Genomic DNA, 43,824 nt, shown 5'->3' with positions numbered 1-43,824 from the left:
GTCAAAGCACTAGTGACTGACACACCGCATTCGCGAGCAAGCCCGCTCCCACATGTGCTACTGACTCTTCCTCTTCTGTTTGCAACCATTGCTGTTTAGAGTGCCTTGGGCAATCCACACGAGGAGAACCATGGATGACGACTCAATTAACCACTTGTGCGGTACCTGCGCTGCGCGCCGAAGGCGTGATCGGGCTGATTGCCCCTGCCGGGCCGGCCGAGCTGGATATCGACAAGGCCACGCAATGGATGTGCGCCCGGGGCTACACACTGCGGGTTTTTCCCGGTGTAGGGCAGCGTGATGGCTACCTGGCCGGCAGTGATGACATACGCCTGAATGACCTGCACGCCGCGTTCGCCGACCCGTCCATCGACGCGATTTTTTGCCTGCGCGGCGGATACGGCACGCCGCGCCTGCTGGACCGCTTGGACTTTGACCTGTTGCGGGCCAACCCCAAGCCATTTGTGGGCTACAGCGATATCACCGCGTTGCACCTGGCGATCAACCGTTATGCCGGTTTCGTCACCTTCCACGGGCCGATGTACAACGCTGACTTATTAGGTGAAAAGCAACAGCCTACCGAGTCATCGCTGTTCAGCATGCTGCGCGGGCAAGTGAAGGCCGGTAGCCAGTTGACCCACCCGGTGGCCTACCCATTGACCACCGTCGAGCCAGGCATCGCCTGCGGGCGGCTGCTGGGCGGCAACCTATCGATGATCGCAGCGGTGATGGGCACGGCGTACGAGATTGATGCCGAGGGCATCATTCTGTTTATCGAAGACATTAACGAGCCGCTGTACCGAATCGACCGGTTGCTGACCCATCTGCGCCTGGCGGGCAAGTTGGCCCAGGTGTCGGGTGTTGTGGTGGGGGATGTGGCCGGGGTTGATAGTGCTGCGCTTGAGCGACTGCTGAAGCAGACCTTCGAGCCGTTGTGCATTCCTGTGCTATCTGGCTGGCGCAGCGGCCACTGCAACCCGAACCTCACCTTGCCGATGGGCGCGAGGGTGCGCTTGGATGCAGGGGAGAAGCGGTTGGTGTTGGAGCAGGATGTGGTGTTTAAAGCCTGAGATTTGTCGGGCTGCTGAAGGCCTCTTCGCGAGCAAGCCCGTTCCCATATTTCGACCGCGTTCCTTCAGGAAGTACACGGTTAAAATGTGGGAGCGGGCTTGCTCGCGAATACGGTAGCGGCCATACAGTGATCTAGCGGCTTTGCAGCGACTCCAGCAACTTCACCGTCGGATACCCATCTGCCGGCCAGCCCAGCGATTGCTGCGCTGCACGAATCGCCTTGCGGGTATTGGCGCCGATGATCCCGTCCGGGTTGCCGGCGTCGTAACCATGGGCGCTGAGCACCGTCTGCAGATCAATCCGCTGTGAGCGAGTCAATGGCAGCTCGTCCTTCGGCCAGCTTCCACGAATCACACCACCACCACCGAACCGCTCCGACAACAAGCCAACCGCCAATGCGTAGGACGACGAGTTGTTGTACTTGAGGATCGCGCGGAAATTATCCAGCACCAGGAACGCCGGGCCGCGATAGCCGGCAGGCAGCAGCAGGGCCGCGGAAAGCTGGTCCACATTGGCCGGGACGCTGGCGCCCGGAGGCACCTGGATCCCCAATTTCAGCCACTCGCCAACGGTCTTGCGCACGCTGCCATCGGCCAGGGCGTAGTCGAAGTTCAACGGCAGTTGCTGCACCTCGAAGCCCCAAGGCTGGCCTTTTTGCCAGCCGGAGCTTTGCAGGTAATGCGCGGTGGAGGCGAGGGCGTCGGCCGGGCTGTTCCAGATATCGCGGCGACCGTCACCGTCGAAGTCCACCGCGTGGGTGTTGTAGGTGGTCGGGATGAACTGGGTCTGGCCCATGGCCCCGGCCCAGGAACCTTTCATCTGGTCGGCGGCGATATCGCCATGCTGGATGATTTGCAGCGCCGCCAGCAGCTGCGCCTGGGCGAACGCCGGGCGTCGGCCTTCATAGGCCAAGGTCGCCAGGGAGCGGATCACCGAGTTATTGCCCTGGAACTGGCCGAAGTTACTCTCCATGCCCCACACCGAGACCAGCGCCTGGCGGTCGACGCCATAACGGTCCTCAATGCGTTGCAGAATGTCGGCGTACTTCACCAGCAGCGACTGGCCATTGCGCACGCGCAGCGGCGACAGCGCGCCATCGAGGTATTCCCACACCGGGCGCGAGAACTCCGGCTGGCTACGGTCGGCGCGAATCACCGCCATGTCGGGCACGACGTTGGCGAAGGCGTTATCAAACACAGCTGGCGTAATGCCGGCCTTCAGGGCGTCCACGCGAAAACCAGCCTGCCATTCGGCAAAGGTCTGGGTCGGCTGGATATCAAGGTTGTCTACCGCCAGTGGCGCAACGACGGCAGGCGCAGCTACCGGTGCAGTCTGGAGCGGGGGCAAGGGTTGAGCATCGGCTGCGGTGGGTTTTTCCGCGCAGGCGACTAACAGAATGAGGCTGGAGGCAGCGATCAGTTGGCGAAGGTGCCAACGACGGGAAAGACTAGAGGGCATGCACAGGTCCAGGGAATACGAATCAGGTGCAGACCTTATCATGCCAGAGGGGCGCTTGCCTTCAGGCAGCCAGAAAGTAAGAAGCCTCCCAGCTATTAGACTGGAAGGCTTCGCGGCGGTAGCTGCCTTTGCCTTTGCCGGCTCGTTCCTGGCGACTGCGGAACAACGGCTGGGCGATGATGGATTTGGCCTTGTTGGGGCCATGCTTGGATGGCTTCTTGCTCATGATGGGTACTCTCTGGCGGGTTGATGATGCGGTGCGAATCATCGGCCGAAGTTTGGATTCTGTCCAGCCCAGCGATACGTAGGACTATTCAGCAGGCAATGCCAAGCGCTGTCCTGACATCAAAAGTGACAAACGACTCAGGCTCATCCATGGCGAACCAGCCGCCTGGCCCTTGATCTGCGCATCAATGCGCTGGGCTTCCAGCAGCAATTGCGCCCAGCGTTGCGCCGTGTGCCGTTGCAGGGCTTTGCTGATCAGCGGTTTGCGCTTGTCCCATACTGGCGGTCGCGCTTGGCTAAACGCCTTGTCCAGTGGGATGCCTTGGCTGTATTGCAGGGCAATATTGGCCAGTAACCGTAATTCCCGGGCCAGGGCCCAAAGTATGACGGGCGGTTCGACGCCTTCGCCGCGCAGCCCTTCGAGCATGCGCAGGGCGTGGGCGGGTTCGCCATTAAGGATCGCGTCCACCAAGCCAAATACGTCAAAGCGCGCGCTGTCAGCCACGGCGCCTTGTACGGTTTCGACGGTGATCTGGCCACCTTCGGCCATCAGCTTGAGCTTTTCGATTTCCTGGGCGGCCGCCAGCAAATTGCCTTCCACTCGCGCTGCAATCAGTTCCACCGCGTCCTGGCTGGCAGTCAGCCCGGATTGCGACAGGCGCTGGCGAATCCACTGCGGCAGCTGGCTGCTGTCCACCGGCCAGATCTGTATGAACTGGGTCTGTGCACCCTCCACCAGCGCCTTGCCCCACTTGGTCTTCTGTGCGCTGCCATCGAGCTTGGGCAGGCTGATCAGCAGCAAGGTGTCTTCGGCAGGGCGTCCACAGTATTCCATCAGCGCCGCCGCGCCCTTGTCGCCGGGCTTGCCCGAAGGCAGGCGCAGTTCCAGCAGGCGCTTTTCGGCGAACAGCGACATGCTCGCCCCGGCTTGCAGCAGCGTTCCCCAGTCGAAACTGGCGTCGGCGCTGAATACCTGGCGTTCATCGAAGCCTTGTTGGCGGGCGGCGGTGCGAATGGCGTCCGCTGCTTCCTGACACAGCAGCGGGTCATCTCCGCTGACGATGTAGACGGGCGCAAGGCTGCCTTGCAGGTGCTTGGCGAGTTGGGCGGGGGCGAGTTTCATAGGCAGGGCGAACGGGGCGCATCAAGCGCCCCGTCTGGCTTACTCAGCAGGGACTTCAATAGGCGACTGTTTCGGCTGGCTGTTCTCGTATTCTTGCGCAGCTTTCAGTGCATCAGCATCCGCTTTGGCCTTGGCATCTGCAGTTTGCTGCAGTTGGTCCAGTTTCTCCGGTGTGATCAGTTGCAGGCGCAGAACCATGCGCTGCACCAGCTCGCGACGCATTTCCTTACGCACCTGAGTCACTTCGGAGTCCGAACCCACCAGGTTGTTGCCGTCGTGGCTCACGACTTTCTGCACCACGATTTTGTCGCCCATCAGCGGCAGGTGGTCATGGCCCTGGATCTCGAAGTAGAGCGTGGTGCTCAGCTCGTTGTCCGAAGCACGCCCGGCACTGGCATAGCTGAGGCTGCGTTGGTCTTCTTTTTCATCCAGCAGGTTCAGTTTGTAAGCCGCGCCTGAATAGACTTTTACCCCACTGCTTTCCAGGACCTGGCGCAGCTGTTGCACCGTCTCGCCGTAGGAGTTGCGGGCGGTGACGTCCAGTTCCTTGATCGCCAGGTCGGTGTGGCCGGTGCCGCGCAGCTGGAAGCCGCAAGCGCTCAATAGCACGGCAAGGCCCATAACCAGCAGATTGCGTTTGATCATTTTGATGCTCCCCTTGAAACCATGTGGGCCTTATCGAGGCCCTGGAGGTTTTGTTCGGCGCCAGGGTAATGCCCTGGCGCCCGATCCGATTAGCTAGCGACGATATTGACCAGTTTGCCGGGTACCACGATCACTTTGCGGATCGTCAGCCCTTCGGTGAAGCGCAACACGTTCTCATTGGCACGTGCGGCGGCTTCGACTTCTTCACGGCTGGCGCTGGCCGGCATGTCGATCTGGCCACGCAGCTTGCCGTTGACCTGAATCACCAGTTGCAGCGTGTCTTGTACCAGGGCGCTGTCATCCTGCACCGGCCAGCCGGCATCGATGACGGCGCCGCTGTGGCCCAACCGGCTCCACAGGTCGTGGCTGATGTGCGGCGTGATCGGAGCCAGCAGCAGGGTGACTGTTTCCAGGCCTTCCTGTACCAGCGCGCGGTCTTGTTCGGTTGCCTGCGGCGCTTTTTCCAGCACGTTCATCAGCGTCATCACCTGGGCGATGGCGGTGTTGAATTTGTGGTGCTGGCCCACGTCCTGGCTGGCGTGTTTGATGGCCAGGTGGGTGCTGCGGCGAATGGCTTTCTGCTCATCGTTCAGCGCTGCAACGTCCAGTTTGCCCGGCAGGCCCTGGCTGACATGGGCGTGCGCCAGGCGCCAGACGCGCTTGAGGAAACGGTGCGAACCCTCGACGCCGGAGTCGGACCATTCGGCGCTCATGTCAGGCGGCGAGGCGAACATCATGAACAGGCGGCAGGTGTCTGCGCCGAACTGGTCGATCATCGACTGCGGATCGACGCCATTGTTCTTCGACTTGGCCATCTTCTCGGTGCCGCCGATTTCCACCGGCAGGCCGTCGGAGATCAACTTGGCGCTGATAACCTTGGCTTTACTGTCACGCTCCAACTCGACGTCCGCCGGGTTGAACCAGGTGTAGGCGCCATTGGCTTCGCGACGGTAGTAAGTCTCGGCAATCACCATGCCTTGGGTCAGCAGGTTCTTGAACGGCTCGTCGGAGCTGACCAGGCCTTCGTCACGCATCAGCTTGTGGAAGAAGCGCGCGTACAGCAGGTGAAGGATGGCGTGTTCGATACCGCCGATGTACTGGTCCACTGGCAGCCAGTGGTCGGCCGCGGATTTTTCCACCAGGCCGCCTTCATAGTGCGGCGAGGCGTAGCGGGCGTAGTACCACGAGGACTCCACGAAGGTGTCCATGGTGTCGGTTTCACGCTTGGCCGGGGCGCCGCATTTCGGGCAGGCGCACTCGTAGAACTCGGGCATGCGTGCCAAGGGCGAGCCGGCGCCGTCGGGCACGACGTCTTCCGGCAGCACCACGGGCAGTTGGTCTTCCGGCACCGGCACGTCACCGCAGGTTTCGCAGTGGATGATCGGGATCGGGCAGCCCCAGTAGCGTTGGCGGCTGATGCCCCAGTCACGCAGGCGGAACTGGGTGCGCGAGGCACCGAGGTTTTTCTTGATCAGCGCCACTTCGATGGCGTCGAAGGCGCCTTCGAAATCCAGGCCGTCGAACTCGGCGGAGTTGATCAGTTCGCCGTGCTCGCCGTAGGCGTCTTGCCACGGAGCGGGGTTGGTGTCACCGGAACTGGTGCGCACCACGGACTTGATCGGCAAACCGTATTTGGTGGCGAATTCGAAATCGCGCTCGTCGTGAGCCGGCACAGCCATTACGGCGCCATCGCCATAGTGCATCAGCACATAGTTGGCGACCCATACCGGCAGCTTCTCGCCGGTCAGCGGGTGCTCGACGAACAACGAAGTCGGCAGGCCTTTTTTCTCTTGGGTGGCGACGTCGGCTTCGGCAACGCTGCCGCCTTTGCATTCGGCGATGAACGCCTGCAGCTCAGGGTTGTTCTGCGCGGCCTGGGTGGCCAGCGGGTGTTCGGCGGCTACGGCGACGTAGGTCGCGCCCATCAGGGTGTCCGGACGGGTGGTGAAGACTTTCAGTACGCCTTCTGCGCCGATGGAGTCGACGTTGTAGGGGAACTGCACTTCCATGCCACGGGACTTGCCGATCCAGTTGCGTTGCATGGTCTTGACCTGCTCGGGCCAGCCCGGCAAGTCGTCGAGGCTCGACAAGAGTTCATCCGCGTAAGCGGTGATTTTGAAGTAGTACATCGGGATTTCGCGCTTTTCGATCAGCGCGCCGGAGCGCCAGCCGCGGCCGTCGATCACTTGTTCGTTGGCCAGCACAGTCTGGTCCACCGGGTCCCAGTTGACGGTGCCGCTCTTTTTGTAGATCACGCCTTTTTCGAACAGGCGAGTGAACAGCCATTGTTCCCAGCGGTAGTAATCAGGCTTGCAGGTGGTCACCTCGCGGGACCAGTCCACCGCCAGGCCCAGGCTGCGCAGCTGGGTCTTCATGTAGGCGATGTTTTCGTAGGTCCACTTGGCGGGCGCTACGTTGTTCTTCATCGCGGCGTTTTCTGCCGGCATGCCGAAGGCGTCCCAACCCATGGGTTGCAGGACATTCTTGCCCAGCATGCGCTGGTAGCGGGAGATTACGTCGCCGATGGTGTAGTTGCGCACATGCCCCATGTGTAGCTTGCCGCTGGGGTAAGGGAACATCGATAGGCAATAGAAAGTCTCCTTGCCTGGCTGTTCACTGACTTCAAAGGACTTTTGCTCATCCCAGAACGACTGGGCGGCATTTTCTATTTCACGGGGCTGATATTGTTCGTGCATGGCTACTTTTGAACTGAATAGGGGTGGCCTAATCCTCTTCGGTGCAACGTTCAGGTTGATCGACACCAAAAAGCGGCGCGTCCGTGCCCAAACCCTGCGGGAAGTGGAGTTACAGGAAGCGCCGTAGCATACATGACCCCACTCTATCGAGGGAAACCCTGATTGCGCCGCCGAGGCCGTTGGTCGCGGCGTCAGGCAGGCAGGGCCAGCAGGGCTACGCTGTTGAGTGGGGAGTGATTCTTATCTTCAATGAGGTGAGGGATGGTTGATTCGCAGCGAACTTTAACGAAACCGCAGGTGTACGAAGGACTGATCGACCGTTTGGGTCGAGCACTGGATGCAGCAAAAACCGCAGGCCGATTGTGTGATGAGCGGCCTCTGGAGTTGGAACTGCGTGGCTTGAGCCAGGCAGAGCTGGACGTGATCAGGGTGTATCTGGAGTTGAATGAGCATCGCGCGTCCCATGGCATGGCCTCCCCGCCAGCCCAGGAGCTTTCGCGCTCGGCCAAGGTGGTATGGCTCAAGGATGTGTCGGCCGGTCGCAGCCCGGAAAAACTCCGGTCCGTGCGTTTCAAATGAAGTACCGCGTTATCTGTAACCTTCTCAAAGTGTGCTCTTGTAAAGATTGTCGCTAAACCCCGTTACACCTTAGGCTTCGGGCATCTTTGGAGATGCCCGATGCCTATTCGTTACTTCATTAAACAATTGCTGTTGCCGCCCGGCATTTTGTTGCTGTTGCTGGCCCTTGCCTGGTGGTTTCGTCGCAGCCGTCCGCGGCTGGCAGCGCTGTGCTTTGCCCTGGGGTTCGGCGGCATGTGGTTGATGAGCCTGCCGGTGGTGGTGGAGTGGGGGGCAAAGGCCCTGGAGACCGAGCCGCCCTTGGCCCGTGACGAATGGGCGACCCTGGCACAGCGGGCTGATGCCATCGTGATCTTAGGCTCGGGACGTGAGCGCGGGGACCCGGCCTGGGGCTCCGATCAGCCGACAGGTGTCGGCCTTGAGCGTCAGCGTTATGCGGCGAGATTGGCCAAGGCTTCGGGCTTGCCGGTGCTGACCTCTGGAGGTTTGCATTACGGCACGCCGCCCAGCGAAGCGGAGTTGATGGCGGTGTCGATGCAGGATGACTTCGGCGTGAGCGTGCGCTGGAAAGAAGAGCGCAGCCGCACCACGTGGGAAAACGCGCAGATGAGTGCCGAGATTTTGTTGCCGCAGGGGGTCAAGCGCGTGGTGGTCGTGACTCAGGCCTGGCACATGCCGCGTTCGCGCTGGAGCTTCGAAAAGGCCGGGTTCACGGTGGTTTCGGCACCGGTAGGCTTTTTGGGCGTAGACAATGCCCGGCCACTGGGTGGCTGGATGCCGGAGTTCAAGTCGGTATGGCAGAACGGGCAGTTGCTGAATGAAGCGGTGGGGCAGGTGGGTTACCGATTGTTTTACAGGTAACACCGCAGGGCAAATGTGGGAGCGGGCTTGCTCGCGAATGCAGTCTGTCAGTTAAAGCACCAGTGACTGACACACCGTATTCGCGAGCAAGCCCGCTCCCACAGGTTTTGTATTACCCCGTCAGACCGTTTTGGACATCCGCCCGGCCAACAGCGCCCAACCAAACAGGCCAAGGCACAGGATGATCAACGGCCACGACCGCCATTGCAGGTACGGCGTGAGGTTGTGCATCGGCACCACTTCACCGTAGAGAATCCCGCGTTCAAACTGCGGGATCTGCACGGTGATCTGCCCGTACGGGTTGATCAGGCCGGTGACGCCGTTGTTGGTGGCGCGAATCATCCAGCGACCGGCTTCCAGGGCGCGCATCTGGGCCATCTGCAAATGCTGCAACGGGCCGATGGAGCGGCCGAACCAGGTGTCATTACTGATGGTCAGCAACAAATCGCTACGGGCCGACAGGCTGGCGGCGAATTCCGGGTACACCACTTCATAGCAAATGAACGGCGCAATCTGATAGCCCTTGGCTTGCAGCAGTGCCTGGTCGGCTGGGCCGCGGGCGAAGTCCGACATCGGCAGGTCGAAGAAGGCAATCACGCCGCGCAACATGTCCTGCAACGGCACGTATTCGCCAAACGGCACCAGCTTCTGTTTCAGGTAAGTGCCATCGCCTTCGCCCACCACGGTGATGCCATTGAAGAAACGCTTGTGGTGGTGCACTTCCTGGCGGATCGGCACGCCGGTGATCAGCGCGGTGTGCCGGTCAGCGGCGAACTTGCCCATCATGCCCAGGTAACCCTCGACGGATTCCTTGAGTACCGGCACGGCAGTTTCCGGCCATACCAGCAGGTCGACAGGCTTGGAGCTGAAGCTCATGTCGCGGTACAGCGCGAGCTGCGCGTTGAGCTGCTCGGGGTCCCACTTCATGCTTTGTTCGACGTTGCCCTGGATTGCCGCCACGGTCAGTGGCGCGCCGGCGGGGGTGGTCCAGGCGTGATGCTTGAGTGCCAGGCCGATGGCCCACGGTGCCACCAACAGCAGCAAGCCCGCGCCGATGAACAGGTTGCGCTTGCCGGCCAGCAGGCGCGGCAGGTTGAAGATCAGTGCAGCAGTCAGCGCCAGGGCAAAGGAAATCAGCCACATGCCACCCAACGGCGCGAGGCCGGTGAGGGGGCCGTCGAGCTGACTGTAACCGGAGTAGAGCCAAGGGAATCCGGTGAGGAACCAGCCGCGAAACGCTTCCTGGCCAACCCACAAGGCCGCGAAGGCCAGTGCATCGGCCAATGGCGCCTCGTTGCGACGCAGCCAGCGTGCCCACAGCCAGGCCGGTAGTGCGAAGAACCAGGCAATCGCCGCCGTAAACGCCAGCATCAGCATGCCAGCCAGCAGCACCGAAGCGCCGCCGAAGTGGTGAATGCTGTAGTAGATCCAGCTGGTGCCGGCGCCAAACAGGCCGAAACCGAAACACCAGCCACGCCACAAGGCCTGGCGCGGTGTCAGTTCACGCAATCCCGCATAAAAGAACCCGACCGCCACCAGCGCAAACGGCCAAAGGTCGAACGGCGCCAGCGCCAGGGTAGTGATGGCGCCGGCCACCACGGCCAGCAAGTTACCGGGCCAGCCGGGTGCAATCATACGGCGCATGTCAGTCCTTAGCGGGCAATAGGTGTCAGGCGAATCAGGTGGATCCGGCGGCTGTCGGCATTCAGGATGCGGAAGCGATAGGCGCCGATTTCCGTGGTCTCGTTACGCTTGGGCAGGTGCCCGAACGCACTCATCACCAGGCCGCCGACGGTGTCGAATTCATCGTCGGAGAATTCGCTGTCGAAGAACTCGTTGAAGTTCTCGATCGGCGTCAGGGCCTTGACCAGGAAATCACCGCTGGGCAGCGGCTTGATGTAGCTGTCTTCTTCAACGTCATGTTCGTCTTCGATGTCGCCGACGATTTGTTCCAGCACGTCTTCAATGGTTACCAAGCCAGCAACACCGCCGTATTCATCAATCACGATGGCCATGTGATTGTGGTTCGCACGAAATTCGCGCAGCAGCACATTCAGGCGCTTGGATTCGGGGACGAAGGTGGCAGGACGCAGCAGGTCCTTGATGTTGAAGCTGTCGCCGTTCTCCTTGAGGATCAGCGGCAGCAGGTCCTTGGCCAGCAGGACGCCCATGACGTCGTCATGGCTTTCGCCGATCACCGGGTAGCGCGAGTGCGCCGAGTCGATGACGGCCGGGAGGAATTCCCGAGGGGTCTGGGTCGCCTTGATGCTGACCATCTGCGAGCGCGGAACCATGATGTCCCGTACTTGCAGGTCAGCCACCTGGATGGCGCCTTCGACGATGGCCAGCGCTTCGCTGTCCAGCAACTTGTTCTGATGTGCCTCGCGCAGCAGCTCCAGCAGCTCCTGGCGGTTTTTCGGCTCGTGGGCAAAGGCCTGGGTGAGTTTCCCCAGCCATGACTTTTGCCCGTTGCTCGATCGGTCTTCGCTCATAGCGATTACTCTAAATCCTTTGTTGTTTCAGTTAAGTGTCGTTCAGTTTTCGTCGTCTGCATAAGGATCACGATGACCCAATTCTGCAAGCAACGTTCGTTCCAGTGCTTCCATTTCTTCGGCTTCTTCATCGTCTATATGGTCGTAACCCAAGAGATGCAAGCAGCCGTGGATGACTAGATGGGCCCAATGGGCCTCAAGTTCCTTGCCCTGTTCCGTGGCTTCCCGCTCGACCACCTCGACGCAGATCACCAGGTCGCCCAGCAATGGGATATCCAGCAGTTCGTCGGGTACGTCAGCGGGAAACGACAGCACGTTGGTCGCGTAGTCTTTTTGTCGCCAGGTGTGATTCAGTTCACGGCCTTCGGGCTCGTCTACCAGGCGAATGGTCAGTTCCGAGTCGGCGGTGCGCTGGCGCAGGGCCAGTGTGCACCATTGGCGGAACTGTTCTTCGCTGGGGGCGGGCGCTTTGGTGGCCAGTTGCAGGTCAAGCTCAAGCATCGCGGCGAGTGTCCTTGGCCGGTTGGTCGTCGCGGTGTTCGAAGCGCTCATAGGCTTCGACAATGCGCTGCACCAACGGGTGACGTACCACGTCTTTGGGCATGAAGTGGGTGAAGCTGATCCCCGGCACATCCTTGAGCACGTCGATCACCTGGGCCAGGCCCGACTTGGTGCCTTTGGGCAGGTCGACCTGGGTGACGTCGCCGGTGATCACGGCCGTGGAGCCGAAGCCGATCCGGGTCAGGAACATTTTCATCTGCTCGACGGTGGTGTTCTGGCTTTCGTCGAGAATGATGAAGCTGTTGTTCAGCGTACGGCCGCGCATGTAGGCCAGCGGGGCGATCTCGATCACCTGGCGCTCAATCAGCTTGGCCACGTATTCGAAGCCGAGCATCTCGTAGAGGGCGTCGTAGAGCGGGCGCAGGTACGGGTCGATCTTCTGGGCCAGGTCGCCGGGCAAAAAGCCCAGTTTCTCGCCGGCTTCCACCGCCGGGCGCACCAGCAGGATGCGTCGTACCTGCTCGCGCTCCAGGGCGTCGACCGCACAGGCCACGGCCAGGTAGGTCTTGCCGGTACCGGCCGGGCCGATGCCGAAGTTGATGTCGTTGCCCAGGATCTCTTTGACGTAGCGCTGCTGATTCAAGCCGCGAGGGCGAATCATGCCTTTTTTGGTGCGCAGGGCCACGCTGGCCTCGGCCACCGGGTTGTTGGCCAGGTCTTGCACCGCAGATTCCTGCAGGTACAGGTGCACCGTTTCGGGCGACAGCTCGCTACCTTTGGTTTCCCGGTAGAGGCGGCGCAGAAGGTTTTCTGCCGAGGTGGTGTGTTCGGGCTCACCAATAAGCTCGAATTGATTGCCGCGGTTGCGGATCTCGATGCTCAGGCGTTGTTCGATCAGGCGCAGGTGCTCGTCGAACTGTCCGCACAGATTGGCGAAACGGCGAGCCTCAAAGGGCTCGAGGAGGAAACGATGTGGTTCTATGGGTGCGTTCAAGGTCGTTTTTAGCCGCCCTGGGGCAATTAAGATGAAATCAAGGATAACGCCAGCAGGCCGGGTGCGAAAGCACTTAAACGGCGCATCTTGGCTGACGGCGATTCTGTAGGAGCGAGCTTGCTTGCGAAAAACGTCAACGATACCGCGTGCAGCCTGAATATACGCGGTGCCCTCAGGTTTTTCGCGAGCAAGCTCGCTCCTACATAAAGCCGGGTTTATTGGATCAGCGAGCCGCGCAGCGAGTGCGGTTGTGCCGCGTCGATGTGCACGTCGGCGAACTGCCCGATCAGTGTCGGATTGTCGCAGCGGAAGTTGACGATCCGGTTGTTCTCGGTGCGGCCCTGCAATTCGCCAGGGTCCTTTTTCGAGTAGTCGGTCACCAGGATGCGCTGGGTCGAGCCCACCATCTGTCGGCTGATCTCGAAACCCTGCTGGTTGAGGCGATGTTGCAGGGCATTTAAACGCTCCTTCTTCAACGCTTCCGGGGTTTCGTCGAGCAGGTCTGCCGCCGGGGTGCCCGGGCGTTGGCTGTAGACGAACGAGTAGGAAAAGTCGAAACCGACGTCTTCAATCAGCTTCATGGTCTGCTGGAAATCTTTCTCGGTCTCGCCCGGGAAACCGACGATAAAGTCCGAGCTGATGCAAATCCCCGGCACTGCCGCTCGCAATTTGCGCAGTTTGGATTTGTATTCCAGGGCAGTGTGGTTGCGCTTCATCGCCGAGAGTATGCGGTCCGAGCCCGATTGCACCGGCAAGTGCAGGTGTTTGACCAACTCCGGCACGTCGGCGTGGGCCTGGATCAGGCTGTCGGAGAATTCCAGCGGGTGCGAGGTGGTGTAGCGAATCCGCTCGATCCCGTCGACGGCGGCGACCACGCGGATCAACTCCGCGAGGTCCGCCAGGCGCCCATCGTGGGTCTGGCCGCGATAGCCATTGACGTTTTGCCCCAGCAGGGTCACTTCACGCACGCCGTTCTCGGCCAGGTGAATGATCTCTGCCAGCACGTCGTCGAACGGACGGCTGACTTCTTCACCACGTGTGTACGGCACTACGCAGAAGGTGCAGTACTTGCTGCAGCCTTCCATCACCGACACATAAGCACTCGGGCCGTCGATGCGCGGCTCGGGCAGGTGGTCGAATTTTTCGATTTCCGGGAACGAGACGTCGACTTGCGGCAGCTTGGTGAGGCGTGCGGCGTCGATCATTTCGGGCAGGCGGTGCAGGGTTTGCGGGCCGAAGACCACGTCCACATAGGGTGCGCGGTCGCGAATGGCGGCGCCTTCCTGGCTGGCTACGCAACCGCCGACGGCGATCACCATGTCCGGGTTGGCCAGTTTCAGTTCGCGCCAGCGGCCCAGCTGCGAGTAGACCCGGTCCTGGGCCCGTTCGCGGATCGAGCAGGTATTGAGCAGGATCACGTCGGCATCTTCAGCGCGGGCGGTGACTTCCAGGGCCTGATGTTCACCCAGTAGATCGACCATGCGCGAGCTGTCGTACTCGTTCATCTGGCAACCGTGGGTTTCGATGTAAAGCTTCTTGGCCATGGGGATCGTCAACTGGTGGTAAAGAACCGCGCATTATAGGGGGCATGCCGATAGGTTCCTAGCACTGTGCATCGGACGCCATGCTATAGTTCGCGCCCTCTTTTATATCCCCCGATGTGTTACCCGCCCACCATGACCAAACGTGAAGCTCCAATCTACAAGGTGATTTTCCTTAACCAGGGCCAGGTGTTCGAAATGTACGCCAAGCAGATCTATCAAAGTGATCTGTGGGGCTTCCTGGAAGTGGAAGAGTTCGTCTTTGGCGAGCGCACACAGCTGGTCGTCGACCCGGGCGAGGAAAAACTCAAGGCTCAGTTCGAAGGCGTGGTGCGCAGTTTTGTGCCGATGCATTCGATTGTGCGCATCGATGAAGTCGAGCGCCTGGGCACGCCGAAAATCAGCGAGGCCCGGGGCATGAGCAATGTCATGCCGTTTCCGATGCCGATGCCTGAGAAGTAAGACTTAAGACCGCGTCGACCGCTTCGCGAGCAAGCCCGCTCCCACATTCGACCGAGTTCCACCTTTGGAATGCAGTCGAATGTGTGTGCGGGCTTGCTCGCGAAGGAGGTAATGAAGGCGCTACAGAACTCAGGGCAGTGGCGAGAATGGCGAGCTGCCATCTGCGCTCTGCAGTTCCTGCAGGTAGTTGCGGAAAATCTGCCCCAGCACCTGGGTAGCCACTTCCAGTTCGTCCCGCTGCATGTGCTCGGCCACTTCATCGGCCGTGTCCAGCGCATCTTCGGCGCCATTGACCGCCGCCATTTTCAGCACGATATACGCTTGGACGTTATTGGCCGGTACGCCTTCGCCGTGGAAAAACATCGTGCCCAGCTGGAATTGCGCCTGGGCGTGGCCCTGCAACGAGGCTTTCTCGAAGTAGCTCAAGGCCTTGTTGAGGTCGCGTGCGGGATTTTTACTGTCGTAGAAGTACTCGCCCAACTCGTATTGCGCCTGCGCATCCCCGCCGTCGGCCTGTTTCTGGCATGCGCTCAGGGCTTCGGCCTGGCTTTCTGGCTGGGTATTGAGGGTGCAACGACCCATCGCTGGGATTAACAACGAGTTGCCGCCTGCTTGGGCAAACGCCAGCAGCGGCTGAAGGAGCAACAGGCAGCCCAGAACCAGGGTGCGGCCGGTGCGTTTCATGGGAATCGACTTACCTCTGACGGGGCGCGGGACCCACGGGGGGATCCAATAAGCGCGCATTATGAAATAAGCAGGCACCTGCTTACAAAGTCTTTACTCGTTTTTCTGCTGCGTGGGCAAGTTATCTGCCGGATTGCAGGTGAATTCTCGAAAAAAGACGGAAATGTCTGTAAGCAAAGTAGCAAATCTGACGCCGCCAGGGGCGACGTCAGGTTTTTGCGCCGCTTATTTCAAGGCGGCGAAGGCGCGTTCGGCGGCATCGAGGGTCAGTTTCAGCTCGGCATCACCGTGGGCGATCGAGGTGAAGCCGGCTTCAAAGGCGCTCGGTGCCAGGTACACACCGCCTTCCAGCATCAGATGGAAGAAGCGCTTGAACAGATTGGCATCGCTGCCCATCACGTCGTCGAAGGTAACGATGTCGTCGGCGCCACTGAAGTACAGGCCGAACATGCCGCCCGCCTGAGTGGTCACGAACGGGATGCCGGCGGCATCGGCGCGCTGTTGCAGGCCGTCCAGCAGGCGGGTGGTGTAGTCGGTCAGCTCGGCGTGGAAGCCCGGGCGGCTGATCAGGCGCAAGGTGGTCAGGCCGGCGGCCATGGCCAATGGGTTACCCGACAGGGTGCCCGCCTGGTACACCGGGCCCAGCGGCGCGATGTGTTGCATGATTTCACGCTTGCCGCCGAAGCAGCCCACCGGCATGCCGCCGCCGATGATCTTACCGAAGGTGCTCAGGTCCGGCGTCACGCCGTAGTGAGCCTGGGCGCCGCCGAGGGCAACGCGGAAACCGGTCATCACTTCATCAAAAATCAGTACCACGCCGTGCTTGTCGCACTGTTCGCGCAGGCCTTCGAGAAAGCCCGGCGCAGGTGGCACGCAGTTCATGTTGCCGGCCACCGGCTCGACAATGATGCACGCCACTTCCTGGCCGACTTCGCTGAGCATCTGCTCGACCGCGGCGATGTCGTTGAACGGCAGGGTCAGGGTGTGTTTGGCAAACGCGGCCGGCACACCGGCAGAGCTCGGTACGCCCTGGGTCAGCGCGCCGGAGCCGGCCTTGACCAGCAGGCTGTCGGAGTGGCCGTGGTAGCAGCCTTCGAACTTGATGATGCTGTCGCGGCCGGTAAACCCACGGGCCAGGCGAATCGCACTCATGGTGGCTTCGGTGCCGGAGCTGACCATCCGCACCATCTCCATGGACGGCACGATGGAGCACACCAGGTCAGCCATCTCGGTTTCCATGGCGGTGGGTGCGCCATAGGACAAGCCGTGTTGCAGTTGCTGGCGTACCGCGTCCAGCACGTCCGGGTGGCTGTGGCCGAGGATCATCGGGCCCCACGAACCCACGTAGTCGACGTAGCGCTTGTCATCTTCGTCGGTGACGTAGGCGCCTTCGGCATGCTTGAAGAACAACGGGGTGCCGCCAACGCTCTTGAACGCTCGCACGGGGGAGTTCACACCGCCGGGGATGTGTTTCTGGGCATTGGCAAACAGGGTTTCGGAACGGGACATGATCGGGCTCTCTGAAATCGATTATTGAGGCTTGAGCAATTCGTTGAAGGCGCGGGCGCGGCGCGTGACTTCCTGGGTGCTGTCGGCACCAAACAGGCCGTGGACCACGGCCAGCAGGTCGGCACCGTGGGCCACCAGTGGTTCGGCGTTTTCCAGGGTGATGCCGCCGATCACGCAGATCGGCAGGTGCAACCGCGCGCGGGCCTGGGCCAGCAGCTCAACGGTGGCCGCCGGCGCGCCGGGCTTGGTGTTAGAGTTGAAGAAGCGGCCGAAGGCCACATAACTGGCACCCTCTTTGGCGGCCTGCTCGGCCAGTTCGATCTGGCTGTGGCAGGTGGAACCGATGATCGCCTTGGAGCCCAGCAGTGCGCGGGCCGGGGTCAGCGGGCCGTCGGTCTGGCCCAGGTGCACGCCGACGCCGAGGCGGGCGGCCAGTTCGGCGTCATCGTTGATGATCAGTTGCGTTTTATAGCGCGAGCACAGCTCACGCAGCTTTTCGGCTTCCCGCAGGCGGCGCGCTTCGTCGCTGCTTTTATCGCGGTATTGCAGCAGGGTCACGCCACCGTCCAACGCCGCTTCGACGTAGGCCAGGAACTTGCCGGCCAACAGTTGGCTGTCGGTAATGGCATAAAGGCCACGTAGTTTCATCGGGCAGGCCTCTTGGTGTTACGAGCAGAAATCCAACGGCAGACGACGAGGCACGAATTGCCCCTGGCCGAGTTGTTCAGCGTCACGCAGGGTGCGCCAAGTGTAGTTGAGGGCTGTTTGCACCGCGCTGACCAAACCTTCGCCTTGTGCCAGCCGCCCAGCCAGCGCGCTGGCCAGGGTGCAGCCAGAGCCGTGATAACTGCCGGGCAACCGTTGGCAGGTAAAGGTCTGATGCGTGCCGTCGCGGCTGTAGAGGCGGTTGTGCACTTCGTGCTCGTCGCCATGGCCGCCGGTGATCAGCAGGTGTTTGATGAAGGGCAGCAGTTTCGCGGCGCATTCGTCTGCCGTGCCTTGGGGCAGTTCGGCGAGGATGCGCGCTTCAGGCAGGTTGGGCGTGGCAATCAGCGACAGTGGCAATAGCCGCTCGCGCATCGCGTAGCCGACTTCATCCTTGCCCAGGCTGCCGCCGCCACCGGCGCGCAGCACCGGGTCGCAGACCACCGGCAAATGCGGGTGCGCCTTGAGCAGTTCGACCACGGTGTCGACCATTTCCAGGGAGCCGAGCATGCCCAGTTTCACCGCTGCGACTTCTGAGTCTCCGAGCACGGCGTTGGCCTGGGCCAGCACCCATTCGCGGTCCAGCACTCGGAAATCGCTGACATTGACGGTGTTCTGCACGGTCAGCGCGGTGACGGCCGGGGCCGCATGACAACCCTGGGCGAGCAGGGCTTCGATATCTGCCTGCAAGCCGGCGCCACCACTGGGATCATGGCCGGAGAGACAGAGGACAACGGGGCGAGAGCTGTAGATATTCATGGTGCGCGAGCTTACCACCAAACGCTTTTTGGGTGGCTGTCGGGCGATGGTTGAATTTTTAGCGAATGAGTAGGGGTAAATGGCTGTTTGCTATCATCGTAAAATGCAGGTCAAATGCCCTGTAATGCCCGCTCTAGAGCCTTTCAAAAAATCATTTGAATAGTGTCTTTTGGCCTTTAATGGCTATGCTAGAGTGGATTCAAACCAATAACTGTATCGCCGGTTTACGTCTGCTCAAAAGGAATGGAGGCTTTTGACATAACCGGACAGGTCACGCTGGGGCTCTATGCGCTATTTGCTGATGTTACTGTTGACCGGGCTGCCCATGCTGGCCGGCGCAGTCGAGTTCAACGAGAGCACCACCCGGTTGCCCCTGGGCCAAGTGATGCAAGTGCTTGAAGACCCAAGTGGCGCCCTGACGATTGGCGATATCAGCTCGCCAGTTCTCGCCAGTCGTTTCAAAACCCATGACAAAGCCACCCTGAATGCCGGCTATTCGCGCTCGGTGTTCTGGCTCAAGGTCGACCTGCATTACGGTGCCAAGCGCCCGGATGCCCCGCGCCGCTGGCTATTGGAACTGGCCTACCCGCCGCTGAACCAACTGGAGCTGTACCGGCCCGACAGCGTCGGTAATTATCGACTGGTCTCGCGAACCGGCAGCAGCCTGCCGTTTTCCAGCCGCGAAGTTCGCCAGAGCAACTACCTGTTCAAGCTCGACTTCGTACCTGGCCAGCAGGAAACCCTCTACCTGCGCCTGCAAAGCCAGGGCTCGATCCAGGCACCGCTGACCCTCTGGTCCACCACCGCGTACCTCGAAGAACAGCCCTTGCGCCTCTATGTGCTGGGTGTGATCTACGGCGTGTTGCTCGGCATGCTGATCTACAACCTGTTCATCTACCTGAGCGTGCGCGACACCAGCTACCTCTATTACATCCTCTATATTGCCTCGTTCGGTCTGTATCAACTGTCGGTCAACGGCGTGGCCGTGCAGTACTTCTGGCCCAATAACCCGTGGTGGGCGAATGCGGCGGTGCCGTTCCTGATCGGCTCGGCGGCGCTGTTCGGCAGCCTGTTTGCCCGCAGCTTCCTGCACACCGCGCTTTACAGCCGCTGGATCAACCGGCTGTTGCTGGCGCTGGCGTTCAGCGGCGCGGCGGTGATGGTGCTGGCGCTGTTCACCAGTTATGCACTGGCGCTGCGCCTGGCCACCGGCTTGGCGCTGGTATTCACCGTGACCATCTTCGTCGCGGCCATCAAGGCCTGGTACTGCGGCCAGCGGATGGCGCGTTACTTCATCATTGCCTGGACCGCGTTCCTGCTGGGTGGGGTGGTCAATACGATGATGGTGCTGGGCTACCTGCCCAATGTGTTCCTCACGATGTACGCCAGCCAGATCGGCTCGGCACTCGAAGTGGCGTTGCTGTCCCTGGCCCTGGCCGACCGGATCAACTCGATGCGCGAGCAACAGGCGCAAATCCTGTTCGACGCCAGCCAGAAGCTCGAAGTGCTCAACACGCAACTGGCCCACAGCAACCAGCTCAAGGATGAATTCCTTGCCACCTTGACCCACGAATTGCGCACGCCGATGAACGGTGTGATCGGCTCCCTGGAATTGATGCAGACCGAGCCGCTGCAAGGCGACCTCGCGCAGTACCACCAAACTGCCGCCGGCTCGGCCCGCGAGATGATGCGCATGGTCAACGGCATCCTCACCCTCACCGAACTGCAGGCCGGGCGCCTCAGCCCGCAACCTCAGGTGTTCAGCCTGCGTGGGTTGCTCGACACCTTGCGTCAACAGTTCGCGGCCAGCGCCCAGAGCAAGGGCCTGGAGTTTTCGATCGACCTGGCGGATGAGTTGCCGGACCGCGTCAGCGGCGATCCCGGCAAACTGGCGCAGTGTCTGGATTGCCTGTTGGACAACGCCTTCAAGTTCACCCACGAAGGTTCGGTGCGTGTGCGAGTGGTGGGCGTGCCCCAGGCGGACGGAACGCTGCGCCTGACCTTTATAGTCACTGACACCGGCATTGGTTTCGCCTACCTCGATGAGGCGACCCTGTATCAGCGTTTCTTCCAGTTGGATGGCTCGACCACGCGTCGATACGGCGGCATGGGTATCGGCCTGGCGATCTGCCGGCAATTGATCGAGCTGCTCGGTGGGCGCCTCACCCACAATTCCGAACCGCGGCGCGGCAGTCGCTTCCAGCTGGAGCTTGAAGTCAGCCCGGTTCAGCCCGAGCCGGCGCCCGTGAGGCGAGTGCCTCAGCCACAACGCACACCCCAGGAGTGCGTGGTGCTGCTGGTGGACGACAACAGCGTGGCGCAACTGGTGGTGCGGGGCATGTTGCTTAAGCTCGGTTACCGCGTGAAAACCGTCGACAACGGGCCGGCCGCCCTGGCGCTGTTGCAGGGTGAAACCTTCGATGCAGTGTTGCTGGATGTGCCGGAGGGCGGGTTCTCGCTGTGCTGCCAGATTCGCGCTTTGCCGGGCTGTGGAGAGCTGCCGGTGATTGCCCTGAACAGCTCGTTGCAAAGCCCCGAGCGAGAGCGTTGCCACGGCGTTGGTATGACTGATCGATTGGTCAAGCCAGTGCGATTTGATGCCTTGCAAGCGATGTTGCAGAGCCGGCTGCTGTCAACAGAAAAGGGCGAAAGTGCCGATATTTAGGCATTTATCCCCTTTTTCTTTCTGCTGTGGTGGTGCTTAACTCAGAAGCAGGCCTTTGAATCAGCGGGCCGACTTTTTCGAGGAGGCTGCCATGAACCTGCACCAGTTTGCCGAAACCCACGACGTCACCAACCAGCCGCCGTCCCTGGACGGTACCAACCTGTACCGTATCGATTTGCCGCTGCAAGACTGGTCCCGGCGCTTTGGCGCCGGCTGGGCCGAGCAGCGCATCGACACCTACGGCGCGCTGGCGGGTGGGCCGCTGATGGAAGCCGGGTTTTTGGCCAACCAGAACAAGCCGGTATTCAACAGCCACGACCGTTTTGGCCATCGTATCGACCTGGTGGAGTTTCATCCGGCCTACCATGAGCTGATGCGCACCGCCGTCGAACATGGCCTGCCGTCGCTGCCGTGGGCCCATCCGCAATCCGGCGCCCACGTGGCCCGCGCCGCCATGACCTACCTGCACACCCAGGCCGAAGCCGGTACCGGCTGCCCGCTGACCATGACCTTCGCCTGCGTCCCGGCCCTGCGTTTGCAGCCGGACCTGGCGCAAACCTGGCTGCCGAAAATCCTCGCCACCGAATACGACCCGCGTAACGTCAGCATCGCCCACAAGGCCGGCGCCACCATCGGCATGGCCATGACCGAGAAACAGGGTGGCACCGACGTGCGCGCCAACACCACCCGTGCTTACCCGGTGGGCGCCGGCGGCCCGGGCCAGGCGTATGAACTGGTGGGGCACAAGTGGTTCTGCTCGGCGCCGATGTGCGATGGCTTCTTGACCCTGGCCCAGACCGACAAGGGCCTGACCTGTTTCCTGCTGCCCCGGCACCGCCCGGACGACACGCGCAACGAGTTCTACATCCAGCGCCTGAAGAACAAACTCGGCAACTGCTCCAACGCTTCCAGCGAAGTGGAGTTTCGCGGTGCGCTGGCCTGGATGATCGGCGAGGAAGGGCGCGGCGTACCGACCATTATCGAGATGGTGGCCATGACCCGTTTCGACTGCATGGTCGGCTCCAGCGCCCTGATGCGCCAGGCGCTGACCCAGGCCAGCCATCATTGCGCCCATCGTCTGGTAGGCGGCCGTGTGCTCAGCGAGCAACCGCTGATGCAAAACGTATTGGCCGACCTGGCTTTGGAAAGCGAGGCGTCCCTGGCCTTGAGCATGCGCATGGGGCGCGCGCTGGACCATCTGGATAACGAACAGGAAGCCAAATTCGCCCGGCTGGTCACGGCGGTGGGCAAGTATTGGATCTGCAAACGCGCCCCGGCGATGATCAACGAAGCCGCCGAGTGCATGGGCGGCGCCGGGTATGTCGAAGACAGCATCCTGCCGCGTTTGTACCGTGAGGCACCGGTGAACTCGACGTGGGAAGGTTCCGGCAATGTGCAATGCCTGGATGTACTACGGGCGTTATCGAAAGAGCCGGGCGTGTTGGAAGCGTTGTTCGTCGAATTGGGGGATGGCCACGGTCACAAGCACCTGGCGCGGCACATCGAGCAGTTGAAGTCGGCCTTCATGGACACCCAGGACATCCAGTACCGTGCCCGGCAACTGACCGAGGACATTGCCGTGGCGTTGCAGGCCAAGCTGTTGCTGGAGGCGGGCAATGCCAGTGTCAGTGACGGCTTTATCGCCAGCCGGCTGGGTGAGTCGTCGGGCCGGGTGTATGGCACCTTGCCACGCGGTGTGGATGTGGGGGCCATCGTTGCACGCTCGACACCTCTGTTTGCCTGAATAAACGCGGTCAAAATGTGGGAGCGGGCTTGCTCGCGAAGGCGGTGGGTCAGCTAATACAGGTGCTGGCTGACCCACCGTCTTCGCGAGCAAGCCCCCCACATTGATCGCATTCCAATTCCGGTGTTCCAGTGCGCCAGCGATACAGGCAAGATGAAGGCCTGCAAGTCAGAACACAGGATGCTTACCGTGACCGAAGCTTTTGTTGTCGTTCAAACCGCCGAAGAAGCCGTGGATCGGCTGGCGGCTCTCCATGAGCGTGCTACTGGTGCGCTCAATCAGGCCCTCAAGCGCTACCTCAAAGACCGCGTCGAACCTGACGCCGAACAACGCGCGATGTTTCGCTACCCGGAACTTCGCCTGACCTACCTGGTGCAGGGCGAAGTCCCACAGACCACCCGGGCGTATGCCAAGGTCCAGTTGCCGGGGACCTACAGCGTCACCGTCACCCATCCGTCAGCCTTCCGCAAATACCTGCTGGAGCAACTGGTGCCGTTGATGCACGACTTCACCGTGACAGTGGAAGTGGGCGTCAGCCAGCAGAACATTCCTTACCCGTACGTGGTTGAGCAGGGCGACGAACTCGCCGGCTCCGGCGTGACCGCCGCCACGCTGGCGCGGGTGTTCCCGAGTACCGACCTGTCTGCCGCCACCGATGGCATCGCCGACGGTCTCTACGATTGGGAAAATACCGACCCGCTGCCGTTGGCGTTGTTCGACGCCGCCCGCGTCGACTTCTCCCTGCGCCGCCTGGTGCACTACACCGGCAGCGACTGGCGCCATGTGCAGCCGTGGATTTTGCTGACCAACTACCACCGCTACGTTGACCAGTTCATCGTGCATGGCCTGGAACAGTTGCGCAGTGACCCGCGCTTTATCCGCATGGTGCTGCCGGGCAACGTGATCATCGACAAGAGCATGGACCACGGCGAAGCGTCTGCCATTGCTGCGGGCGTGGTCTGGCACCGTTACCAGATGCCGGCCTACCATTTGCAGGCCAGCGATGGCCACGGTGTGACCCTGGTGAACATCGGCGTCGGCCCGTCCAATGCCAAGAACATCACCGACCACCTGGCCGTATTGCGCCCGCATTGCTGGCTGATGATTGGCCACTGCGGCGGCTTGCGCCAGTCCCAGACCATCGGCGACTACGTGCTGGCGCACGCCTACATGCGCCGCGACGGGATTCTCGACCGCGTGGTGCCGCCGAACATCCCGATCCCGGCCCTGGCCGAAGTGCAGATGGCCTTGCAGCAAGCGGCGGCCAACGTTACCGGCGAGAAGGGCGAAGAGCTGAAAAAACGCCTGCGCACCGGCACCTTGTTGACCTACGACGACCGCAACTGGGAACTGCGCTGGGCCCAGGAACGTCCGCTGATCAACCTGTCTCGCGCCGTGGCGGTGGACATGGAAAGCGGCACCATCGCCGCCCAGGGTTATCGTTTGCGGGTGCCGTACGGCACGTTGCTGTGTGTGTCGGACAAACCGCTGCACAGCGAGATCAAGCTGCCGGGTTCGGCCAACGCGTTCTATGAGCGTGCGGTCAGCCAGCACTTGAAGATCGGCATCGAGGCGGTGGATTTGTTGCGCACCGAACTCAACTCGCTGCACTCGCGCAAACTGCGCAGCTTCGACGAGCCGCCGTTCCGCTAAACGGTTGGGATGGTTATTTAACGGTCAGGCCACTAGCATTGTCGGTCCTGACCGTTAGATGTTCCTTTGCCATGTCCCGTCCTGCCCGTCCCGTTTCTCGCCGCCCTGGTGTGAAAAGTCCACAAACTTCGTCAGCCCCGCGTCGTGTCGCCAAGGCGCCACCGGCTGAGCCCAAGTTGATCCTGTTCAATAAACCCTTCGATGTGCTGACCCAGTTCAGCGACGAAGGCGGGCGGGCGACCCTCAAGGATTTTATCGACATCCCCGGCATCTACCCGGCCGGGCGCCTGGACCGTGACAGTGAAGGCCTGCTTTTGCTGACCAACGATGGCCAATTGCAGGCGCGCATCGCAGACCCCAAGCACAAGCTGGCGAAAACCTACTGGGTGCAGGTAGAAGGCGAGCCGACCGAGGAGCAACTGCAACGCCTGCGTGACGGGGTGGAACTCAATGACGGCATGACCCTGCCCGCCGAAGCCCGGCAACTGGACGAGCCGCAACTGTGGCCGCGCAACCCGCCGGTGCGTTTTCGCAAAAGCGTGCCGACTCATTGGCTGGAGTTGGTGATTCGTGAAGGGCGTAACCGCCAGGTGCGGCGCATGACGGCAGCCGTGGGCTTGCCGACGTTGCGTCTGGTGCGGGTGCGAATTGGTGACTGGTCGATCGACGGCCTGGACCAAGGCCAATGGAAGGAAGTGCCGGCGCGCTTATAAGGCGCCGGACTCGATCAGGCCGATCACCACGCTCTTGATGACGAATGCGGCAACGCCCAGGCCCAGCACGAAGAACAGGATCATCGAGCCAAAGCGCCCTGCCTTGGATTTCTTCGCCAGGTCCCAGACGATAAAGCCCATGAAAATGATCAGGATGCTGACCAGGCCGGTCATCATCCATTCTTCAAACACGGCGGGATCAATCGAGTTCATCGGGTCGTTTCCGGCTGGGTAGGGCCAGAAGTATACGCCAGCATCATAAGCTCATCATTGACCTGCGTCGGTCCGCCGCAGGCTTATTTCCCTGTTGAAACACAGTCAAAATGTGGGAGCGAGCAAGCCCGCTCCCACATGTGTTCCGAGGTGGCCTTAAGTGCGCAGGTGGGTCAGCGGCAATTCAGTGCTGTTGAGCACCTGGTTCAGCACAAAGCTTGAGCGCACGCTGGTGACGCCTTCGATGCGGGTCAGGTGCCCCAGCAGCAGTTTTTGATAGTGATCCATGTCTGGCACCACCACCTTCAGTTGATAGTCGGCGTCCATCCCGGTTACCAAGCTGCATTCCAGCACTTGCGGCAAGGTGCGGATGGCGGCTTCGAAGTTCTCAAAACGCTCAGGGGTGTGTCGGTCCATGCCGATCAGCACGTAGGCCGTCAGGCTCAGGCCGAGCATCTTGCGGTCCAGCAGTGCGACCTGGCGGGCGATGTAGCCGTCGTCCTCCAATTGCTTGACCCGGCGTGAGCACGGCGAAGGCGACAGGCCGATGCGTTCGGCCAACTCCTGGTTGGAGATCCTCGCGTCGCGCTGCAATTCCGCCAAAATACTCAGGTCGTATCGGTCAAGCTTGCTCATGGGGCTGGCCTTTGTCGTAACTATTGCGGTGAATTATCTATCCAGGGTTAAAAATTGCGCAAGCACTGTTTATTGAAGCAATCTTCGCAATCCTCTGTCCGGGCTTGGGGCGTAAAGTTATCAACAGAATCACCGCCCGGACATACAGTCCACTGCAGCCCGCTCATACCGCCGGCTGCGGCCGCCAACCTCACCAGGTTGCCCCGGCCCCCGGGCTGCACACTGTCCACAAGACGGCGTGAGGTGAGCCAACGTCATAAGCGTTGAGCCAGGACGAAGTTCTCAAGGGGCGACCGACGGGTCGCCCCTTTTTATTGCCTGCGAAAATAGTTCTCGTGACTGATAACCTGTCGCAGAACCGGGCCCCGGTTTTCCAGTCTTACGTGTAGGCCCTAATCCGCAGTGAGGAATAGCATGAAGCGCATCTGGCGTTTGGCAGGTGTTGGTTTGCTGATGATGAGCGTTGGTGCGCAAGTGATGGCCGACGACCCGCCACGCCAGGAAGGCGGTGGCCAGCGCGAGGAAGGGCACCCAGGCAATAACCAGCCTCGGCCGCAGAACAACCAACCTCGACCGCAAAATAATCAACCGCGTCCTGAAGCTCCTCGCCCGGAGAACAATCAGCCGCGTCCGCAGAATCAGCATTTCGAAAATAATCAGCCACGGCCGCAGAATCAGAATCAGAATTTTGAGCGTCCGAATGGTGGCCAGGGGCAAGGTCGCCCCCAGGGCAACCAACAGCAACAGCCACACCCGGCGCCGCAAGCGCAACCTCAGCCGGCCAATAACCTGCCGATCCAGGGGCGCCCGGATACCGTGCGCCAGACCCAGGAACCGCGTCCCGGCAACTACCAGGACATTCCGCGGCGTAACGACGGCAACCAGCATTGGCAAGCCGGTAATGGCGGCCAGGGTGGCCCAGGCCGTCCCGGCTTCAACGGTGGTAACGGCGGTGGCAACAACCATCCCAATGATCACCGCTGGCCAGGCCGCCCCGACGGGCATGGCAATGGCTGGGGCCCTGGCCCGCAATACCGCCCGGGTTACATCGTCGACCGCTTCCCTGACCGTAACTACCGTGTACCGTATCGCGGCCAGAACTACTTCTTCTCGGGTGGCTACTGGTACCGCCCACAAGGCCCGCGCTACGTCGTAGTGGCGCCGCCTTACGGGATCCGCGTGCAATACCTGCCGGACTACGCGCGGGAAGTGTGGGTGGGCAGTGCGCTGTTCTTCCTCGCGGCCGGTGCCTATTACACCTACGAAGAAAGCAGCCAGCAGTACGTGGTGGTCGAGCCTCCGCCCGCCGCGCCAGCGCCGCAGCCAGTGCCCCAGGGCAATGGTTATGACGTGGTGGCTTACCCGGCCAACGGCCAGTCACCGGCGCAAGTCCAGCAGGATGGCTACGACTGCTATCGCTGGGCCGTGCAACAAAGTGGGTTTGACCCAAGGACTGTCACCTACGCCCCAGACCCGGCCGTGGTGCAAACCTACCGCCAGGCCCAGGGCAACTGCCTGAGCAGTCGCGGGTATCAGGTGCAGTACTAGGCCTTGGCGCCATTGACCACTTCCTGCGGGTCGGCGTGCACCAGCACTTCGGCTCGCGGGTAGGCGTTGTGGATGGCGTCGGCGGCCTGATCGCTGATGCCATGGGCCACTGACAGGCTCAATTCCCCCGGCAATTCCAGGTGCAACTGCACAAACCAGTGGCTGCCGGAAATCCGTGTGCGCAAGTCATGCGCGCCCAATACGCCGGGCACACTGCACGCCAGCTCCAGCATGTGCTGGCTGACATCCGGCGGCAGCTCCTCGTCCATCAACACCGAAAAACTTTCCCGGGCGATCTGGATCGCGCTCCACAAAATGTAGGCCGCGATGCCCAGGCCGAACCAGGCGTCCACCTGATGAAAACCAAACGCCGCCAACACCAGTGCCACCAGGATGCTGCCGTTGAGCATCATGTCTGAGCGATAGTGCAGCGAATCGGCGCGGATCGCGTTCGAGCCGGTTTCGCGGATTACCCGGTATTGCAGGATCAGCAGCGCCGCCGTCAGCGCCAGCGACAGAATGATCACGCCGATGCTCAACCATGGCGCGCCCACCGGCTCCGGATGTTGCAAACGCTGGAACGCCTGGAACGCGATCAACACCGCACTGCCGGCGATAAACAGCGCCTGCGCCATGCCCGACAGGGATTCCGCCTTGCCGTGGCCATAACGGTGATCGTCATCGGCCGGGCGCAACGCGTAATGCACCGCCAGCAAATTAAGCAGCGAGGTGACGCCGTCGAGCAGCGAGTCGGTCAACCCGGCGAGCATGCTCACCGAGCCACTGAGCCACCAGGCGATGGCTTTGGTCACAATCAGCACACTGGCCACGCCGACGGAGGCGCGGGTGGCCAGGCGCAATAGCCGGGCGTGTTCGGGACTGGTGGTCATGGGGCGGGTCAGTCCTTAAGCGGCGGGTTGCAGGCCCAGGGTGGCGAGTTGTTGCACGCTGCCCTTGAACTGGATCATGCGTGGGTCGTCCAGCGGCAGGTTACGGCCGGTTTCATTCAGGATGATGGTTTGCAGCTTGGCGTTATCGACCTTGCCGTCGGCGCCGATGGCTTGTTGGAGTTTTTCCGGGGCCACTTGGGCGGTTTTGCCTGGCTCGAAGTAAATCGCGCCGGTGGCGAAGTCGACACCCAAGGCGATCAGGCCCGGGATCACGTAGAACAGCAGGCCGACCGCATCGAGCGCGGCAATCGCCGGGTCGATCTTGCCGTCGATCTGGCCACGGCGGTCGGGGTAGAAAATCGAGCCGCAAGCCGTCAACTGGCTCAGCAGGGTGACGGCCAGAACACCGCCGATGACACGGGAAGCAACACGCATGGGACTCTCCTGAACTCGTTTGATGGGTGACTATATCCTGTGCACGCCAGGTATGCCCTTGAGACCACCACCGACACCCGGCAGTTCGCCGTTATACTCGCCGCTCTGCTTTGGAGCCAGTATGAATTCGTTGCCAATCGATGATGTTTTACCCGCCTTGCGTGACGCCTTGGCGACGCGCCATGAAGCCGTGCTCGAAGCACCGCCCGGCGCCGGTAAAACCACACGGGTGCCGTTGGCGCTGTTGAATGAACCCTGGCTGGCCGGGCAAACCATCCTGATGCTTGAACCCCGCCGCCTGGCCGCCCGTGCAGCGGCAGAAAGGCTGGCCAGCGAGCTGGGTGAAAAGGTCGGCGAAACCGTCGGCTACCGCATTCGCCTCGACAGTAAAGTCGGCCCCAACACCCGCATCGAGGTTGTCACCGAAGGCATCCTCACCCGCCGCTTGCAGGATGACCCGGCGTTGGACGGCGTGGGGTTGTTGATCTTCGACGAATTCCACGAACGCAGCCTGGACGCCGACCTGGCGCTGGCCCTGAGCCTCAATGGCCGGGATCTGTTTCGCGACGAGCAGCCGCTGAAGATTCTGCTGATGTCCGCGACCCTCGAAGGCGAACGCCTGGCCGGGTTGCTGGACGATGCACCTATCCTGCGCAGCGAAGGGCGCATGTACCCGGTGCAGATGCGCTGGGGGCGGCCATTCCAGCCCGGCGAATTTATCGAGCCACGGTTAGTGCAAACCATCCTTGAAGCCCTGCACGATGAAACCGGCAGCGTGCTGGTCTTCCTGCCGGGGCAGGCCGAGATTCGCCGGGTTAACCAGCAATTGGCTGACGCACTGGGCGATAACACCAATGTGCTGCTGTGCCCGCTGCATGGCGAACTGGACCTCACGGCTCAGCGCGCCGCTATCGACCCTGCGCCCGCCGGCAAGCGCAAAGTGGTGCTGGCCACCAACATTGCCGAGACCAGCCTGACCATCAACGGCGTGCGGGTGGTGATCGACGCCGGGTTGGCGCGGGTCCCGCGTTTCGATCCGGGCAGCGGCATGACCCGTCTCGACACCCAACGCATCTCCCGCGCGAGCGCCACCCAGCGTGCTGGCCGGGCAGGGCGCCTGGAGCCGGGGGTGTGTTATCGGTTGTGGTCTGAGGATCAACATGAAGGGCTGGCGGCGTATTCCAGTGCGGAAATTCTCTCGGCAGATCTCGCAGGTATGGCCCTGCAACTGGGCCGCTGGGGCGTGGCGCCCACGCAGCTGGTGTGGCTCGACGTGCCGCCAACCGCCGCTTATGCACAGGCCCAGGATTTGCTTGAGCGATTGGGCGCGTTGAGCGACGGCAAGCTGACCGTCCACGGCCAGAAAATGGGCGGGTTACCGGCGCATCCACGCATCGCTCATCTATTGTTGCGCGGCCAGGATTTGGGCTTGGCGACCATGGCGTGTGACGTGGCGGCGCTGTTGGGTGAGCGCGATATCTTGCGCGGTGCCGGTGCGGATTTGCACAGCCGCCTGGCCTTGTTATCCGGCGAAGAAAAGGCCCGTGGCACCCAAGGTGGCGTGCAGCGTGCCCGGCAACTGGCCCGGCAATACCGTGGCTATTTAAGAGGCAAGGCCGAGCAGCCGGTCGCCGATCCGGATCACCCGCGTTGGCTGGGCGCCTTGCTGGCGCTGGCTTATCCCGACCGCGTGGCGCAGCAACGGCGGGCTGGCGGCGCCGAATACCGCCTCGCCAACGGTCGCGCCGCGCTGTTCGCCGAAGCGGACAGCCTGATGAAACAACCCTGGCTTGTGATCGCCGATTTGGGCAGCCGACAGGGCCAGCGCGAAGAACGGATTTACCTTGCGGCGGATTTTGACCCAGCGCTGTTTGATTCTGTATTGGCCGAGCAGGTGCGCAATGTCGACCAACTGGATTGGGACGAGCGCGAAGGCGTGCTGCGCGCCGAGCGCCAGCGCAAGGTCGGCGAACTGGTGCTCAGCCGCGAACCCCTGACCGGCCTCGACGAGTCCGCCCGCAGCCAGGCGCTGGTTAACCTGGTGCGGCGCAAAGGTCTTGAACTGCTGCCCTGGACCCCGGAACTGCGGCAATGGCAGGCGCGGGTGATGCTGCTGCGTCATCTGGACACCGGCAAGGCCAGTGAGTGGCCGGATGTCAGCGACAGCGCCTTGCTCGCCAGCCTCGAACACTGGCTGATGCCTTATCTGGGCAAGGTTTCGCGCCTGAGCCATTTTGCCAATCTGGATATCGCAAGCTTCCTGCATAACCTGCTGCCGTGGCCGTTGCCGCAGCGGCTGGACGAGTTGGCGCCGCACCATCTGAAGGTGCCGTCGGGCTCGTCGGTGCGTTTGGACTACAGCGAGCAGCCGCCGATTCTGGCGGTGCGCTTGCAGGAATTGTTCGGGCTGGCGGACACGCCGCGTATTGCCGGCGGGCGGCAGGTGGTCAAGCTGCACCTGTTGTCACCGGCAAGGCGCCCGGTGCAGGTGACCCAGGATCTGGCCAACTTCTGGCGCAGTACTTACGCCGAGGTGAAGAAGGATTTGAAAGGGCGGTATCCCAAGCATTACTGGCCGGATGATCCTTTGATCGCTGAACCTACTGCCCGGATCAAACCGAGAAAGTAAGAGCGCCGAAGATCAAATGTGGGAGCGGGCTTGCTCGCCAATACGGTGGATCAGTCGACATCTACAATGACTGACACTGTGCCTTCGCGAGCACGCCCGCTCCCACACAAACCGGTTTTCACAGAATATCTGCAGTGTGGGTTACTGCGCCGCTGGCAACAGGAACCGCGCAATCACCGGCAAGTGATTGGAGATGCGCTCCGTATCGCTCTGGCGCACCTTGCTCTCAACCTTTTTGATCCGCGAGCTGTAGAACAGATAGTCCAGCGTACGATCCGGCCCGTCTACGGTCGGGTCATTCGGGAAATAGGTCAGCCACTTGTCCCGGTCAATCCCGCTGGATTGGCTGTTGCTCGGGATCATCGGGTATTTTTCCCACAGCAGATGCAGCTCACTGTCCGGTGAATACTGCCCGCGCTTGTCGGCATCCAGGCGCAGGAACTGCCCCAGCGGTAACAGGTTGAAATCCCCACCCATCAGCCACGGCGTACCACGGCTCTCGAATTTATCCACCAGCTTGACGGTGGCCTGCACCTGTTCCAGCACCGCATTGTGCCCAGGGGCGGTGCCGTCCAGGCGCGTGTTGAGCACGGCCAATTGGCCGCCATCGCTCAACGGCAGGTAGGTCAGCAATAACGCCGGCTTGGTCTGGAATTGCCGGCTGATCAGGTTGGCCCCGGCCACCGGCAATTGCAGGCGCTCGGCGTGTTCGATCTGGTAGCGGCTCATGGTCACCAGCTTGCGGCCGACGCTGCCGAAGATGTGCCGGTCGGGCACGAAGTCGGCTTTCCAGTCGAACGCCTGTGCGCTGCACGGGTAGAGGTCGGCCAGGCGCTCCTGGAGCAAGGCCAGTTGGTCCTGGTAGCTGGAAGGCTTGGCGCCTTCGTCGACTTCCTGCAACAGCAGGATGTCGGGCTGCTCGTCGCGGATTACGCGCGCCACTTCGTCGAGGCTGGAGGCCATGTCTTCCACGGTGGGGCGGTCGTCCGGGCCGCTGCCATCCGGGGTGTCGTACCAGAATACGTAGTTCTTGCCCGCCAGGTACTGCACGTTCCAGGTCATGACCTTGAGGGCCTGACCCGGCAGCAGGGTCGGCGCTCGTGGCGCGACGCAGCGGATGGGCAGGGTTTCCTTGTCGGCAGGGCGCCAGGTCAGGCTGTAGATCAAGCCGGTCAGCAGGGCCGCAAGAATCAGCAGGCCCAGCAAGGTAATGCGCAGTAATCGGGTCATCGGCTCGGCTTATGGCGTTGCAGGACAAGGCCCGGAGCATATCACCGCGCGTCGGCGTCGCCACCAATCAACATGAACAGGCGGAACAACACCACGCTGGTGAACAGTTGCAGGAAGCTTTGTGCGCTGTCCATCAGCAGGCCCAGCAGCGGGTTCGGGTCCGGGTAAACCGCCACGCTGGCGCCCTTGAGCAGCCACAGCGGGGTCATCACGCACAGCAGGCACACCAGGATGCGCCAGAAATGCCCACGGGTCAGGCGCAGGCTTTCTTTCATGGCCGACAGTGCCGACATGCCTCGCAACACCAGCAAATACTCGGCGAAGGCCAGCACCACCATCAGCCACAAGCCCGGCAGGAAATACAGCGACAGGCCCAGCAGGATCAGCAGCGTGCTGACTGCCGTGAGCAAGGCAAAGCGTGGCCAAAGGCTCAAGGCCATGGCGAGCACGTCCAGGGTGCGCGGCGACTCCCCACGGGTGCGGGCATCAAGGAACAGGATCAGCGCGCCGGTGTACAGCGGATACACCAGCAGCCCGACGATCACGCTGTAGCCGGGAAACGCATCAGGGCCGAGGGTGTGGTCGAGCACCTGTTGCAGCAGCGCCTCAAGAATTACCAAGGGCAGGCACAACTGCACGATGGCGCCGAGGTTGCGCTTGAAAAAGAAGAAGGAGTCGCGCAGTACGTCTAACGGATTCATCAGGGTCTTCACAGGCCGAAAAGCAAGGGCGTTACTTTAACCGATCACGACCAGATGCAAGCAAACGTAAACCTTACGTAAAGGCTATTGAAACAATCAGTAACAGCCCCATAACTACGCTGTACCTTGCACATAGTGCGCAAGGCGAAGATTTCTACCGGCAATCTAACGAGGTCGCCATGAACAGCGAAGAGCAAACCCTGATCGATGGACTGTTTTCACGGTTGCAGCAAGCCGAAACGGACTCAGCCCCCCGCGACGCTCAGGCCGAAGCGCGGATCAAGGAACACGTCACTCGCCAACCGGCCGCTGCGTACTACATGACCCAGTCGATTCTGGTGCAAGAGCATGCGATCAAGAGCCTTGATGCGCAGAACAAGCAGCAGGCCGAGCAGATCCAACAACTGCAGGACCAATTGCAACAGGCCAAGTCCCAGGCGGCGCAGCCTGCACCGAGCAGTGGCGGTTTCCTGTCGAGCATCTTTGGTGGTGGCTCCCGCGACCCGCAGCCAGCCCAGAGCGCGCCTGCGTCTTCGGGCGGTGGCTGGCGTGAACCGGCGCGTCCGTCTTTTGGTGGGCAACCTGCACCGCAGCAGAACTACGGCGCCCCACAGCAGAATTACCAGCAGCCACAACAGGCACCCGCAGCGCCGATCGGTAGTGGCTTCCTCGGTGGCGCACTGAAAACCGCAGCCGGCGTGGCCGGTGGTGTGATGCTGGCAGAAGGCATCAGCAGCCTGTTCAGCCACAATTCGCAACAGCCGCAAGTGGTTGAAGAAATCATCCGCGAAGAGCCGGCCCCGGCCAGTGATAACAGCAACTGGGGCAACGACGACCAGAAATTCGCCGGCAATGACAGCTGGGGCAGCGACAACGCCTCCGACAGCTTCGCCGACAACGACTATTCCGACGACTCCTCCTCCTTTGGCGACGACGATTCCTTCGTCTGACCCACACTCAACCGGGGCGCTTCGTCGCCCCGGGCTGATTTTTCTCGGAAACTCCCTTGTGGCTGGCATACTGGCAACCTTTCCGGGCCTTTAAGTCCGGGGTCCATGCGCGTGTCATGAGGATTTGCGGTGAAAAAGATAGCCGTGTTCGCCGATGTACAAAACCTCTACTACACCGTGCGCCAGGCGTACGGCTGTCACTTCAACTACGCCGCCCTGTGGGCTGACATCAGCCAGCGCGGGCAGATTGTCGAGGCGTACGCCTATGCCATCGACCGTGGCGACAGCAAGCAGCAGCAGTTCCAGCAGATCCTGCGCAACCTCGGTTTTACCGTGAAGCTCAAGCCCTACATCCAGCGCAGCGACGGCTCGGCTAAGGGCGACTGGGACGTGGGCATCACCATCGACATCATGGACGCCGCCGCCCATGTGGACGAAGTGGTGCTGGCCTCCGGCGACGGTGATTTCGACATGCTGCTGGACCGCATCATCAGCAAGCATGGCGTCGAAGCCGTGGCCTACGGCGTGCCGGGGCTGACGGCCAACTCATTGATACGCGCCGCCAGCCGCTACGTGCCGATCGAAGGCGCGTTGCTGCTTAAATAGATTTTTGACGGAGTTGGAACAGGTTTGGAACGTATAGCGGTCATCGACTTTGAAACCACCGGCATCCAGCCGAGCAGCAGCTGCCGGGCCACGGAAATCGCCGTGGTCATTTTGGAGCAGGGCCAGATCGTGGACCGCTACCAGAGCCTGATGAACGCCGGCGTGCGCGTGCCTGGGTTTATCGAGCAACTGACCGGCATCAGCAACGCCATGCTGCGCACCGCGCCATCGGCGGAGCGGGTGATGAACGAGGTGAACGAGTTTGTCGGCACCACGCCGCTGCTGGCGCACAACGCCGCGTTTGACCAGAAGTTCTGGGATTTCGAGTTGGGGTTGATCCGGCGTACCCGTTTGCAGAAGTTTGCCTGTTCGTTGTTGCTGGCGCGGCGCTTGATGCCGGCGGCGCCGAATCACAAGCTGGGCACGCTGACCTCATTTGCCCAACTGCCCCACACCGGCAAGGCTCACCGGGCGATGGCGGATGCGGAGATGGCGGCGAACCTCACCGCGCATTTGGCCCAGGAACTGCGCCGCACTCACGGGTTGCGGGAGTTGTCACATGAACTGCTGTGCAGCTTGCAGAAGGTTCCGGCGGCGAAGATCAATGATCATTTGAAGAAGCATCGCGGGTTCTGATTCCGGTACTGCTCCCAAGTGATGACGCGCTTCTGTGGCGAGGGAGCTTGCTCCCGTTGGGCTGCGCAGCAGCCCCAAAACCTGCAGTCGGCGTTACGTCAGATACACTGCTGTGCATGCTTTGGGAGCGCTTCGCACTCCAGCGGGAGCAAGCTCCCTCGCCACAGAAATCGCAATTTATCGAGGCTGCAGACAGTCCAGCGACCGATCCACCACCACCTTCGCCATCTCCACCAAATGCATCACCGCCCGCTGCTGCCCGTTCATGGGCTCGCCGGGTATCTGTGCGGTTGCCACTGCGCAATGCAGCAAGTCGGCCGCCCGTGCCAGGGCATCTTCGAAGCTCATGTTGTCGTTCAGCACGAAGGGTGCGCCGTCCGGGGCGGAGGCTTTGAGGTAGTAATCGATGGCGCGGCGGGTGAGGGTGTTGTCGCTGAGGATTTCTTCGTGGGAATTGGTTGTTTTGATCATGGGGGAACTCCTGAAATGGAAGCTGTCACCCCTTGCAATCGGACTTGCACATCCGGTCACCGAATGGTCGATGACCGGGCGAGACTAGCGATGTTATCCGAGGGAAACAAGGCCATAGAGTTCTCTCGGAAGCGTCCGGCAAATGAAAGGGATCAGTCTTGCTGGCCAGGTGATCTATATCACCCGCCATTCTTCCCAACCCCCTCCAACTGCCCCAACGGCACCCGACGCTCTATCGCACTCGACAAGATGATCGAGGTCTTGCTGAACCCGAACTTCGCCACCCGGTTAATCAGGTTCTCCAACTCCGGCATCGACCCCACCGCCGCCTGCATGATCACGCACGGATCCCCCGTCACCCGATGGCATTCAGTCAACTCCGGGATTTGCGCCAACGCGTCGTAAACCTTCTGGCTCCCATGGTTGGTCAACCGCAGCTCAATCACGCACTGGATCGGCAACCCCACCTTGGCCAGGTCGACCTTGGCCTGATAACCGGTAATCACACCACTGGCTTCCAGCTTCGCCACCCGCTCTGCCACGGCGGGCGCCGACAGGTTCACCGTGCGCGCCAATTGCGCGTAGGACGCGCGGCCGTCTTCCAGCAGGGCGCTGAGAAGCATGCGGTCGTATTTGTCCATGATAAGGCTCCAGGAACGCATGGCTTTCGAATACACGGTTTATAGCCTTGATAACCATGCTTTGAAAAGTGTACTGGCGCTTTAAACAGGTTTTGTAACTTATGTTTACGGCAGCAGATTTCTAAAATAACGCTTCTTGTCCTGCCGCAGAGCTGCCCAATGCCTGGCCCACGTCGCTTTCCCTTACCGCTGATCGCCGCCTTTTTTGCGTTGTACGTGATCTGGGGGTCTACCTACCTGGTGATTCGTATTGGCGTGGAATACTGGCCGCCGCTGTTGCTGGGCGGGATTCGCTTCATCACGGCTGGCGCGCTGATGTATGGCTTCCTGCGCTGGCGCGGGGCGCCGGCGCCGACCTGGGTGCAGTGGAAGGCCGCTGCCAAGATCGGCATTCTGCTGCTGACCTTCGGCAACGGCGCGGTCAGTGTGGCCGAGCATACGGGCGTGGCGTCCGGCGTTGCCGCGTTGGCCGTGGCGACCGTGCCGTTGTTCACCTTGCTGTGCGGTTATTTCTGGGGCGCGCGTAATACCCGTCTGGAATGGGCCGGGGTGGTGTTGGGGATTATCGGCATTGCCATGCTCAATATGGGTTCCAACCTGCAATCGAGCCCCACCGGGGCGGCCTTGCTGATTTTTGCGGCGGCGGCCTGGGCCTTCGGTTCGGTGTGGAGTAAGCACTTGCCGCTGCCTCAGGGCGCCATGGCCAGTGCGGCGGAGATGCTGATTGCAGGTTTCGTGCTGCTGGTGCTCAGTGCCGTCAGCGGCGAACACCTGCAAGCCATGCCGCCGCTGGAAGGTTGGTTGGCCCTGGCTTACTTGACCGTGTTCGGCTCGATCATCGCCTTCAATGCCTATATGTACCTGCTCAAGCATGTGCGCCCGGCGGCGGCCACCAGCTATGCCTACGTCAACCCGGCGGTGGCGGTGTTGCTCGGGATTGTATTTGTCGGTGAGACCATCGGCACAGAAGAAGCCCTGGCGATGCTGGTGATTATCAGCGCGGTGCTGTTGATCAGCCTGCCACAGTGGCGAAAGCCGAAACCGGAAATAAGGTAAACTGCGGCGCATTGCGACCTTGCGCTGACTTTTTCCTACGGTATTTCCATGACTTTCGCCACACTTGGCCTGATCGAACCCTTGCTGCGCGCCCTTGAGACGCTTGGCTACCAGACCCCGACGCCGGTGCAGGCGCAAGCCATTCCGGCGGTGCTGGCCGGTCGCGACCTGATGGCCGCGGCCCAGACCGGCACCGGCAAGACCGCCGGTTTCGCCGTGCCGCTGCTGCAGCTGCTGACGATGGAAGGGCCGAAAGTCACCGCCAACTCGGTGCGCGCGCTGATCCTATGCCCCACCCGCGAACTGGCCGAGCAGGTTCACGCCAGCGTCGCCGAGTACGCCCAGCACCTGCCGCTGACCACTTACGCGGTGTACGGCGGCGTGAGCATCAACCCGCAGATGATGAAGCTGCGCAAGGGCGTCGATGTGCTGGTGGCCACGCCTGGCCGCCTGATCGACCTGTTCCGCCAGAACGCGCTGAAACTCAATCAGCTGCAGACCCTGGTGCTGGACGAAGCCGACCGCATGCTCGACCTGGGCTTCTCCGAAGAACTGGCGAACATCTACCGCATGCTGCCGAAAAAGCGCCAGACCCTGCTGTTCTCCGCGACCTTCTCCGATGAAATCCGCCAACTGGCCGGGCAGATGCTCATTGACCCGCTGACCGTCGAAGTCAGCCCGCGCAACGTCGCCGCCAACACCGTCAAGCAATGGGTGGTGCCGGTGGACAAAAAGCGCAAGGCGGAGCTGTTTGTGCACTTGATGCGCAAAGGCCGCTGGAAGCAGGTGCTGGTGTTCGCCAAGACCCGTAACGGTGTGGATGCGCTGGTGGAAAAACTCCAGGGCCTGGGCATCAATGCTGACGGGATTCACGGCGACAAGCCACAAGCGACGCGCCAGCGGGCGCTGGATCGCTTCAAGAGCAGCGACGTGCAGATCCTGGTGGCTACCGACGTGGCGGCCCGTGGCCTGGATATCGAAGACTTGCCGCTGGTGGTCAACTTTGACCTGCCGATCGTGGCCGAGGATTACATTCACCGCATCGGGCGTACCGGTCGCGCGGGCAACACCGGCGAGGCGATTTCGTTGGTGTGTGCCGATGAGGTGAACATGCTGTCGGCCATCGAGATGCTGACCCGTCAGACGTTGACGCGGAAGATGGAGCAGGACTTCGAACCGGAACATCGCGTGCCGGATACTGACGCTACTGGTCAGGTGGTGAAGAAGCCGAAAAAGCCGAAGAAACCCAAGGCGTCCGGTGGCGGCAAGCGCAACCTGGGCAAGTGGGTGGAGAGTGGTGAAGTGTCGGTGGCTGAGCCTTCGATCAAGCCGGTGCGCAAGGTGCCTGCGTTCAATACCGGGCCGCGTAAGAAGAAGTAAGGTCACTGTGGTGAGGGAGCTTGCTCCCGCTGGAGTGCGCAGCGCTCCCGCTTTTTTTGGGGCCGCTACGCAGCCCAGCGGGAGCAAGCTCCCTCGCCACAGGTAATCAGCTAGCGTTCAACCATTCCAGTACGCCACGCCCGGCAACCTGCCCGCTGGCAAAACACCCCGTCAGCAAATACCCGCCCGTCGGTGCTTCCCAATCCAGCATCTCGCCTGCGCAGAACACGCCCGGCAATTGCTTTATCATCAAGCGTTCATCCAGCGCCTCAAACGGCACACCACCCGCGGTACTGATGGCCTCATCCATCGGCCGGGTTTTCACCAGCGTCAGCGGCAGCGCCTTGATATCCACCGCCAACTGCGCCGGATCGTTGAAATGCTCAGCCGGCGTCAATTCCCGCAGCAGCGCCGACTTCACCCCATCCAGCCCCAGCTGACTGTGCAAATGCTTGCTCATCGAGCGTGACCCGCGTGGCTTGCTCAGCGCCGCAATCACCTTGTCCAGCGGCTTGCTTGGCAGCAGGTCGATATGCACCGTGGCCGAACCATCCCGGTTGATTGCCTCACGAATCGGCGCCGACAACGCATAGATCAGGCTGCCCTCGATACCGGTAGCGGTGACCACACATTCACCCAGACGAGGTTTATCGTCCGCCAACCCGATGGCGACGTTTTTCAACGGCGCTCCAGCGAATTTGCTGACCATCAACTCGCTCCAGGCCGACACCTCGAAGCCACAATTGCTCGGTTGCAGCGCGGCGTAAGGCACGCCTTTGTCTTCCAGCAACTTCAGCCACGCCCCGTCCGAGCCCAACCGCGACCAACTGCCGCCACCCAACGCCAGCAGCACCGCATCACCGCGCACGCTTTTATCGCCCTCGGGGCTGTGGATAAACAGGCTGCCGTCGACATTCCAGCCCAGCCAGCGATGGCGGGTGTGGATAACTACGCCCTGGTCCCGCAGGCGCTTAAGCCAGGCACGCAGTAGCGGGGCGGCTTTCATGTCGGTAGGAAACACCCGGCCGGAGCTGCCGACAAACGTTTCTATCCCCAGGCCGTGTATCCATTCACACAACGCCTCGGCACCGAACTGACGCAGCAACGGCGCCATAAACGGTGCCCGCTCGGCGTAGCGCGACAGAAACGCCGGATAGGCTTCGGAATGGGTGATGTTCATGCCGCCCACGCCGGCCAGCAGGAACTTGCGGCCCACCGACGGCATGCCGTCGTACAGGTCGACCCGCACCCCGGCCTGGCTCAACACTTCGGCGGCCATCAGCCCGGCCGGGCCGCCGCCGATGATGATGACGTGTCGAGGTGAGGTTTGGGTCTGGGCCATGGGGATAACTACGGTTCGGCAAAGTAGGCCGAGCATTCTACCCGAGGACGGCGAGACTGCCTGATCAAAAAACGTACAGCTTGCTGCAGGCCTCGCGGCTTAAGGCGTGCAGGGGCTTTCACTCAGGTTATCCACAGGCAGTTCCACAGCGATTGTGGGTAACGTGCATAACTCAGTGACAACCTGATGACGTCCAGACGCGCTGCGCACTGTGGTGCAAAATCCCGTGGCGGCGGGCCAGGGCAGGGCGGTCCTTGCTGTAGCCACCGCCGATCACCCCAACCACCGGAATATCGCGGCCCAGGCAGTGGCGCATCACGCTTTCGTCGCGGGCGGCGACGCCTTGGTCTGTCAGCTTGAGGTAGCCGAGGGCGTCGTCCTTGTGCACATCCACGCCGGCGTCGTACAGCACCAGGTCGGGCTGATACAGCGGCAGCAGGTAGTTGAGGGCGTCGTCGACGACCTTGAGGTAATCCGCGTCGCCCATGCCCATGGGCAGCGGGATGTCCCAGTCGCTTTCGGCCTTACGGGCGGGGAAGTTCTTTTCGCAGTGCAGGGACACGGTGATCGCATCGGGAGTGTCGTGCAGGATGCGCGCGGTGCCGTCGCCCTGGTGCACGTCACAGTCGAAGATCAGTACCCGATTGACCCGCCCGCTGGCCAGCAGGTAATGGCTGATCACCGCTAGGTCATTGAAGATGCAGAACCCGGCCGGGTAGTCGTAGTGGGCGTGATGGGTGCCGCCGGCCAGGTGGCAGGCCAGGCCATGTTCCAGCGCCTGCTCGGCGGCCAGCAACGAGCCGCCCACTGCGCGCACGGTGCGCCGGGCCAGGGCTTCGCTCCACGGTAGGCCGAGGCGCCGTTGGTCTTCACGGGACAACTCGCCGCTCATGTAGCGTTCGATATACCCAGGTTCATGGGCCAGGGCCAGAATCTCTGCGGGGCACAGTTCCGGGCGCAGTAACTGGCTGTCCCGGGTCAGGCCGCTCTCCACCAGGTGGTCACGCAGCAGGCGGAATTTGTCCATGGGGAAGCGGTGGTCCGCCGGGAACTCGGGGCTGTAGTCGTCGTGGTAGATCAGTGGCAAAGGCATGGCGATTTCTGACGGGAACCAGCGACGGATCTTAACAGCGCGTTACACTCACGCACATGGCAAGGGAGGGGGACCCATGGAGCCGATACTGGAATTGGAAAGCGCACGCCTGGTGCTGCGCCAATGGAGCGATGCCGACTTGCCGGAGTTTGCGCGCATGTGCGCCGACCCGCAGGTGATGCGTTACTTTCCGGCCACCTTGAGTCGGCTGGAAAGCGCCGCGCTGATCGGGCGTATTCGCGGCCATTTTGCCGAGTACGGTTTTGGCCTGTGGGCCTTGCAGCGCAAAGACAATGGCGAATTCATCGGCCTCACCGGGTTGCTGAATGTGAGCTTCGACGCCCCGTTCACCCCGGCGGTGGAAATTGGCTGGCGCCTGGCCAAGGAACATTGGGGCTTGGGTTATGCGAGCGAAGCCGCCTGGACCGCTTTGCGCTGTGGTTTCGACCGACTGAAACTGGACGAGATCGTTGCGTTTACCGCTGAAGCTAATCTGCCATCACAAAAAGTCATGCAGGCCATCGGTATGCATTACGATCCCCTGGCAGATTTTGAACACCCCAAGGTCGCCGCCGATGACCCGGTGCGGCATCATGTGTTGTATCGCATCACCCGCGCCCAATGGTTGGACACGCTGCACGGATAAGCAGCCCGGAATGCCCAATAGATTGTTGTAGGAGATGCTCTATGAGCCAAGTGTTGGAAGATCTGGTGGACCTGCTGACCCTGGAGCCGATCGAAGAAAACCTGTTTCGCGGCCGCAGCCAGGACCTGGGCTTTCGCCAGCTGTTCGGCGGCCAGGTACTCGGCCAGTCGCTGTCGGCGGCCAGCCAAACCGTTGAAGAAACCCGGCATGTGCATTCGCTGCACGGTTACTTCCTGCGCCCGGGCGATGCGGCGTTACCGGTGGTTTATTCGGTGGACCGGGTGCGCGATGGCGGCAGCTTCAGCACGCGCCGGGTGACGGCGATCCAGAAGGGCAACCCGATTTTCACTTGCAGCGCTTCGTTCCAGTACGACGAAGAAGGCTTTGAGCACCAGACCACCATGCCCGTGGTCGTCGGCCCGGAAAACCTGCCGTCGGAGTTGGAGCTGACCCAACAGCGCGCGCACCTGATTCCTGAGCACATGCGCGAAAAGCTGCTGTGCCCCAAGCCGATTGAAGTGCGGCCTGTAACCGAGAAAGACCCGTACAACCCGCAGCCGTCCGACCCGGTCAAATACGTGTGGTTTCGCGCGGATGGCGCCTTGGCCGACTCGCCGGCGCTGCACAAATACCTGCTGGCCTACGCCTCGGATTTCGGCCTGTTGACCACCTCGCTGCTGCCCCATGGCAAGACGGTTTGGCAGAAAGACATGCAAGTCGCCAGCCTCGACCACGCGCTGTGGTTCCACGCCGACCTGCGCGCCGATGACTGGCTGCTCTACGCCATGGACAGCCCGTGGGCCGGCAATTCCCGTGGGTTCTCCCGGGGCAGCGTGTACAACCGCGCCGGGCAACTGGTGGCGTCGGTCACGCAGGAAGGCTTGATTCGTCATCGCAAGGACTGGGCGTGAGCCTGGGAGAGGTGAAGCACTGGGTGTTCGACATGGACGGCACCTTGACGGTTGCCGTGCATGACTTTGCGGCGATTCGTGTGGCGCTGGATATTCCGGCAACTGACGACATTCTTACCCACCTGGCGGCATTGCCCTGCGATGAAGCCGCTGCCAAGCATGCGTGGTTGCTTGCGCATGAGCGTGAGTTGGCGCTGGGTTCGGTGGCGGCTATTGGTGCGGTGGAGTTGGTGCGGGAATTGGCCGGGCGTGGTTATCGCCTGGGGATTTTGACGCGTAATGCGCGGGAGTTGGCCCATGTGACGTTGCAGGCGATCGGCCTGGCGGACTGCTTTGCGGTTGAGGATGTGTTGGGGCGTGATGATGCGCCGCCCAAGCCGGATCCGGGTGGTTTGTTGAAGCTGGCGCACGCGTGGGACGTGGCGCCGCAAGAGATGGTGATGGTCGGCGATTACCGGTTTGATCTGGATTGTGGGCGTGCGGCGGGGACCAAGACGGTGTTGGTTAACCTTCCAGACAATCCATGGCCGGAGCTGACGGATTGGCATGCTGAAGATTGCGCGGTATTGCGCCGGATGATTTAAACCGGTTGATGAAGATCCAATGTGGGAGCAACTGTCTTGATGGCCATAACCTAGGCATCGTTCTCAAAGACAGCCAAGCTCCCACAGCTCTGCGCCGTGTGACCTTTACGACATACCGCTGCCGAATCAGGCAGCGTGCGCTTTCC

The 43,824-nt window shown here is 61.6% G+C and carries 42 protein-coding genes; 18 read left to right on the top strand and 24 right to left on the bottom strand.

Features of this window, described 5'->3' with window-relative positions; translation table 11 throughout:
* Window positions 1–134 precede the first annotated feature (134 nt).
* A complete protein-coding gene (locus CEC48_RS24875) occupies window positions 135–1,070 on the top strand; it encodes an LD-carboxypeptidase (RefSeq protein ID WP_088426145.1) in 936 nt (311 codons plus the stop codon).
* Between the two features lie 133 nt (window positions 1,071–1,203).
* Here the strand turns inward: CEC48_RS24875 and CEC48_RS24870 are convergent, their stop codons facing one another.
* The 5 genes from CEC48_RS24870 to leuS form a co-directional block, all read right to left on the bottom strand.
* A complete protein-coding gene (locus tag CEC48_RS24870; RefSeq protein WP_088426144.1) occupies window positions 1,204–2,529 on the bottom strand; it encodes a lytic murein transglycosylase in 1,326 nt (441 codons plus the stop codon).
* 61 nt (window positions 2,530–2,590) lie between these two features.
* A complete protein-coding gene (gene arfA / locus CEC48_RS24865) occupies window positions 2,591–2,755 on the bottom strand; it encodes an alternative ribosome rescue factor ArfA (RefSeq protein WP_003176285.1) in 165 nt (54 codons plus the stop codon).
* Between the two features lie 84 nt (window positions 2,756–2,839).
* The gene (gene holA, locus CEC48_RS24860) at window positions 2,840–3,877 is read right to left on the bottom strand and encodes a DNA polymerase III subunit delta (protein WP_088426143.1); all 1,038 of its coding nucleotides are present in this window, start codon (window positions 3,875–3,877) and stop codon (window positions 2,840–2,842) included.
* Between the two features lie 39 nt (window positions 3,878–3,916).
* Window positions 3,917–4,522, bottom strand: a complete 606-nt coding sequence (gene lptE / locus CEC48_RS24855) for an LPS assembly lipoprotein LptE (RefSeq protein WP_088426142.1) — start codon at window positions 4,520–4,522, stop codon at window positions 3,917–3,919.
* Window positions 4,523–4,611: 89 nt separating this feature from the next.
* Window positions 4,612–7,218 (bottom strand): leucine--tRNA ligase, encoded by a 2,607-nt coding sequence (gene leuS / locus CEC48_RS24850; protein WP_088426141.1) that lies wholly within the window; start codon window positions 7,216–7,218, stop codon window positions 4,612–4,614.
* A 261-nt stretch (window positions 7,219–7,479) separates the two neighbouring features.
* On the opposite strand from leuS, the gene CEC48_RS24845 reads away from it, so the two are divergent.
* Together CEC48_RS24845 and CEC48_RS24840 are read left to right on the top strand one after the other, a co-directional pair.
* Window positions 7,480–7,797 carry a hypothetical protein gene (locus CEC48_RS24845; protein WP_088426140.1) on the top strand — a complete coding sequence of 106 codons (318 nt, stop codon included), beginning with the start codon at window positions 7,480–7,482 and terminating at the stop codon, window positions 7,795–7,797.
* 99 nt (window positions 7,798–7,896) lie between these two features.
* A complete protein-coding gene (locus tag CEC48_RS24840) occupies window positions 7,897–8,658 on the top strand; it encodes a YdcF family protein (protein WP_088426139.1) in 762 nt (253 codons plus the stop codon).
* A 120-nt stretch (window positions 8,659–8,778) separates the two neighbouring features.
* On the opposite strand, the gene lnt is transcribed toward CEC48_RS24840, so the two are convergent.
* From lnt to miaB, 5 genes are all read right to left on the bottom strand, one after another.
* On the bottom strand, window positions 8,779–10,302 hold the full coding sequence (gene lnt, locus CEC48_RS24835; protein WP_088426138.1) for an apolipoprotein N-acyltransferase: 1,524 nt from the start codon (window positions 10,300–10,302) through the stop codon (window positions 8,779–8,781).
* 8 nt (window positions 10,303–10,310) lie between these two features.
* The gene (locus CEC48_RS24830; protein ID WP_003215451.1) at window positions 10,311–11,150 is read right to left on the bottom strand and encodes an HlyC/CorC family transporter; all 840 of its coding nucleotides are present in this window, start codon (window positions 11,148–11,150) and stop codon (window positions 10,311–10,313) included.
* A gap of 42 nt (window positions 11,151–11,192) precedes the next feature.
* The gene (gene ybeY, locus CEC48_RS24825) at window positions 11,193–11,651 is read right to left on the bottom strand and encodes an rRNA maturation RNase YbeY (RefSeq protein ID WP_088426137.1); all 459 of its coding nucleotides are present in this window, start codon (window positions 11,649–11,651) and stop codon (window positions 11,193–11,195) included.
* Entirely contained in the window at window positions 11,644–12,645 is a 1,002-nt protein-coding gene (locus tag CEC48_RS24820) for a PhoH family protein (protein ID WP_076014077.1), read from the bottom strand. Before CEC48_RS24820 ends, ybeY begins: the two co-directional genes overlap by 8 nt.
* Before the next feature lie 215 nt (window positions 12,646–12,860).
* The gene (gene miaB, locus CEC48_RS24815; protein ID WP_088426136.1) at window positions 12,861–14,189 is read right to left on the bottom strand and encodes a tRNA (N6-isopentenyl adenosine(37)-C2)-methylthiotransferase MiaB; all 1,329 of its coding nucleotides are present in this window, start codon (window positions 14,187–14,189) and stop codon (window positions 12,861–12,863) included.
* Between the two features lie 132 nt (window positions 14,190–14,321).
* Between miaB and CEC48_RS24810 the strand changes: the two genes are divergently transcribed.
* Window positions 14,322–14,648: a DUF1820 family protein gene (locus CEC48_RS24810; protein WP_003215457.1), complete on the top strand. Its 327-nt coding sequence runs from the start codon at window positions 14,322–14,324 to the stop codon at window positions 14,646–14,648.
* Window positions 14,649–14,777: 129 nt separating this feature from the next.
* Here CEC48_RS24810 and CEC48_RS24805 read toward each other — a convergent pair whose 3' ends face one another.
* From CEC48_RS24805 to CEC48_RS24790, 4 genes are all read right to left on the bottom strand, one after another.
* Complete coding sequence (locus CEC48_RS24805) at window positions 14,778–15,332, bottom strand: tetratricopeptide repeat protein (RefSeq protein ID WP_017476238.1); 555 nt, start codon at window positions 15,330–15,332, stop codon at window positions 14,778–14,780.
* 225 nt (window positions 15,333–15,557) lie between these two features.
* Window positions 15,558–16,841, bottom strand: coding sequence for a glutamate-1-semialdehyde 2,1-aminomutase (gene hemL / locus CEC48_RS24800; protein ID WP_088426135.1), 1,284 nt, complete (start codon window positions 16,839–16,841; stop codon window positions 15,558–15,560).
* A gap of 21 nt (window positions 16,842–16,862) precedes the next feature.
* Entirely contained in the window at window positions 16,863–17,489 is a 627-nt protein-coding gene (gene thiE / locus CEC48_RS24795) for a thiamine phosphate synthase (RefSeq protein ID WP_017476236.1), read from the bottom strand.
* A gap of 18 nt (window positions 17,490–17,507) precedes the next feature.
* The gene (locus CEC48_RS24790) at window positions 17,508–18,305 is read right to left on the bottom strand and encodes a hydroxymethylpyrimidine/phosphomethylpyrimidine kinase (RefSeq protein ID WP_088426134.1); all 798 of its coding nucleotides are present in this window, start codon (window positions 18,303–18,305) and stop codon (window positions 17,508–17,510) included.
* 286 nt (window positions 18,306–18,591) lie between these two features.
* On the opposite strand from CEC48_RS24790, the gene CEC48_RS24785 reads away from it, so the two are divergent.
* The 4 genes from CEC48_RS24785 (at window position 18,592) to CEC48_RS24770 (ending at window position 25,080) form a co-directional block, all read left to right on the top strand.
* Window positions 18,592–20,970, top strand: coding sequence for a hybrid sensor histidine kinase/response regulator (locus tag CEC48_RS24785; RefSeq protein WP_088426133.1), 2,379 nt, complete (start codon window positions 18,592–18,594; stop codon window positions 20,968–20,970).
* 91 nt (window positions 20,971–21,061) lie between these two features.
* Window positions 21,062–22,714 (top strand): acyl-CoA dehydrogenase family protein, encoded by a 1,653-nt coding sequence (locus CEC48_RS24780; RefSeq protein WP_088426132.1) that lies wholly within the window; start codon window positions 21,062–21,064, stop codon window positions 22,712–22,714.
* A gap of 153 nt (window positions 22,715–22,867) precedes the next feature.
* The gene (gene amn, locus CEC48_RS24775; RefSeq protein ID WP_176438781.1) at window positions 22,868–24,367 is read left to right on the top strand and encodes an AMP nucleosidase; all 1,500 of its coding nucleotides are present in this window, start codon (window positions 22,868–22,870) and stop codon (window positions 24,365–24,367) included.
* 71 nt (window positions 24,368–24,438) lie between these two features.
* On the top strand, window positions 24,439–25,080 hold the full coding sequence (locus tag CEC48_RS24770; protein ID WP_029616066.1) for a pseudouridine synthase: 642 nt from the start codon (window positions 24,439–24,441) through the stop codon (window positions 25,078–25,080).
* Here CEC48_RS24770 and CEC48_RS24765 read toward each other — a convergent pair.
* Window positions 25,075–25,284: a DUF2788 domain-containing protein gene (locus CEC48_RS24765; protein WP_088426146.1), complete on the bottom strand. Its 210-nt coding sequence runs from the start codon at window positions 25,282–25,284 to the stop codon at window positions 25,075–25,077. The two genes, CEC48_RS24770 and CEC48_RS24765, sit on opposite strands and share 6 nt — an antisense overlap.
* Window positions 25,285–25,449: 165 nt before the next feature.
* Complete coding sequence (locus tag CEC48_RS24760; protein WP_003194418.1) at window positions 25,450–25,929, bottom strand: Lrp/AsnC family transcriptional regulator; 480 nt, start codon at window positions 25,927–25,929, stop codon at window positions 25,450–25,452.
* Window positions 25,930–26,343: 414 nt separating this feature from the next.
* On the opposite strand from CEC48_RS24760, the gene CEC48_RS24755 reads away from it, so the two are divergent.
* Window positions 26,344–27,477: a DUF6515 family protein gene (locus CEC48_RS24755; RefSeq protein WP_088426130.1), complete on the top strand. Its 1,134-nt coding sequence runs from the start codon at window positions 26,344–26,346 to the stop codon at window positions 27,475–27,477.
* Here CEC48_RS24755 and CEC48_RS24750 read toward each other — a convergent pair.
* Both CEC48_RS24750 and CEC48_RS24745 read right to left on the bottom strand, forming a co-directional pair.
* Complete coding sequence (locus tag CEC48_RS24750) at window positions 27,474–28,367, bottom strand: cation diffusion facilitator family transporter (RefSeq protein ID WP_088426129.1); 894 nt, start codon at window positions 28,365–28,367, stop codon at window positions 27,474–27,476. The genes CEC48_RS24755 and CEC48_RS24750 overlap by 4 nt on opposite strands.
* Before the next feature lie 15 nt (window positions 28,368–28,382).
* Window positions 28,383–28,802 (bottom strand): polyribonucleotide nucleotidyltransferase, encoded by a 420-nt coding sequence (locus CEC48_RS24745; RefSeq protein WP_088426128.1) that lies wholly within the window; start codon window positions 28,800–28,802, stop codon window positions 28,383–28,385.
* Window positions 28,803–28,923: 121 nt separating this feature from the next.
* On the opposite strand from CEC48_RS24745, the gene hrpB reads away from it, so the two are divergent.
* On the top strand, window positions 28,924–31,431 hold the full coding sequence (gene hrpB, locus CEC48_RS24740; protein ID WP_088426127.1) for an ATP-dependent helicase HrpB: 2,508 nt from the start codon (window positions 28,924–28,926) through the stop codon (window positions 31,429–31,431).
* A gap of 141 nt (window positions 31,432–31,572) precedes the next feature.
* On the opposite strand, the gene CEC48_RS24735 is transcribed toward hrpB, so the two are convergent.
* A complete protein-coding gene (locus CEC48_RS24735; RefSeq protein ID WP_088426126.1) occupies window positions 31,573–32,661 on the bottom strand; it encodes an endonuclease/exonuclease/phosphatase family protein in 1,089 nt (362 codons plus the stop codon).
* Between the two features lie 41 nt (window positions 32,662–32,702).
* On the bottom strand, window positions 32,703–33,362 hold the full coding sequence (locus CEC48_RS24730; protein ID WP_088426125.1) for a YciC family protein: 660 nt from the start codon (window positions 33,360–33,362) through the stop codon (window positions 32,703–32,705).
* Between the two features lie 179 nt (window positions 33,363–33,541).
* Between CEC48_RS24730 and CEC48_RS24725 the strand changes: the two genes are divergently transcribed.
* The 3 genes from CEC48_RS24725 to CEC48_RS24715 all read left to right on the top strand — a co-directional run bounded on the left by CEC48_RS24725 (window position 33,542) and on the right by CEC48_RS24715 (window position 35,554).
* On the top strand, window positions 33,542–34,312 hold the full coding sequence (locus CEC48_RS24725) for a DUF2076 domain-containing protein (RefSeq protein ID WP_088426124.1): 771 nt from the start codon (window positions 33,542–33,544) through the stop codon (window positions 34,310–34,312).
* 129 nt (window positions 34,313–34,441) lie between these two features.
* A complete protein-coding gene (locus CEC48_RS24720; protein WP_003215502.1) occupies window positions 34,442–34,918 on the top strand; it encodes an NYN domain-containing protein in 477 nt (158 codons plus the stop codon).
* A 24-nt stretch (window positions 34,919–34,942) separates the two neighbouring features.
* Entirely contained in the window at window positions 34,943–35,554 is a 612-nt protein-coding gene (locus CEC48_RS24715; protein ID WP_017476222.1) for a PolC-type DNA polymerase III, read from the top strand.
* A gap of 177 nt (window positions 35,555–35,731) precedes the next feature.
* Here CEC48_RS24715 and CEC48_RS24710 read toward each other — a convergent pair whose 3' ends face one another.
* Window positions 35,732–36,025 (bottom strand): DUF6124 family protein, encoded by a 294-nt coding sequence (locus CEC48_RS24710; protein WP_088426123.1) that lies wholly within the window; start codon window positions 36,023–36,025, stop codon window positions 35,732–35,734.
* Between the two features lie 179 nt (window positions 36,026–36,204).
* Entirely contained in the window at window positions 36,205–36,666 is a 462-nt protein-coding gene (locus tag CEC48_RS24705) for an Lrp/AsnC family transcriptional regulator (protein WP_088426122.1), read from the bottom strand.
* A gap of 159 nt (window positions 36,667–36,825) precedes the next feature.
* Between CEC48_RS24705 and yedA the strand changes: the two genes are divergently transcribed.
* Both yedA and CEC48_RS24695 read left to right on the top strand, forming a co-directional pair.
* Window positions 36,826–37,722 (top strand): drug/metabolite exporter YedA, encoded by an 897-nt coding sequence (gene yedA / locus CEC48_RS24700; RefSeq protein ID WP_088426121.1) that lies wholly within the window; start codon window positions 36,826–36,828, stop codon window positions 37,720–37,722.
* A 48-nt stretch (window positions 37,723–37,770) separates the two neighbouring features.
* Window positions 37,771–39,102: a DEAD/DEAH box helicase gene (locus CEC48_RS24695; protein ID WP_088426120.1), complete on the top strand. Its 1,332-nt coding sequence runs from the start codon at window positions 37,771–37,773 to the stop codon at window positions 39,100–39,102.
* 106 nt (window positions 39,103–39,208) lie between these two features.
* On the opposite strand, the gene CEC48_RS24685 is transcribed toward CEC48_RS24695, so the two are convergent.
* Entirely contained in the window at window positions 39,209–40,444 is a 1,236-nt protein-coding gene (locus CEC48_RS24685) for a TIGR03862 family flavoprotein (protein WP_088426118.1), read from the bottom strand.
* A gap of 172 nt (window positions 40,445–40,616) precedes the next feature.
* Complete coding sequence (locus tag CEC48_RS24680; RefSeq protein WP_017477871.1) at window positions 40,617–41,537, bottom strand: histone deacetylase; 921 nt, start codon at window positions 41,535–41,537, stop codon at window positions 40,617–40,619.
* Between the two features lie 76 nt (window positions 41,538–41,613).
* On the opposite strand from CEC48_RS24680, the gene CEC48_RS24675 reads away from it, so the two are divergent.
* The 3 genes from CEC48_RS24675 to CEC48_RS24665 are packed head-to-tail and all read left to right on the top strand — an operon-like array spanning window position 41,614 to window position 43,678.
* On the top strand, window positions 41,614–42,183 hold the full coding sequence (locus CEC48_RS24675) for a GNAT family N-acetyltransferase (protein WP_088426117.1): 570 nt from the start codon (window positions 41,614–41,616) through the stop codon (window positions 42,181–42,183).
* Window positions 42,184–42,224: 41 nt separating this feature from the next.
* Window positions 42,225–43,094, top strand: coding sequence for an acyl-CoA thioesterase II (tesB, locus tag CEC48_RS24670; RefSeq protein ID WP_010174840.1), 870 nt, complete (start codon window positions 42,225–42,227; stop codon window positions 43,092–43,094).
* The gene (locus CEC48_RS24665) at window positions 43,091–43,678 is read left to right on the top strand and encodes an HAD family hydrolase (protein WP_088426116.1); all 588 of its coding nucleotides are present in this window, start codon (window positions 43,091–43,093) and stop codon (window positions 43,676–43,678) included. The genes tesB and CEC48_RS24665 overlap by 4 nt, the downstream gene beginning before the upstream one ends.
* Window positions 43,679–43,824: the final 146 nt, after the last annotated feature.

Source organism: Pseudomonas sp. K2I15, assembly GCF_002204795.1.
Taxonomy (GTDB): domain Bacteria; phylum Pseudomonadota; class Gammaproteobacteria; order Pseudomonadales; family Pseudomonadaceae; genus Aquipseudomonas.
This window is presented reverse-complemented; position numbering and strand designations above follow the sequence as displayed.

Excerpts from the sequence above, each read along its gene's own strand:
- yedA (WP_088426121.1), top strand. The coding sequence starts at position 36,826 with ATGCCTGGCCCACGTCGCTTTCCCTTACCGCTGATCGCCGCCTTTTTT.
- leuS (WP_088426141.1), bottom strand. The coding sequence starts at position 7,218 with ATGCACGAACAATATCAGCCCCGTGAAATAGAAAATGCCGCCCAGTCG.
- CEC48_RS24845 (WP_088426140.1), top strand. The coding sequence starts at position 7,480 with ATGGTTGATTCGCAGCGAACTTTAACGAAACCGCAGGTGTACGAAGGA.
- CEC48_RS24725 (WP_088426124.1), top strand. The coding sequence starts at position 33,542 with ATGAACAGCGAAGAGCAAACCCTGATCGATGGACTGTTTTCACGGTTG.
- ybeY (WP_088426137.1), bottom strand. The coding sequence starts at position 11,651 with ATGCTTGAGCTTGACCTGCAACTGGCCACCAAAGCGCCCGCCCCCAGC.
- CEC48_RS24770 (WP_029616066.1), top strand. The coding sequence starts at position 24,439 with ATGTCCCGTCCTGCCCGTCCCGTTTCTCGCCGCCCTGGTGTGAAAAGT.
- lptE (WP_088426142.1), bottom strand. The coding sequence starts at position 4,522 with ATGATCAAACGCAATCTGCTGGTTATGGGCCTTGCCGTGCTATTGAGC.
- CEC48_RS24755 (WP_088426130.1), top strand. The coding sequence starts at position 26,344 with ATGAAGCGCATCTGGCGTTTGGCAGGTGTTGGTTTGCTGATGATGAGC.
- CEC48_RS24870 (WP_088426144.1), bottom strand. The coding sequence starts at position 2,529 with ATGCCCTCTAGTCTTTCCCGTCGTTGGCACCTTCGCCAACTGATCGCT.
- tesB (WP_010174840.1), top strand. The coding sequence starts at position 42,225 with ATGAGCCAAGTGTTGGAAGATCTGGTGGACCTGCTGACCCTGGAGCCG.
- CEC48_RS24685 (WP_088426118.1), bottom strand. The coding sequence starts at position 40,444 with ATGGCCCAGACCCAAACCTCACCTCGACACGTCATCATCATCGGCGGC.
- CEC48_RS24805 (WP_017476238.1), bottom strand. The coding sequence starts at position 15,332 with ATGAAACGCACCGGCCGCACCCTGGTTCTGGGCTGCCTGTTGCTCCTT.
- hrpB (WP_088426127.1), top strand. The coding sequence starts at position 28,924 with ATGAATTCGTTGCCAATCGATGATGTTTTACCCGCCTTGCGTGACGCC.
- CEC48_RS24710 (WP_088426123.1), bottom strand. The coding sequence starts at position 36,025 with ATGATCAAAACAACCAATTCCCACGAAGAAATCCTCAGCGACAACACC.
- CEC48_RS24745 (WP_088426128.1), bottom strand. The coding sequence starts at position 28,802 with ATGCGTGTTGCTTCCCGTGTCATCGGCGGTGTTCTGGCCGTCACCCTG.
- CEC48_RS24735 (WP_088426126.1), bottom strand. The coding sequence starts at position 32,661 with ATGACCCGATTACTGCGCATTACCTTGCTGGGCCTGCTGATTCTTGCG.
- CEC48_RS24790 (WP_088426134.1), bottom strand. The coding sequence starts at position 18,305 with ATGAATATCTACAGCTCTCGCCCCGTTGTCCTCTGTCTCTCCGGCCAT.
- hemL (WP_088426135.1), bottom strand. The coding sequence starts at position 16,841 with ATGTCCCGTTCCGAAACCCTGTTTGCCAATGCCCAGAAACACATCCCC.
- CEC48_RS24760 (WP_003194418.1), bottom strand. The coding sequence starts at position 25,929 with ATGAGCAAGCTTGACCGATACGACCTGAGTATTTTGGCGGAATTGCAG.
- CEC48_RS24705 (WP_088426122.1), bottom strand. The coding sequence starts at position 36,666 with ATGGACAAATACGACCGCATGCTTCTCAGCGCCCTGCTGGAAGACGGC.
- CEC48_RS24830 (WP_003215451.1), bottom strand. The coding sequence starts at position 11,150 with ATGAGCGAAGACCGATCGAGCAACGGGCAAAAGTCATGGCTGGGGAAA.
- thiE (WP_017476236.1), bottom strand. The coding sequence starts at position 17,489 with ATGAAACTACGTGGCCTTTATGCCATTACCGACAGCCAACTGTTGGCC.
- CEC48_RS24675 (WP_088426117.1), top strand. The coding sequence starts at position 41,614 with ATGGAGCCGATACTGGAATTGGAAAGCGCACGCCTGGTGCTGCGCCAA.
- CEC48_RS24750 (WP_088426129.1), bottom strand. The coding sequence starts at position 28,367 with ATGACCACCAGTCCCGAACACGCCCGGCTATTGCGCCTGGCCACCCGC.
- CEC48_RS24680 (WP_017477871.1), bottom strand. The coding sequence starts at position 41,537 with ATGCCTTTGCCACTGATCTACCACGACGACTACAGCCCCGAGTTCCCG.
- miaB (WP_088426136.1), bottom strand. The coding sequence starts at position 14,189 with ATGGCCAAGAAGCTTTACATCGAAACCCACGGTTGCCAGATGAACGAG.
- CEC48_RS24810 (WP_003215457.1), top strand. The coding sequence starts at position 14,322 with ATGACCAAACGTGAAGCTCCAATCTACAAGGTGATTTTCCTTAACCAG.
- CEC48_RS24780 (WP_088426132.1), top strand. The coding sequence starts at position 21,062 with ATGAACCTGCACCAGTTTGCCGAAACCCACGACGTCACCAACCAGCCG.
- arfA (WP_003176285.1), bottom strand. The coding sequence starts at position 2,755 with ATGAGCAAGAAGCCATCCAAGCATGGCCCCAACAAGGCCAAATCCATC.
- CEC48_RS24785 (WP_088426133.1), top strand. The coding sequence starts at position 18,592 with ATGCGCTATTTGCTGATGTTACTGTTGACCGGGCTGCCCATGCTGGCC.
- CEC48_RS24875 (WP_088426145.1), top strand. The coding sequence starts at position 135 with ATGACGACTCAATTAACCACTTGTGCGGTACCTGCGCTGCGCGCCGAA.
- CEC48_RS24695 (WP_088426120.1), top strand. The coding sequence starts at position 37,771 with ATGACTTTCGCCACACTTGGCCTGATCGAACCCTTGCTGCGCGCCCTT.
- CEC48_RS24840 (WP_088426139.1), top strand. The coding sequence starts at position 7,897 with ATGCCTATTCGTTACTTCATTAAACAATTGCTGTTGCCGCCCGGCATT.
- CEC48_RS24730 (WP_088426125.1), bottom strand. The coding sequence starts at position 33,362 with ATGAATCCGTTAGACGTACTGCGCGACTCCTTCTTCTTTTTCAAGCGC.
- amn (WP_176438781.1), top strand. The coding sequence starts at position 22,868 with ATGAAGGCCTGCAAGTCAGAACACAGGATGCTTACCGTGACCGAAGCT.
- holA (WP_088426143.1), bottom strand. The coding sequence starts at position 3,877 with ATGAAACTCGCCCCCGCCCAACTCGCCAAGCACCTGCAAGGCAGCCTT.
- lnt (WP_088426138.1), bottom strand. The coding sequence starts at position 10,302 with ATGCGCCGTATGATTGCACCCGGCTGGCCCGGTAACTTGCTGGCCGTG.